Origin of the sequence: Variovorax sp. TBS-050B, assembly GCF_029893635.1 — a bacterium.
Taxonomy (GTDB): Bacteria; Pseudomonadota; Gammaproteobacteria; order Burkholderiales; family Burkholderiaceae_C; genus Variovorax.
The window spans coordinates 4,293,116-4,348,581 of sequence record NZ_JARXYR010000002.1 but is presented as its reverse complement, the minus strand read 5'-3'; the positions used below and the strand labels follow the sequence as shown (position 1 = coordinate 4,348,581).

Genomic DNA, 55,466 nt, shown 5'->3' with positions numbered 1-55,466 from the left:
GGCGTCGCGCATCTGGCCGAGGGTGCTGAAGAGCCAGCCCGCCACGAAGACCACCGCGAACAGCAGCATGCCTTCGTAGAGCCAGCACGCCATGCGCCGCCACAGGCCGGGCACTTTCAAAAGAGGAGCGCTGGGTGAAGGAACTGCGGGAGAGGAGGAGGGACTCGATTCCGGAACTTCGGAAGAGATGGGAACCATCGAAGCCTTGGGGGTCAGGGGGGCAAAGGCTGCTCGGTGGCCTGGCCCGCGGGGAGGGAGGACGAAGGCACGAGCACCTGCGCTTCGGCCGGAATAGGCTGCATTGCCAGGCCGCTGCTGCCGGCTGCGGCGGGCGTGGGTACCGCCGCGGAGGTGCGCTCCGGCGGCGAGCCCGCCAGGACGGCCGCGGCCGGCGCGGTGAGCGCCGGCGTGGCGGGGGACGGCGGCGGGGCCAGCATGATGCGCGGCGTGTGCTGTCCGGCGGGGGTGACGGCCGGCACCGCGACGAGTTTCTGGGCCGGCACCGGGCGCACGGGAATGGCCGCGCCACGGGGCTTGGCGGGCGCACGCTCGGCCAGCCGGCGCTTTTCTTCGTCGCTCAGCGCCTGGTACTGCTCCCACTTGGCCTTGCGCTCGTCGGCAGGAAGGCGCTTGACCTCCGCGAAATTGAGGCGCGCCTGGGCGCGCTGCTGGTTGCTCAGGGCGGCCCATTCGATCATGCGGCTGTGCAGCGTGGTCTGGTCATCGGCCGACATGTTGGCGTAGTTGCGTGACAGTGCCAGCCACTTTCGCTTGTGACCCGCATTCAAGGTGTGCCAGTGCGAGGCGAGCGGCTGCAGCGCCTGCTGCTGTTCCGCGGTGAGTTCGTTCCAGTAGGGGCGCGTCGCCGGGACGGCTTTGGCGGTTGCGGTCCGCGCCGTTTCGCCCGTCTGCCTGGCGGGCTCGCCGGTGGTGTGCGCGCTGGCCAGCGTCAGGCCGAAAACCGCAGCGGCGAGCGCGCCCGCCCAAGCGACTGCGCCCGGCTTTGGCGGGCGCAGCGGGCGGGACGCGGAATGGCCGGTGACGAAGGAGCGTCGCATGCGTGGTTCGGCGGGTTCGGTCAGTCGGACGCGCCGTCCGATTTGAGGAACTGGGCGAATCCGGGGTCCGTGTAGGCGGCAGGCGGCAGGTCGTCGGTCAGCAGGGCGGAGTCGACTTCCGCGAGTTCGCTCGCCCGGTCCTCGTCCTGCATCACGCTGATGGTGATCAGGCCGGCCACGAGGGCGATCAGCGGCACCACCGAACCGATGCGGGTCCACCAGCCGCCGCCCAGCGTCGCCGTGTGCCCCGACTGCATCACCGCCGGCGCGGCGCGCAATTGCGGAGCCTGCTTGCGCGCGGCGACGGCCTGCGCGCGAGCCACGCGCAGCCGCTCGCCGATGTCGTGCGGCAGCGTCTGGCTTCCATCCGACAGGCGCGCAGCGACGCGCTGGCCGAATCGGTCTTCGGCCGCAACAGAAGAGTTTGGAACCTTAGTGTTCATAGCGAAATTCCCTTGGCTTTGAGCGCTTTGCTCAAGGCGTGCACGGCGCGCGAACAGTGGGTTTTGACGCTGCCCTCGGAGCAGCCCATTGCGGCGGCCGTTTCGGCGACGTCCATTTCTTCCCAGTAACGCATCAGGAAAGCCTCTCGTTGACGGCCCGGCAATGCTGCGATCTCTTCTTCGATCTCGCGGAAGATTTGCGCGCGGCGGGTCGTGTCCTCGGCGCTTTCCGTCTCTCTGGAGTCGGTCGGCGAGACGAAGTTCTCCAGCAGATCGAAATCGCCGTCGTCTCCGGCGGCCTCGAAGTCGCCGAGGTTCGAGAACAGGGCGCGGCGGGTCTTCTGCCGGCGGAACCAGTCGAGCGTGCAGTTCGAGAGGATGCGCTGGAACAGCATCGGCAGCTCTTCCGGCGGCTTGTCGCCGTAGTGCTGCGCCAGCTTCATCATGCTGTCCTGCACGATGTCGAGTGCCGCTTCCTCGTCTCGCACGTGGTAGACCGAGCGCTTGAAAGCGCGTCGTTCGACGCTCTTCAGAAAGTCGGAAAGTTCGAGTTCAGTGGCCAAGCGAGAGAGGACGCCGCAGGCGCCGCATGGGGAATGGGGTGTCTGGAAGCGCTTGTGTTTTTCTGCGCGGATTATGCCCTTGCGTCTTTTCCTGGCGCTTTCGGCGCGGAAGCGGTCGCATCGATGTCATAATCCGCCTTGCAAGTCAAAAGGCAAACGGGTCACGGTCCGGCGGAACATCAGTCCGCTCATGGCTTTGGCCTCAAGTCCTGGCGCGGCCCCACAAGGGCTGGCAAGGGGCACCCAAGGTATTTCGTTCCCGAAATAGACAAAGGTTGATCATGGAAATCTCCAAGGCGGAAATTCTTTCCGCAGCCGCTGCGTCCACCGGCGCCGGCAACGCCACGCAAGAACTCATGGGCGCCGAAGTGCTGGTCAAGGCACTGCAGGCCGAAGGCGTCCAGTACGTCTGGGGCTATCCCGGCGGCGCGGTTCTGTACATCTACGACGCGTTCTACAAGCAGGACACCATCCAGCACGTGCTGGTGCGCCATGAGCAGGCCGCCGTCCACGCAGCCGACGGCTATGCGCGCGCCACCGGCGAGGTGGGCGTGGCGCTGGTCACTTCCGGCCCGGGCCTGACGAACGCGGTCACCGGCATCGCGACGGCCTACATGGACTCGATCCCGATGGTGATCATCTCGGGCCAGGTGCCGACCGCGGCCATCGGCCTCGACGCGTTCCAGGAATGCGACACCGTCGGCATCACGCGTCCCATCGTGAAGCACAACTTCCTCGTCAAGGATCCGAAGGACTTGGCACTGACGATGAAGAAGGCCTTCCACATCGCGCGCAGCGGCCGTCCCGGCCCGGTGGTGGTCGACGTTCCCAAGGACGTCTCCTTCAAGAAGATCGCCTACGCCGGCTATCCCGACAAGATCGAGATGCGCTCGTACAACCCGGTGCGCAAGGGTCACGGCGGGCAGATCCGCAAGGCGCTGCAACTGCTGCTGAACGCCAAGCGACCCTACATCTACACGGGCGGCGGCGTGCTGCTGGGCAACGCCTGCAACGAGCTGCGCACGCTGGTCGACATGCTCGGCTACCCCGTCACCAACACGCTGATGGGCCTGGGCGCCTACCCCGCGAGCGACCGCAAGTTCCTCGGCATGCTCGGCATGCACGGCACCATCGAGGCCAACAACGCGATGCAGAACTGCGACGTGCTGCTGGCCGTGGGCGCGCGCTTCGACGACCGCGTGATCGGCAACCCGAAGCACTTCGCGCAGAACGAACGCAAGATCATCCACGTCGACATCGACCCGTCGAGCATCTCCAAGCGCGTGAAGGTCGACATTCCGATCGTCGGCGACGTGAAGGACGTGCTCACCGAGCTGATCTCGATGATCCGCGAGAGCACCACCAAGCCCGACGCCGGCGCGCTGGCCGCGTGGTGGAAGACCATCGAGGCCTGGCGCGGCCGCGACTGCCTCAAGTACGACCGCGACAACAAGGACGTGATCAAGCCGCAGTACGTCGTCGAGACGCTGTGGAACATGACCAAGGACGCGGACACCTACATCACGTCCGACGTCGGCCAGCACCAGATGTGGGCCGCGCAGTACTACCGCTTCGACGAGCCGCGGCGCTGGATCAATTCGGGCGGCCTGGGCACCATGGGCGTGGGCATTCCCTACGCGATGGGCATCAAGCTCGCGAAGCCGCAGTCGGAGGTGTTCACCATCACGGGCGAAGGTTCGGTGCAGATGTGCATCCAGGAACTCTCCACCTGCCTGCAATACAACACGCCGATCAAGATCTGCTCGCTCAACAACCGCTACCTGGGCATGGTGCGCCAGTGGCAGGAGATCGAATACTCCGGCCGCTACAGCCACAGCTACATGGATGCGCTGCCCAACTTCGTGAAGCTCGCCGAGGCCTACGGCCACGTCGGCATGCTGATCGAGCGGCCGCAAGACGTGGAGCCGGCGTTGCGTGAAGCGCGCAAGCTCAAGGACCGGACCGTGTTCATGGACTTCCGCACCGACCCCACCGAGAACGTGTTCCCGATGGTCAAGGCGGGCATGGGCATCACCGAGATGCTGTTGGGTTCCGAAGACCTCTGAACGGTCTGCGGCGCATTCGCTAACTTCGAACTGACGAATCTATTGTCCGTCGAGCCCGCGCATTACCGTGCGCGGGGGAGGGCGGCGAAAAGAGGAGTCGCGCAAACATGAAACACATCATTGCAGTGCTGCTGGAAAACGAGCCCGGTGCTCTTTCCCGCGTGGTGGGCCTGTTCTCGGCCCGTGGCTACAACATCGAGTCGCTGACCGTCGCGCCCACCGAGGATGCGAGCCTCTCGCGCATGACCATCGTCACCGCGGGCTCGGACGACGTGATCGAGCAGATCACCAAGCACCTCAACCGCCTGATCGAGGTCGTCAAGGTGGTCGACCTGACCGAAGGCGCCTACACCGAGCGCGAGCTCATGATGGTGAAGGTGCGCGCGGTCGGCAAGGAACGCGAGGAGATGATGCGCATGGCCGAGATCTTCCGCGGCCGCATCATCGACGTGACCGACAAGAGCTACACCATCGAGCTCACCGGCGACCACGGCAAGAACGACGCCTTCCTCGAGGCGATCGATCGCGGCGCGATCCTCGAGACCGTGCGCACCGGCGCCAGCGGCATCGGCCGCGGCGAGCGCATCCTGCGGGTCTGAGCGACCATGAAGAAAACGGAGCTCGGTCGCCGCCCGTTCGGGCCGAGCTTGTCGAAGCCTCCGCGCGAGCGGGGACTGCATTGAGCCCTTCGACAGGCTCAGGACGAACGGCACAACAACCCACTGCAATCCGCACATCCATCTGGAGAACATCATGAAGGTTTATTACGACAAGGACGCCGACCTCAGCCTCATCAAGGGCAAGACGGTCGCCATCATCGGCTACGGCTCGCAGGGCCATGCGCATGCACAGAACCTCAACGACAGCGGCGTGAAGGTCGTGGTCGGCCTGCGCAAGGGCGGCGCTTCGTGGCCCAAGGTCGAGAAGGCCGGTCTCCAGGTCGCCGAAGTGGCCGACGCGGTGAAGGCCGCCGACGTGGTCATGATCCTGCTGCCCGACGAGCAGATCGCGAGCGTCTACAAGAACGACGTGGCCCCGAACATCAAGGAAGGCGCTTCGCTCGTCTTCGCGCACGGCTTCAACGTGCACTACGGCTTCGTGCAACCGCGCGCCGACCTCGACGTGTGGATGGTCGCGCCCAAGGCCCCGGGCCACACCGTGCGCAGCACCTACACGCAGGGTGGCGGCGTGCCGCACCTCGTGGCCGTGCACCAGGACAAGTCGGGCAAGGCGCGCGACCTCGCGCTGAGCTACGCCACCGCCAACGGCGGCGGCAAGGCCGGCATCATCGAGACCAACTTCCGCGAAGAGACCGAGACCGACCTGTTCGGCGAGCAGGCCGTGCTGTGCGGCGGCACCGTCGAGCTGATCAAGGCCGGCTTCGAGACGCTGGTGGAAGCCGGCTACGCGCCCGAGATGGCCTACTTCGAATGCCTGCACGAGCTCAAGCTCATCGTCGACCTGATCTACGAAGGCGGCATCGCCAACATGAACTACTCGATCTCGAACAACGCCGAATACGGCGAGTACGTCACCGGCCCGCGCGTCGTGACCGAAGAGACCAAGAAGGTCATGAAGCAGGTGCTGAAGGACATCCAGACCGGCGAGTACGCCAAGAGCTTCGTGCTCGAGAACGCAGCCGGCGCGCCCACGCTGATCAGCCGCCGCCGCCTGAATGCCGAGCACCAGATCGAAGTCGTCGGCGAGAAGCTGCGCGCGATGATGCCCTGGATCAAGAAGAACAAGCTGGTCGATCAGACCAGGAACTAGGACCACCCCCAGGCTACCCTGCTTCGCAGGTCCGCCTCCCCCCTCGAGGGGGCGCAGCCTGCGGCCCGGCGGAGCCGGTTCCGCGGCTGCTCCCGAAGGGGCTTCGCTTCGCTTGCCTCGCGGGTCGCACAGGCCGTCGATGATCGACGGCCTTTTTTCTTTTGGGCGCGGGGGCGGCTCTGTAACGCTGAACTACACTTTGCCCATGCATGACGACACGCAGTTGATGTCCATCGAGCCGAAGAAGCGGCGCAAGGGCATCTACATCCTGCCCAACCTTTTCACGCTGGCCGCGCTGTTCGGCGGCTTCTATGCGATCGTGATGGCGATGAACGCGCGCTTCGATCTCGCCGCGCTCGGCGTGTTCGCAGCGATGATCCTCGACAGCCTCGACGGCCGCGTGGCGCGCATGACCAACACGCAGAGCGCGTTCGGCGAGCAGATGGATTCGCTCTCGGACATGGTGTCCTTCGGTGCCGCGCCGGCGCTGATCGCCTACGAATGGTCGCTCAAGGGCCTCGGGCGCTGGGGCTGGATCGCAGCCTTCGTCTACTGCGCCTGCGCGGCGCTGCGGCTCGCGCGCTTCAACGTCAACACCGGCGTGGTCGACAAGCGCTGGTTCCAGGGCCTTCCATCGCCGGCCGCGGCTGCACTGGTGGCGGGTTTTATCTGGCTCATGACCGAATGGGGCAAACGCGGCGGCGAGGTGCTGTACCTCTCGTGGACGCAGGTCACCTGGCTCACCTTCGGCTTCACGCTCTATGCCGGCCTGTCGATGGTGACCAATGCACCGTTCTACAGCTTCAAGGACGTGCAGGTGAAGAAGAGCGTGCCGTTCGCAGTGATCGTCCTCATCGCGCTCGGCATCGCGGTCATCAACATCCATCCGCCGACCGTGCTGTTCGGCCTGTTCGTGGCCTACGGCCTGAGCGGCTATGCGGTCTACGCGTGGCGCAAGGCCAAGGGCCAGCCGGTCAGCGTGATCAGCACTTCCACCGAAGAGCCCGACGAACGCGGCTTGCATAACTGATGCTGGCTTGTGCTACATTCGAAACCCTCATGACCAAGATTTCGCTTCTGGCCCTACTAGCTCTCCCTCACGGGCGGAGACGGTAGCGCACGCGCAGATCCCTCACCACGGCCCGTTCGCACCAGCAACGGGCCGTTTGTCTTTTGGGGTTGCTGGTTGATCGCCAACCATCACAGAGAAATCGACATGCTCAAGCAACCTCAAGCCAAATACCGCGCATTCGCCCCGATCGGCCTCAAGGACCGCACCTGGCCCGACGCGGTGCTGACCAAGGCCCCGATCTGGCTGTCGACCGACCTGCGCGACGGCAACCAGGCACTGGTCGAGCCGATGGACATCGCGCGCAAGATGCGCATGTTCGAGACGCTGGTGGCGATCGGCTTCAAGGAAATCGAAGTCGGCTTTCCCTCGGCCTCGCAGATCGAATTCGACTTCGTGCGCAAGCTGATCGAGGAAGACCGCATTCCCGACGACGTGACGATCCAGGTGCTCACGCAGGCGCGCGACCACCTCATCGAGCGCACCTTCGAAGCGCTGCAGGGCGCGCCGCGCGCCATCGTCCACCTCTACAACGCGGTCGCGCCGGTGATGCGCCGCGTGGTGCTCGGCCTGGACGAGGACGGCATCGTCGAGCTTGCCGCGAGCCACGCACGCATGTTCAACACGTTCGCGGCCAGGCAGCCCGGGACGCAGTGGACCTTCCAGTATTCGCCCGAGATGTTCTCGGGCACCGACGTGGTGTTCTCCAAGCGCGTGGTCGACGCCGTGACCGAGGTCTGGGCGCCCACGCGCGAGCACAAGTGCATCGTCAACCTGCCGACCACCGTCGAGCATTCCACGCCGAACATCTTCGCCGACATGATCGAGTGGATGCACCGCAACCTCGCGCGGCGCGATTCGATCATCCTCTGCGTGCATCCGCACAACGACCGCGGCACCGGCACGGCCGCGGGCGAACTGGCATTGATGGCCGGCGCCGAGCGCATCGAGGGCTGCCTGTTCGGCAACGGCGAGCGCACCGGCAACCTCGACCTCGTCAACGTCGCGCTCAACCTCTACACGCAGGGCGTCTCGCCGAACCTCGATTTCTCGAACATCGACGAGATCCGCGCCACGGTCGAGCACTGCAACCAGATTCCCGTGCATCCGCGGCATCCGTACGTGGGCGACCTGGTCTACACCTCGTTCTCGGGTTCGCACCAGGATGCGATCAAGAAGGCTTTCGCGGCGCGCAGCGAAGGCGAGATCTGGGACATGCCCTACCTGCCGATCGACCCCAAGGACGTGGGCCGCAGCTATGAGGCGGTGATCCGCGTGAACAGCCAGTCGGGCAAGGGCGGCATCGCCTACCTGCTCGAGAGCGAATACGGCATCGAGATGCCGCGCCGCCTGCAGATCGAGTTCAGCCAGGTCGTGCAACGCGTGATGGACGTCGCCGGCAAGGAACTCACGGCCGCCGATCTCTGGGAACTGTTCGTGCGCGAATACGGCATCGAGGCCGCGCATGCGCTGCAGCACCGCGTGATCGAGGAAGAAGGCGAGGGCGCCGAGGCGGCCGTGGTGCTGCGCGGCGACCTGCCGTGGGACGGCGAAGTGCGTGCCATCGAAGGCCGCGGAAACGGGCCCATCGACGCCTTCACGCAGGCGCTGAGCCGGGCGACCGGCCATTCGGTGCGGGTCATGGACTACCACCAGCATGCGGTCGGCGCCGGCGCCGATGCGAAGTCGGTGGCCTACCTCGAACTGCGCATCGACGAGACCCAGACGCTGTTCGGCGTCGGCATCGATGCGAACGTGGTCTCGGCATCGCTCAAGGCCATCGTCTCGGGCCTGCAGCGCGCGCGCGGCCGGGGCGCGCACAGCGCACAATCGGCGGTTGAGCTCGCCTGACGCAGTCCGCCGCCGTCCGCGCAAGGTGCCAATGAACGAAGGAGATCCACGATGACCGACCAACTCATTATTTTCGACACCACCCTGCGCGACGGCGAGCAATCGCCCGGCGCATCGATGACGCGCGACGAGAAGATGCGCATCGCCAAGCAGCTCGAGCGGCTCAAGGTCGACGTGATCGAAGCCGGCTTCCCGGCCAGCTCGAACGGCGACTTCGAGGCCGTGAAGGCGATTGCCAACGCGATCAAGGACTCGACCGTGTGCGGCCTCTCGCGCGCCAACGACCGCGACATCGCACGCGCGGCCGAGGCGCTCAAGGGCGCGGGGCGCGGCCGCATCCACACCTTCATCGCGACCTCGCCGCTGCACATGGAGAAGAAGCTGCGCATGTCGCCCGACGAAGTGCACGAGCAGGCGAGGCTGGCGGTGCGTTTCGCGCGCAACCAGGTGGCCGACGTCGAGTTCAGCCCCGAGGACGGCTACCGCAGCGATCCCGACTTCCTCTGCCGCGTGCTCGAGACCGTGATCGCCGAGGGCGCGACCACGATCAACGTGCCCGACACCGTGGGCTACGCGATCCCCGAGCTCTATGGCAACTTCATCAAGATGCTGCGCGAGCGCATCCCCAACAGCGACAAGGCGATCTGGTCGGTGCACTGCCACAACGACCTCGGCATGGCGGTGGCCAATTCGCTCGCGGGCGTGAAGATCGGCGGCGCGCGCCAGGTCGAGTGCACGATCAACGGCCTGGGCGAGCGCGCGGGCAACTGCTCGCTCGAGGAGATCGTCATGGCCGTGAAGACGCGCAAGGACTACTTCGGGCTCGAGCTCAACATCGACACCCAGCACATCGTGGCCGCGAGCCGCATGGTGAGCCAGACCACCGGCTTCGTGGTGCAGCCCAACAAGGCGGTGGTGGGCGCCAACGCCTTCGCGCATGCCTCGGGCATCCACCAGGACGGCGTGCTCAAGGCCCGCGACACCTACGAGATCATGCGTGCCGAGGACGTGGGCTGGACCGCGAACAAGATCGTGCTGGGCAAGCTCAGCGGCCGCAACGCCTTCAAGCAGCGCCTGCAGGACCTCGGCGTCACGATGGAGAGCGAAGCCGAGATCAACGCGGCGTTCCTGCGCTTCAAGGAGCTGGCCGATCGCAAGTCGGAGATTTTCGACGAGGACATCCTCGCGCTCGTCAGCGCCGAGGAGCTGTCGAACGTTGACGAGCAGTTTGCTTTCGTCTCGCTCTCCCAGCACTCCGAAACCGGCGAACGCCCGCATGCGAAGGTCGTCTTCACGGCGCAGGGCAGGGAAGTCACCGGCGAATCCGATGGCAACGGTCCTGTCGATGCGTCGCTGAAGGCCATCGAATCGCACGTCCAAAGCGGCGCCGAGATGGTGCTTTACTCGGTCAATGCGATCAGTGGCTCGACAGAAAGCCAAGGAGAAGTTACAGTTCGGTTACAAAATGCGGGGCGGGTGGTGAATGGAGTAGGAGCGGATCCCGACATCGTGGTCGCGTCCGCCAAGGCTTATTTGAGTGCGCTCAACAAGTTACAGAGCCAAGCTGAGAGAGTGTCTGCGCAGGGGTAGGTTGGGAGCAGTCCTTGATATTCGAATGAAGAAAAGGATGCAAGTAACTGATATTGCGCGTCTTTTTTGATTTCGATACACTGCGGTCCTCATTTGCGCCGCTGGAGATTTATCAATGCCCGAAGCCCGTCTCCGCCGAGTTTCCAGCCAGCGGTTCTTGCCCGCAGTCAAATTCATCGCCGTCGCGCTCTGCGCCACGGCGTTTTTGCTGCCCGGCGCACAGGCCGCCAAGAAGGAAAAAACAGCTGCCGCCAAGACCTCCGTCGCCAAGAAGGCCAGGGGTTCGGCGCCGGTGGAAGTCAAGCGATCTGCCAAGGCCCGCGCCGGCCAGGCCGATCGAAGTGAAAAAGTCGTTCGCGGTGGCCGCAACGTGGTCGCCAGCATCCGCCAGAAGAACGGCAAGACCGTCGTGGCCGTGCAGCGCCGCTCGCTGGTCCGCGTCGAAACGCCGGCCCGCCAGTCCTTCGGTCAGCTCGCCGGTCTGCACAGCGTCGAAGACGCGCTCGACCTGAAGTCGAGCGTTGCGCTCGTGATCGACCAGGACACGCACGAGGTGCTGTTCAGCAAGAACGATCACGCCGTGCTGCCGATCGCGTCGCTCACCAAGCTGATGACCGGCCTGCTGATCAGCGAGGCCCGCCTGCCGAGCGACGAGCTGATCACCATCACCCAGGACGACGTCGACACCGAGAAGGGCAGCCGCTCGCGCCTGACGGTCGGCACCACGCTCTCGCGCGGCGAGCTGCTGCACCTGGCGCTGATGTCGAGCGAGAACCGCGCGGCGCACGCCCTGGGCCGCACCTATCCGGGCGGCCTCGCGACCTTCGTGAGCATCATGAACGCCAAGGCGAAGATGCTCGGCATGAAGGACACGCGCTACGTGGAACCCACGGGCCTGTCGAGCCGCAACCAGTCGAGCGCACAAGACCTCGCGCTGCTCGTCAACGCCGCCTATGCCGACCCCACCGTGCGCTCGCTGTCGACCTCGCCCGAGTACCAGGTCGAAGTCGGCAACCGCGTGCTGCAGTTCAACACCACCAACCGCCTCGTGAAGAGCCCCGACTGGGACATCGGCCTGCAGAAGACCGGCTACATCTCCGAAGCGGGGCAGTGCCTCGTCATGCAGGCGAAGGTGGCCGGCCGCAAGCTGATCATGGTGTTCCTGGATTCGGCCGGCAAGTTCAGCCGCATCGCCGATGCGGAACGCGTCCGCCGCTGGGTCGAGGCCACGCATGCCTCGACGGGCTCGCCGGCTGCGTCGCGCAGCGCACCGCCGAGCTACCAGGTCGCCGGCTGAGCGGCCGACGGGCCGGCCGCCGCCGGCCCGGCCTCAGGCGACGGCCGAAGAGCCGTTGCCTCCCACCGCCGGAGTCCCGCCCGCGCTCTTGTGGCCGAGCGCTTCCGAGATCTCGTTCGCCGTGGCCTGCAGCTTGGGCAGCCAGCCTTCGTCCAGCCGATCCGCGGGCGCCGAGATCGACAGCCCCGCCACCAGCTTGCCCTGGTCGTCGTAGATGCCGGCGGCCATGCAGCGCACCCCCAGCTCGAGCTCCTCGTTGTCGCGCGCAATGCCGTATTGGCGTGCCTTGGACAGTTCGCGTTCGAGCGCGGGCAATTGCGTGATGCTGTTGCGCGTGTGGCCCGCCAGTCCGGTGCGCGTGGCATAGCTGCGCACGCGCTGCGGGTCGTCCGCGGCGAGGAACAGCTTCCCCGTCGACGTGAGGTGCAGCGCCGCGCGGCCGCCGATGGCGCGCACCACCTGCATGCCCGAGCGTTCGCTGTACGAGCGCTCGATGTAGACGATCTCGTCGCCCTGGCGCATGCTGAGGTTCACCGGCTGCTGCGTGATCTTGTGCAGTTCGCGCATCGGGCCCAGCGCGGCGTCGCGCACGTTGAGCCGCCCCTTGACCAGGTTGCCCAGCTCGAGCAGCCGCATGCCCAGCCGGTAGCTGCCGGCCTCGGGCCGGTCGACGAAGCGCCCGACCGCCAGGTCGTTGAGGATGCGGTGCGTGGTGGAAGGATGCAGGCCGGTCTTCTCGCTGATTTCCTTCAGCGAAATGGCCTCCTCGCGCGAGGCGAGCACGTCGATCAGCGCGAACATGCGCTCGATCACCTGGATGACTGGAACGGCAGGAACGTCGGTTTGGTTTTTTCTCATGGCGCGATGCGGTGTGGACCGGGCGCCATTTTATCTTGTGAAATCAGTCGGCGCTTGCCAGCGGCCATCGATCAGCAATTCGTGCGGGGCGAAGCGCGCCTTGTAGTTCATCTTGGCGCTGCCCTCGATCCAGTAGCCCAGATAGACGTGCGGCAGGCCGAGCTTGCGCGCCTGCTCGATCTGCCACAGCACGCTGTAGGTGCCGTAGCCGGCCGAGGCGCCGGGTTCGTAGAAGGTGTAGACGGCCGAGATGCCGTCGTTCAGCACGTCGAGGATCGACACCATGCGCAGCGCGCCGACGGTGCCCTCGGGCGAGACCTCGCGGAACTCCACGAGCCGCGAATTGACGCGGCTCTGCAGCAGGAACTGGGTGTACTGGTCGATGCTGTCGTGGTCCATGCCGCCGCCCGCATGGCGGCCGTTCTGGTAGCGCAGGTAGAGCTGGTAGTGCTCGGGCACGAAGCAGAGCTTGAGCACCCGCGCCTGCAGGTTGCGGTGCTGCTTCACGGCGCGCCGCTGGCTGCGGCTGGGATGGAAGCCGTCGACCAGCACGCGCAGCGGAATGCAGGCGCGGCATCCGTCGCAATAGGGCCGGTAGGTGAACATGCCGCTGCGCCGGAAGCCGCTGAGCACCAAGTCGGAGTACGCGTCGTTGTGGATCAGGTGGCTGGGCGTGGCCACCTGCGAGCGGGCCTGGCGATCCGGCAGGTAGCTGCACGGATAGGGCGCCGTCGCGTAGAACTGCAGCGTGTGAAGCGGAAGGTCCTTGAGGTGCGTCACGGCGTTCGGGAAGGTCGTGCGGAAAGGAGTTCCGACCAGTATACGGGCTCGAAATGCCATCGTGGCCCCTGCTGCGCACGGGCGCCCGCCACATGCGCCACGAAGCTGCCGCGGTCCATTTCGCGCGCGCCCAGGCTCGCGAGGTGCGCAGTGTTCTGCTGGCAGTCGATCATCCGCACGCCGAAGCGGCGGCACAGGCAGACCAGCGCCGCGAGCGCGATCTTCGAGGCGTCGGGGCGGCGCGTGAACATCGATTCGCCGAACACCGCGCGCCCGAGCGCCACGCAGTAGAGCCCGCCCGCGAGTTCGCCGTCGATCCAGGTCTCGACGCTGTGCGCGTGCCCGGCGCGGTGCAGCGCCGTGTAGGCCTCCACCATGTCCGGCACGATCCAGGTGCCCGACTGGCCGATGCGCGGCGCCTGCGAGCAGGCACGGATCACGGCGGCGAAGTCGTGGTCGATGCGGATCTCGCAGCCCGGCGTCTGCGCGAAGCGCGCCAGCGTCTTGCGCAGCGACCTGTGGAGCCTGAAGTCGGCCACCTGCAGCACCATGCGCGGGTCCGGGCTCCACCAGAGGATCGGCTGGTCGTCGCTGAACCAGGGAAACACGCAGCGGCCGTAGGCCTGCACCAGCGTGTCGACGTCGAGCGCGCCGCCGGCGGCGAGCAGGCCGGGCACGGGATCGGCTTCTCCCCACGCGGACGCGGGATCGGGCAGGGCGTCGCCGGGTTCGAGCCAGGGCAGTTGTTGCATGGCCGAGGTATACACGGCTTCGCATGCGTTTCGCCAATGCAGGGAAAATGCGGCCGCGGCGGCCGGTCGCAAACGATTGCGAACCTTCGTTCGAGCTTGCCGACCGAAGCGTGCAAGACTATCCGAAGCCCCTATAGTGCAGCCTCCATCGCACCCAGAAGCCCCCGCCAGGCCGTTCGCCTCGCCGCGGAGGCACCAAGAGGACCACGTTGACCACTGATTCCAATTCCATGCGTTTCGGCAGCGGCCATGCGGTTCGCCGCCTGGAGGACGAAAGCCTGCTGGCCGGCGCGGGCCGCTACACCGACGACGTCGCGCTGCCGGGGCAGACCCACCTCGTCTTCGTGCGCTCGCCGTACCCCCATGCCCGCATCCTCTCGATCGACACCGCCGCCGCGGCGGCCATGCCCGGCGTGCTGCGCGTGTTCACCGGTGCCGAACTGGTCGCGGCCGGCGTGCAGCCGATGCCCGGGGCCGCGGGCTTCAAGCGGGCCGACGGCGGCGACTGTGCCAGCCCGCCGCGCCGGGCCATGGCCCATGAGCGGGCGCGCTTCGTCGGCGAGGCGGTGGCGGCGGTGGTGGCCGAATCCGTGCGCGAGGCGCGCGATGCCGCCGAGGCCGTGGTGGTCGACTACGACGCGCTGCCGATGGTGGTCGACCTTGCCAGCGCCACGGCCGAAGGCGCGCCGCTGCTGTGCGAAGAGGCGACCGGCAACGTCGCCGCCGAGATGCGCCACGGCAACAGCCAGGCCGCGACCGCCGCCTTCGCCGAAGCGCGGCACGTGGTCTCTCTCGACGTGGTCAACCAGCGCGTGGTCGCGCTCACCATCGAGCCGCGCTCGGTGCTGGCGGCGCCCGACCCCGAGACCGGCCGGCTCACGATCCGCATGAGCACGCAGATGCCCTCGGGCGTGCGCGACTCGGTCTGCGCCGCCCTGGGGCTGGCGAAGGAGAAGGTGCGCGTGGTGGTCGGCGATGTCGGCGGCGGCTTCGGCATGAAGACCGGCGCCTATCCGGAGGACATCGCGGTCGCGTTCGCCGCACGCGAGGTGGGGCGGCCCGTGAAGTGGGTGGCCGACCGCAGCGAGGAGTTCCTGTCGAGCGCGCACGGCCGCGACATCGAGGCCAAGGCCGAACTCGCGCTCGACGCGGACGGCCGGATCCTCGCGCTGCGCATCCGCACGCTCGCGAACGTCGGCGCCTATGCCACCGGCACCGGCGTGGCGATCCAGCTCTTGATCGGCCCCTGGGTGCAGACCAGCGTCTACGACATCCAGACCATCGACTTCCATTTCAAGGCGGTGCTCACCAACACCGCGCCCACCGGCGCCTACCGCGGCGCAGGCCGGCCCGAGGCCATCTTCACCATCGAGCGGCTGATGGACGAGGCCGCGCGCCAGCTCGGCATCGACCGCGTCACGCTGCGCCGGCGCAACTTCATTCGCCCCGAGCAGATGCCGTACAAGAACCCGATGGCGCAGACCTACGACACCGGCAAGTTCGAATCGGTGATGGACCAGGCGCTCGCGCTGGCCGACTGGAACGGCTTCGAGGCACGCGCGGCCGAATCCGCCGGGCGCGGCAAGCACCGCGGCCTCGGCATCGCCACCTTCCTCGAATGGACCGGCGGCAACGTGTTCGAGGAGCGCGTCACGGTTTCGGTGCAGGCCGACGGCGTGATCGAGGTGTTCTCGGCCGTCAACGCGATGGGCCAGGGCATCGCGACCTCGCTCGCGCAACTGGCGGTCGATGCCTTCGGCGTGCCGATCGAGAAGGTGCGCGTGGTGCTCGGCGACACCGACCGCGGCGACGGCTTCGGCAGCGCCGGCTCGCGCTCGCTGTTCACGGGCGGCTCGGCGGTGCGCATCGGCGCCGAGCGCACCATCGACAAGGCGCGCGAACTCGCGGCGCAGGAGTTCGAAGCCTCGATCGACGACGTCACCTACAGCCGCGGCGTCTTCACCGTGGCCGGCACCGACCTCGAACTCGATCTCTTCACGCTCGCCGGCAGGCAGCCCCAGCGCGAGATCTTCGTCGATTCGACCAGCACCGTGGCCGGCCCGACCTGGCCCAACGGCTGCCACATCTGCGAGGTCGAGATCGACCCGCCCACGGGCGAGATCAGCGTGGTGGCCTACAGCTCCGTCAACGACGTCGGCCGCGTCATCAATCCGATGATCGTGCGCGGCCAGCTCGAAGGCGGCGCGGTGCAGGGCATCGGCCAGGCGCTGTGCGAGCAGGTGGTGTACGACAACGAAACCGGCCAGCCGCTGACCGGCAGCCTGATGGACTACGCCGCGCCGCGCGCGGACATCGTCGACACCATGTTCCACATGGAGATGGACGAATCGACGCCGTGCGCCAACAACCCGCTCGGCGTGAAGGGCGTGGGCGAGCTCGGCACCATCGGCGCCACGCCGGCCATCGTCAATGCGGTGGCCGATGCGTTCGCGCGCAACGGCCTCGCGTCGAATGCGCCGCGCCTGAACATGCCGCTGAGCCCCGCGCGCGTGTGGCAGGCGATGCACACCGTCGACTGACGGCGTCGCGCGGGGCTGGCCGGAGGATCGAAGCCATGCGCGTCACCACCGAGCTGCAGACCGGCGACATCCGCGTCTCGCGCTACTGCTGCGACGCGGGCCCCGGCGCCCGGCCCTTCACCGAGCTGCACCAGGGCCATTCGGTCTCCTACGTGCGCCGCGGCAGCTTCGGCTACCGCACGCGCGGCCGCGCCTACGAACTCGTCGCGGGTTCGGTGCTGGTGGGATGCCCGGGCGACGAATACGTCTGCACGCACGATCACCATGCCTGCGGCGACGAGTGCCTGGCCTTCCACCTGTCGCCGGGCTTCGTCGAGCTGATCGGCGGCGATCCGGCTGCCTGGCGCACCGGCGGCGTTCCACCGCTGGCGGAGCTGATGGTGATCGGCGAGCTCGCCCAGGCCGCGGCGGAGGGGCAGGGCGACGCCGGCCTCGACGAGCTGGGCATGTGGTTCGCGAGCCGTTTCGTCGACTTGGTCTCGGGCCGGCGAAAGGCTGCGGCGCCTTCCGAAGCCACGCCGCGCGACCGCCGCCGCGCGGTCGACGCCGCGATATGGATCGATGCGCATGCTGCGCGGCACGACATCGGCCTCGAGGCGATCGCCGCCGAAGCCGGCCTCAGCGCCTTCCATTTCCTGCGGCTGTTCTCGCAGGTGCTCGGCGTCACGCCGCACCAGTACCTCGTGCGCTCGCGCCTGCGGCATGCCGCGCGGCTGCTGGCGGACGACCTGCACCGCCCGGTCACCGAGGTGGCGCTCGACGTGGGCTTTGCCGACCTGAGCAACTTCGTGCGCACCTTCCGCCGCGCCGCGGGCGTGTCGCCGGGCGGCTTCCGCAAGGCGGCACGCGGCGACCGCAAGATTCTCCAAGACCGGCTGGCCGCGCTGCTCGACGATGGACGCCTGATCCACTCGTCGACCCGCTGAAGCGGGCCTTGCCATGGCCACGATCTACCAGGAATTCATCGTCGAAGCCGATGCGGCCCACGTGTGGGACGCGCTGCGCGACTTCAACGCTGTGCACACGCGGCTCGCGCCGGGCTTTCTCACCGCCTGCACCATCGATGCGGAGGGCGGACGCATCCTCACTTTCGCCAACGGCCTGGTCGCACGCGAGGCGCTGGTCGGACTCGACGACGCCCATCGACGCCTGGCCTACACCGTCACCGGCGGCAAGGCCGCGCACCACCATGCCTCGGCGCAGGTGTTCGAGGAGGGCGCGGGCCGTTCGCGCTTCGTCTGGATCACCGACGTGCTGCCCGACAAGATGGCCGCCTACATCGCGCCGATGATGGTGCAGGGCGGCGCGGCGATGAAGGCCGCGCTCGAGGCGTCTCAGAAGTCCTCGAGCGGCAGCCCCACGTAGTTCTCCGCCAGTGCGGTGGAGGCGGCGGTCGAATGGACCAGGTAGTCGAGCTCGGCTTCCTGGATCTTCTGGCCGAAGGCGCCGGTCTCGGGGAAGCGGTGCATCAGCGAGGTGAACCACCACGAGAAGCGCTCGGCCTTCCAGACGCGCCGCAGGCAGAGGTCGGAGTACCGGTCGAGCGCCGAAGCCGATCGCTCGCGGTAGAAGATCTCGAAGGCGCGCGAGAGGTAGCCCACGTCCGCGGTCGCGAGGTTCAGGCCCTTGGCGCCCGTCGGCGGCACGATGTGCGCCGCGTCCCCCGCGAGGAACAGCGCGCCGAAGCGCATCGGCTCGGCCACGAAGCTGCGCAGCGGCGCGATGCTCTTCTCGAGCGAGGGGCCGGTCACCAGCCGCTCGCGCGCCTCGGGATCGAGCCGTGCGCGCAGTTCGTTCCAGAAGGCCTCGTCGCTCCAGTTCTCGACGCGCTCCTCGGTCGGCACCTGCACGTAGTAGCGCGAGCGCGTGGCGCTGCGCATGCTGCACAGCGCGAAGCCGCGCTCGGTGTTGGCGTAGATCAGTTCGTGCGAGACCGGCGGCACGTCGGCCAGCACGCCGAGCCATCCGAAGGGGTAGATCTTCTCGTAGGTCCGGATCGCGTCGGCGGGCACGCTCGCGCGGCTCACGCCGTGGTAGCCGTCGCAGCCCGCGATGAAGTCGCAGGCGATCTCGTGCGTCTGCCCGTCCTTTTCGTAGCGCACCCGCGGCTGGTCGGAAGCGAAGTCGTGCAGGCTCACGTTGGCCGCGCCATAGACGGTGGTCAGGCCCTCGGCCGCGCGCGCTTCCATCAGGTCGCGCGTCACCTCGGTCTGGCCGTACACCGTGACCTGCTTGCCGCCCGTGAGCCCGTGCATGTCGATGCGGTGCCGCGCACCCTTGAACAGCAGCTCGATGCCCTCGTGCGGCAGCCCTTCGGCCCTGGCGCGCGCGTCGACGCCGGCGCGCGCCAGCAGGTCCATGGTGACCTGCTCGAGCACCCCGGCGCGGATGCGCCCGAGCACGTAGTCGCCGCTCTGGCGTTCGACGATGACGTTGTCGATGCCCGCCTTGAAGAGCAGTTGCCCCAGAAGCAGGCCAGCCGGGCCCGCGCCGATGATCGCGACCTGTGTGCGCATGTTCGTGTCTCCGTGAGGGCCAGAGCGTAGGACGCGCGCGGCGCGCCGTCCGGGCAGTCGGCAAGGCTCTGTGCGATCATGCGACCGGCTGCGCGATGATCGCGCAACACTTCGTCCCACACGCCGAATGACCATCGCCAAAGCCGACTTCATCGAGGGCATCGCCAAGGGCATGGCCGTGCTCGAGAGCTTCGACACCGAACGCCAGCGCCTCAACGCCACGCTCGCCGCCGAGCGCGCCGGCCTCACGCGCGCCGCCGCGCGCCGGCACCTGCTCACGCTCGCGCACCTGGGCTACCTGGAGACCGACGGCAGCTATTTCTGGATGGCACCGAAGGTTTTGCGCTTCTCGGGCAGCTACCTGGCCTCGTCGCGCCTGCCGCGCGCGCTGCAGCCCACGCTCAACCGGCTCGCCTCGCAGACCGGCGAATCGTTCTCGGCCGTGGTGCTCGACGGCGAAGAGGTGGTCATCATCGCGCGCAGCGGCAGCTATGGTTCGCCGACGCGCGTGCTGGCCTACGGCCTGCACCTCGGTGCGCGGCTGCCGGCGCATGCGACCTCCACCGGGCGCGTGCTGCTCGCGGCCCTGCCGCCGGCGCAGTTCGCGCAATGGCTCAAGGGGCGCCAGCTCGCGCGGCTCACGCCCCACACCACGACGCAGGCGCGCAGCCTGCGCCAGCTGGTCTCGCGCGTGCGCAAGGACGACTGCTGCTTCGCGAGCGAGGAGCACGAGCTCGGCGTGCAGGCGCTCGCGGTGCCGCTGCGCGACATGCAGGGCCACACCGTGGCCGCGCTCAACGTGGTGCTCTCGGGCACGCGCTACCAGGAGGAAGCGCTGCGGCGCGAGATGCTGCCGCTGCTCTTCGAGGCCGCGCGCGAGGTGCGGGCGCTGCTCTGAACTTCCGCACCGCCGCCCCGTCGAACCCCGACAACCACATACCCACAGCCATGCGACTCCTGCTTCTCGAAGACGACGTGATGATCGGCGAGGCCGTGCTCGACCTGCTGCGGGCCGAGCAGTACGCCGTCGACTGGGTCAAGGACGGCGAAGCGGCCGAGAGCGCACTGCGCACCCAGCACTACGACCTGGTGCTGCTCGACCTCGGCGTGCCGCGCCGCGACGGCCTGGAGGTGCTGCGCAACCTGCGCGCGCGCAAGCAGCGCATGCCGGTGCTGATCGCCACCGCGCGCGATTCGGTGCAGCAGCGCATCGAAGGGCTCGACGCCGGCGCCGACGACTACGTGCTCAAGCCCTACGACCTCGACGAGCTGCTGGCGCGCATCCGCGCGCTGCTGCGCCGCGCCGCGGGCCGCGCCGAGCCGGTGTACGAGCACATGGGCGTGAGCATCAACCCCGCCACGCGCGAGGTCACGGTCGGCGGCCAGCCGGTGGTGCTGTCGGCGCGCGAATGGGCGGTGCTCGAGCCGCTGATCGCGCGGCCGGGCATGGTGCTCTCGCGCGCCCAGCTCGAGGAGAAGCTCTACGGCTGGAAGGACGAGATCAGCAGCAACGCGGTCGAGGTGTACGTGCACGGCCTGCGCAAGAAGCTCGGCGCAGAGTTCATCCGCAACGTGCGCGGCGTCGGCTACATGATTCCCCGACTATGAAGCGGGCTTTGATCGGCTCGCTGCGCGCGCGGCTGCTGTGGTTCCTGCTCGCGGCCATCGTGCTCGCGGCCGGGGCGCAGGCGCTGGTGGCCTATCGCACGGTGCTGCGCGAGGCCGACGAGATCTTCGACTACCACATGCAGCAGATGGCGCTCTCGCTGCGTGCCGGGCTGCCGCCGAGCGCCGCGGTGGGCGGCATCGGCAGTGGGGAGCAGAACTTCGACTTCGTGGTGCAGGTCTGGACCGTCCACGGCGTGCGCATCTTCGAATCGGCGGAGCAGGCGGCGCTGCCGCAGGTCGCGGTGCTCGGCTTCGCCCACGTGCGTGCGCGCGGCAGCACCTACCGGGTGTTCTCGATGCAGACCGGCGGGCTCGTGATCCAGGTGGCGCAGGACATGGCCGCGCGCCGCAACATGGCGGGCGCGCTGGCACTGCGCACCATCGCGCCGGTGGCGCTGATGGCGCCGCTCCTGATGCTGGTGGTCTGGTGGGTGGTGAGCCGTTCGCTCGCGCCGGTGGCGCGCGTGCGCCAGCAGGTCGCCTCGCGGCAGGCCGACGATCTCTCGCCCGTGAGCGCCGAAGGCCTGCCCGACGAGGTGCGCCCGCTGGTGCAGGAGCTCAACCTGCTGTTCGACCGCGTGCGCCATGCCTTCGACGCGCAGAAGCATTTCGTGGCCGATGCGGCGCACGAGCTGCGCTCGCCGCTCGCCGCGCTGAAGCTGCAGGTGCAGGGCCTGCAGCGCGCACCCGATGCCGCGGCGCGCGAGCTGGCGGTGAGCCGGCTTTCCGCGGGCATCGACCGTGCGACGCGCCTGGTGGAGCAGATGCTCGCGCTGGCGCGGCACGAAGCGAGCATGGCCGCCGGCGCGCCGCCCGAGCCGGTCGACCTGGCCGAGGTCGCGCGGCTCGCGATCTCGGACGCCATCGCGGCCGCGCAGGCGCGCAGCATCGACATCGGCATCTCGCACGCCGAGGCGGCCGTGGTGCAGGGCCAGCCCGAGGCGCTGCGCATGCTGCTGCGCAACCTGGTCGAGAACGCGGTGAAGTACACGCCCGAAGAGGGCCGCGTCGACGTGGCGATCACGCGGCGCGGCGACGCGGTCGAACTCAGCGTCGACGACAGCGGTCCCGGCCTGCCGCCTGCCGAGCGCGAGCGCGTGCTCGACCGCTTCTACCGCGCCGGCGAGCCGCAGGCGCCGGGCAGCGGCCTGGGCTTGTCGATCGTCAAGTCCATTGCCGAACTGCACGGCGCGCGCGTGGCGCTGGACGCCTCGCCGAGCCTCGGCGGCCTGCGGGTGGTGGTGCACTTTCCGCCGTCGCGGCAGCCCGATCCGCCGGTTTAAGCGACGCTTAAGCGAGCGCGGCCACATTCCTTTCATCGTGTTTTGCGTGCAGACGCAATGAAAGGAGAGCCCGAATGAACAACCGCCTCACATCGCCCCGCGCCCTGGTCCTTGCCCTGGCGACGGCCGGGGTCGTCGGTGCCGTCGGCGCCGGCGCGTACACCAGCGCCCGCGCGCTCGGCGCGCCCCAGACCACCAATGCCGCCGCCACGGCGCCCGCGGCGATGGTGACGCTGCCCGATTTCTCGACCATCACCTCGCGCGACGGTCCTGCGGTGGTGAACATCAGCGTGACCGGCACCGCAAAGGCTTCGGACGCCGAGGCCGCGGCCGAGATGCAGGGCATCGATCCCGACGACCCGATGTTCCAGTTCTTCCGCCGCTTCCAGGGCCAGATGGGTCCGCAGCGCGACGTGCCGGTGCGCTCGCAGGGCTCGGGCTTCATCGTGAGCCCGGACGGCATCATCATGACCAACGCGCACGTGGTGAAGGGCGCGAACGAGGTCACCGTCAAGCTCACCGACCGGCGCGAGTACCGCGCCAAGGTGCTCGGCGCGGACGAGAAGACCGACATCGCGGTGCTGAAGATCGACGCCAGGAACCTGCCCACCCTGGCGCTCGGCAACACCAAGGAACTGAAGGTCGGCGAATGGGTGCTGGCGATCGGTTCGCCGTTCGGCTTCGAGAGCACGGTCACCGCCGGCGTGGTCAGCGCCAAGGGCCGCACGCTGCCCGACGACAGCTACGTGCCGTTCATCCAGACCGACGTGGCGGTGAACCCCGGCAATTCCGGCGGTCCGCTGCTCAACACGCGCGGCGAGGTGGTCGGCATCAACTCGCAGATCTACAGCCGCAGCGGCGGCTACCAGGGCCTGTCGTTCGCGATCCCGATCGACGTGGCGGTGCAGGTGAAGGACCAGATCGTCGCCACCGGCAAGGCCTCGCATGCGCGCCTGGGCGTGGCGGTGCAGGAGGTGAACCAGGCCTTCGCCGACTCCTTCAAGCTCGACCGGCCCGAGGGCGCGCTGGTCTCCAACATCGAGAAGGGCGGCCCCGGCGACAAGGCCGGCCTCAAGGCCGGCGACGTGATCCGCAAGGTCGACGAGCATCCCATCGTCTCCTCGGGCGACCTGCCCGCCGTGATCGGCCAGCAGACGCCGGGCCGCAAGGTCACGCTCGAGGTGTGGCGCCAGGGCGAGCGCAAGGCGCTCACCGCCACGCTCGGCGATGCGAGCGACAAGGCGGTGCGGGTGGCGAAGAACGACAGCGCCGCCGGCCAGGGCAAGCTGGGCCTGGCGCTGCGTCCGCTGCAGCCGCAGGAGAAGCGCGAAGCCGCGCTCGATGCGGGCCTGCTGGTCGAGGACGTCGCCGGGCCCTCCGCCGTGGCCGGCGTGCAGGCGGGCGACGTGCTGCTGGCCATCAACGGCACGCCGGCGAAGAGCGTGGACCAGGTGCGCGACGTGGTCGCCAGGGCCGACAAGTCGGTGGCGCTGCTGATCCAGCGCGGCGAGGACAAGATCTTCGTGCCGGTGCGCCTGGGTTGACCGGGCGGGGCGGGCGCCTTGCGAGGCGCTAACGCCGCGCGGCCTTCGCAAGCCGCGCGGCAACCTCCGCAAGGTGCGTGGTCAGCTCGCGCGGCGATTCGACCTCGAAGTCATGCCCCAGGCAGGCGAGCCACACCGCCAGCGCGTCGAGCGAATTGGCGCCGGTGCGGATGCGGGTGCGTGCTTCGCCGAGCGCCTCGGTCGCGCCGCCGACCCAGCCGAGGTGCGGTTCGAGCGCCGCGGCCGGCGCATGCACGATCACCGACGCATGGTGCAGGAACGGCAACACCGCGAGCGCATGCTGCATGTACGACTCGATGTCGCCGTGGGGAAGCCGGCGCGCCGTGAAGCGTTCGCCGGTCGGCGCCGGATCGACGATGCGGTCGAGGCGGAAGGTGCGCCAGTCCGTGCGCGCCGCATCCCAGGCGAGCAGGTACCAGTGCTGCCCGGTCTGGACCACGCGATGCGGCTCCACCGTTCGCGCGCTGGTGGCGCCGCCGTGGTCGCGGTAGCCGAAGCGCAGCACAAGCCGGTCGGTGCAGGCCTCGGCGAACAGAGACACCGCCTTCAGCCGCACGCGCGACTTGCCGCGCATGACCGGCACCACCGACGCGCGCACGCTGTCGAGCCGCCTGCGCAGACGCGGCGGCATGAGCTGGTCGAGCTTGGCCAGGGCGCGCATCGCGGCGCTCTCGATGTCGCCGTCGGCGCCGCCGCCCGGGTTGCCGAGGCCCAGCGCCACTGCGATGGCTTCCTCGTCCTCCAGCAGCAGCGGCGGCAGCGCGTTGCCGGCGCCGAGGCGATAGCCGCCCGCCACGCCGGAAGTCGAATCCACCGTGTAGCCGAGGCTGCGCAGCCGGTCCACGTCGCGCCGCAGCGTGCGCTCGGTGATCTCCAGCCGGCCGGCCAGTTCGGTACCGGCCCACGAGCGCTGGGCCTGGAACAGGGAGAGAAGCCGGATCAGGCGTGCGGAAGCGGAGAGCATGGTGCCGATGATGCCTGCGACCGAGGACAGGATCTGTCCGCAATGGGCCGTAGTCTCCGGCTTCTCTTTTTCTTCCACCACGAGGACACGACCCATGAAGAAGACGTACAACGGCAGCTGCCACTGCGGCAAGGTCCGCTTCCAGGCCGACATCGACCTGAGCCAGGGCACCGGCAAGTGCAACTGCTCGATCTGCACCAAGGCGCGCGGCTGGGGCGCCATCGTCAAGCCCGACGCCTTTCGCCTGCTCGCGGGCGAGGAGGCGCTTTCGCTCTACCAGTTCAACACCCACAGCACCGAGCACCTGTTCTGCCGGCATTGCGGCATCCGGCCCTTCGGGCGCGGCAACGTGCCGGAGATCGGCGGCGCCTACGTCAGCGTCAACCTCGGCTGCCTCGACGACGCGACGCCGCAGGAACTCGCCGAGGCCCCGGTGCAGTACATGGACGGCCGCAACAACAACTGGTTCGAGGCGCCGGCCGAGACCGGCCACCTTTGAAGCGTGCCGGCGGCGCCTACCTGCGGCGGCTTCGCGCGCCGGGCGCCGAGGTCTGCGAAGGCGCCGCGCCGCCGTCCACGCCAAGGCGGCCGCCGCCGCCCAGGCCCTGGCCGCGCACCGTCTGCGCCTTGTAGTTGCGCAGCGAGCGGACCATCTGGTTGAAGGCATCCATGAACGCCGCGGCGATCAGCTTGCCCTGTGGCGTGCGCGTGTAGCCGCCCAGGCCGCCCGCGCCGCGATGGCCGCCGAGGTCCCCGAAGCCCGCGAAATCGGTCTTCGAGGCGCTGCCCTCGGCCGCTGCCACCTGCACGCCCGAGCGGTTGTCGATGAGCGTGAGCAGCGCGGCCGCCTCCTTGGTCTGGAGGCTGGCGCCCAGGCTCGCGATGGCGCGGCCGCGGCCGCCACCCACCAGGCCGCCGAGCGCGCCGCCCAGCCCGCCGGCATCGCTGTTGCTGAAGACGATCTCGGGCGAGAGCCCGTAGTCCGAGGCCACCATCTGGCCGCGGCCGAAGTTGCTGCCGCCGCGCATCTCGCCCGACTGCATCAGCGCGCGCTCGCGCGTCATCGCGTTCATGCCGGCCGCGCCGCGCTCGACCACCACGAAGCAGTTCGATTGCTGCACCAGCAGGCGCAGCAGGTTGGCGGTGGGCGGCAGGCGGTACTCGCCCGTCAGGATGGTGTACCAGCCGGCGTTGACGTTCTCGATCAGCGAGACGGTGCCGAGCGGCGATTCGCAGCGCTCGAGTTCGCTGCTTTCGCCCGAGGTGGCGGCGCCGGCCGCGCTGCCGGTGGCCACGGTCTTGGCCGACTGGCTGCCCATCTGCATGTCGAGCGTCTGGCAGCCGGAGAGAACGATAGCGCTCGCGGCGAGTGCGCCTGCAAGCGGAAGTCTTCGAGAGAGGATCATGTGCGCGCCGAAGGATCGAAAGCGCGCGACGATAAGCGCCGCCAGAACGGCACGCCAGTGCCGAAAGTCATGCCGGCCGCGGCCGGGTTCAGGAGGGCTTGTCGCCCGAATCCTTGTCGCTTCTCTGGGCGTCGAGTTGGTCCTTGACCGAGCGGTTGCCGCGCAGCGCGAGGAAGAGGGCGGCGCCGAGCACGACCACCACGACCACCGCGATCAGGCCGCCGTCGAGCACCCACCACCAGAACAGACCGCCCGCAGCGAGCAGCAACGCAATGAGGAGAAAAGGTTTCAGGTGCATGGGGCGGGCCGATAGTACGTTGGCGGTAATGTACGCGGCGTTACTGTTTGTGGCCTGACCCGAGCTCTGGGAAATACCCTGTTTTCGGCGTTTGCGCGGCTGCATCGGTGGTTTTGTCGGCTTCCGCCAACAGGGCGTGGGCCAGCCGCAGATGGTCCAGTCGCTCCTGCGCAAGGCGGAAGCACTCGTGCAGCTCCTCCGGCGTGGGGGCCGGGTAGCCGGGCGGCGGCTGCAGTGCGTTGTCGAGGCGTTCCCACGCCGCCTCCCAGGCGAGCTTCGCGACGGTGCGTGCATCCGAAGACTTCGGCATCATCTTCCTCCGGTGTTCTTATCGCCTCCCATGATGTGGGCGCCGGATGGCTATTCAAGAGCCGTGCCACGCGCGCGACGACCCGCCGCGCGTGCGCCGCGCGCTCGACCGGGGGTGCATGCCACTCAGTGCTCGTCGTACTCCTGCGCGAGTTCCGAGCGCCCTTCGGGCGTGATCTTCAGGATCACTGCCGATTCGTAGTCTTCGAAGGAACCGCGCAGGTCGAGCGGCGGCGAGATGTCGGCTTCGACGCAGCCCAGCGCCTTGAGCACCGCGACGGCCTGGATCACCCCTGGATCCCGAATCAGGATCGGGAAGCTGGCACGCTCGATCTCGAGCAGGTATTCGATCGGTGTGGCGGGGGCCATGCACGAATGCTGATCCAACCGCGGGTGACCGGAGTCAGGCGACTGCAGACGGGGGGTGTGCGCTGGCCCCTACAGGTGTCGGAGGGCACCGCGCCCGCGTGCGCTAGCGCCGGTTCTTGGCGAGCCTCACCCAGCGGTGGTCCGTGTGCCTGCCCGCGTACTCCTCGTCGATCTCCTCGATCACCTTGTCGGCGTTCTGCGGGTCCACGGCCGCGAGGATCGCGTCGATCTTCGCTTCGACCCGGTCGTCGCCCTCCTTGGACTGTGGCGAGCCCACATACAGAAGGAAGGCGAGACCGCCGATCTGCCAGATCAGCTGAAGGAACTCGGACTGCCAGTTCTCCAGCGTGTCGCGCCCCATCTGGATGGCGTAGCCGCTGAACTCGATGGCATGGCCGAACTGCTTCTGCTCGTCCACGTAGGCGAACCAGCCGAACACCCAGTGGCCCACGAGCGAGATGAGAAAGAAGCCGAGCGTGACCCAGCCATAACCGTAGAGCTTCCAGATCGAGTTCTTTTTCACGTTGTTGTCCTTTGGTGTGGAGCGCACCAGTCTCGGACCTCGCGCACGGCGAGGTGGAGGAAACAAGCTGAAATTGAGCGCCGGAATTTCCTACGGTCACCACGGCCGCATGCAGGGCGGCGCGCCGCAAAAGAAAATGCCCCGCTACCTGTTGAAGTAGCGGGGCATTCCAGAGGCCTTGCGGCTTGTAGTGGCTCCTCGACCTGGGCTCGAACCAGGGACCTACGGATTAACAGTCCGGCGCTCTACCGACTGAGCTATCGAGGAACAAGCCTCAGATTATAGCGTGATTTTTTGAGGCTTTCGAGCGCACCTCCGTGGACGCGCAAAAAATCCGAAAAAAATTTCGAGCCATGTCTCAGAGCGACACGCTCAGCCCCAGGCGCAGCGTGCGCGGCGCACCGGGGAAGAGATAGACGTGCCCGAACTGGTAGGGCGATTCCTTCCAGTAGCGGCGATCGAAGAGGTTGTCGATGGCGATGCTCCAGCTCGTCTGCATGCCGCGCATCCGCGTCTCGTAGCGCAGTGCGGCATCGACGCGGGTCCACGAGGGCAGCGCGATCGATCCGTCCGGCAGCACGTTGCGCCGGCCCTCGTGCGAGAGCTGGCCGAGCAGCTCGAGGCCCGGCACGGCGGCCACGCGGTAGGCGGCCTGGGCGCGCAGCACCTGCTTGGGCACGTTGGTCGGCGACTGGCCATTGGTCGCGGGCTCGGCGATGCTGCCGCGGCGCTTGGCGTCGATGAACGCGACGCTGCCGCCGAGCCGCCACGGCCCCGCGTTCCATTGCGCGCCCGCCTCGAGCCCGCGGTGCACCGCGCTGCCGTCGTAGCGGCCTTCGCACGGCGTGATGCCGAGGCGGTTGCAGGCGTCGAGGTTGGTCATCGGCCGGCGGATGTCGAACCAGGCAAGCTGCCAGTTGAAGGCATCGCTGCCGCCCTTGAGGCCGAGCTCCCACTGGCGCGAGGCGAGCGCGGGCAGGGCCTCGCCGGCATTGCCGTACTGCGAACTCTTGTTCGGCACCACCTGCGACTCCACGCCCTTGCCCCAACTCGCATACGCCATCAGGTCCGGTCGGATCGCAAAGCTCGCGCCGATCCACGGCGTGGTGATGCCGTCCTTGTAGCCAGTGGGGCGCGTGCCGTCGGTGCGGATGCTGTCGCGGTCGAGACGCGTGTGGCGCACGCCGAGCCATGTGGTGAAGCGGCTGTTCCAGCGGATCGCGTCCTGCACCGAGAGCTCGGTCGAGCGTTCGTCGCGGTTGGTGTTGGCATCCGTCAGCGTGGGGTCCGGCGGCACGACGGCGGTCGCCAGGATGTTCCCCGTGCCGACGTAGTTGTAGGCCTGGTCCTGGAAGCGGTTGCGCACGCGGCTCGCGAGCAGGCCGAAGCCGAGCTCGTGCCGCACGCTGCCGGTCATCAGGTTGCCCTTGAGGTTCAGGCTGCCCGCGGTCTGGGTGCGCCGTTCGTTCTCGCTGCGGAAGTCGTAGAAGTCGAAGCTGCCGTCGGAACAGTAGCGGTCGTAGTTGCCCTCCACGCCGCAGCCGAAGGCATAGGCCAGCCGGTCGTTGCTGCGCAGCCGCTGCCGGCCGATCTGCGCGCTCCAGCGCCAGTCGGCGTTCAGCGCCTGGCTGAAGCGCAGGCTGCCGGTCAGCGCATCGAAGACCGAGGGCTGCGACCACGGCTGGTTGTTCAGGTTGATCTTCGGATCGACCGGCGCGGGCAGCATGTTGCCGAGCAGGCTGAAGCCGTTCTGGCTCGGCTGCGTCTTGTGGCTGCGTTCGATCTCGAACTCGAGCACCGCGTCGCGCGTGAGGCGCCAGTCGGCCGCGAGCGAGAACAGGTTGCGGTTGCCGTCGAGGTCGTGCACGAGCGGCTTGAGGTTCTCGCCCGCCACGTTGAGCCGATAGCCGAACTGGCGGTCGGCGCCGAAGCGCCCGCCCAGGTCGAGCGCGCCGAGCAGGCTGCCGCGGCTCGTGGTCTCGATGCGCAGCGTGCGCAGGTCCTGCTCGGTCGGCCGCTTCACGATGTAGTTGACCAGCCCGCCGGGCGCGCTGGTGCCGGCCTGGATGCCGCTGGTGCCGCGCAGGATCTCGATGCGCTCCTTGTTGTCGAGCGGGATCGAAGTCTCGGCGCTGATCGGCAGGCCTTCGCGCCGGTAGTTGAAGCGGTTGTCGAGCACGAAGCCGCGCACCGTCAGGTAGTCCCAGTAGCCGGCGGAGTTGTAGGCATCGGTCACGGACGCATCGAACTGCGCCAGGTCGGAGAGCCGGCGCGCGCCGCTCGCGCGAAGCTGGGTGCTGTCGATCACGGTGGCCGAGAGCGGCAGCTCGCGCAGCGGCACGTCGCCGAAGCCGCTGACCTCGGCCTGCGGCGCCGCGCTGCTTTCGTTGACGGTGATCGCGGGCAGTTCGCTCGCGGGCTGCTGGGCCTGCGCGGCGCTGGCGGCTGCCAGCACCAGAAGCGCGGCGGACGCGCCGCGCGCCACCGGGGAAGGACGCGCGAGCGGAGTCGGTCGGAGGTTTGTCTTCATCTGTCGTCGTTCATGCCGCTGCGGCCGTGCGCATCGCCGCCATCCATTGCGCGGCGGTGGCCTCGGGATCGTCGGCCGCGACCAGCGCGCGCACCACGGCCACCGAGCCCACGCCGGTGGCCAGCACTTCGGGCAGCCGCAGCGCGTCGATGCCGCCGATCGCCACCTGCGGATAGCCGCGCATCAGCCGCGCGTACATCGCGAGCCGCGCCACGCCCTGCGGCGCGGTCGCCATCTTCTTGAGCGTGGTCGGGTACACCGCGCCCATGGCGATGTAGCTCGGGCTCACTGCATCGGCGCGCACCATCTCGGCATAGCCGTGCGTGCTCACGCCGAGCCGCAGGCCGCAGTCGCGGATCTGCCGCACCTCCGCCGGATCGAGCGCGTCGAGGTCTTCCTGGCCCAGGTGCACGCCGTCGGCGCCGGCGGTGATGGCGGCCCGCCAGTGGTCGTTGATGAAGAGCAGCGCGCCAGTGCCGCGCGTGGCGTCGACGGCGGCCTGCACTTCGCCTTCGATGGCGGCCGCGTCGTCGGACTTGAAGCGCAGTTGCAGCGTGGGCACGCCCGCGCGCGCCATGCGGCCCACCCATTGGGCATCGGGCAGCACGGCATAGAGGCCGAGCCGCTCGGGGCAGGGCGCGAAGGCGTCCTCGCGCGCCGCGGGCGGGAAGGCGCGCAGGCCGAAGTCGGCCGGCGTACAGGGCCACTGGCTGGCATCGAAGGTGCCGGTGCGCGCGGTCTGTGCCTGCCAGGCGCGCGCGAGGCATTCGGCATCGATCTCGATGAAGCCGAGCGCGCTGCAGGCCTGCTTGGCGCCGCGGTACACCGGGTCGTCGGAGGAATGGCTGGGCGCCGAAACGGCCGAGGCCGCGGCGGTGGTGCCGAAGCGCAGTCCGTGGGCCGCGACGATCGCCTGCGCGACGTGGCGCGAATCGATGGCCGCGCTCATGCCGCGTGATGCCAGAAAGGCGTGCCGAGCACCGGCGTGCTCGGCTGGGCGGCATCCTGTGCGGCCATGGCGCCCGCGCGGTGGGCGCTGCGGCCGGCCTGCACCGCATCGGCGAAGGCGCCGGCCATCGCCACCGGGTCCTGCGCGAGCGCGACCGCCGTGTTGAGCAGCACGCCGTCGTAGCCCCATTCCATCACCTGGCATGCGTGCGAAGGCAGGCCCAGGCCGGCATCGACCAGCATCGGCACGTCGAGCCGCTCGCGCAGCAGCTGCAGCGCATAGGGGTTCACCGGGCCGCGGCCGGTGCCGATGGGCGCGGCCCAGGGCATGACGGCCTGGCAGCCGACGTCGACCAGGCGCTGGCACAGCACGAGGTCCTCGGTGCAATAGGGCAGCACATGGAAGCCGTCGCGGATCAGCTGCGAGGCGGCGTCGACGAGGTTCAGCGTGTCGGGCTGCAGCGTGTAGTCGTCGCCGATCAGCTCGAGCTTGATCCATGGCGTGTCGAACAGCTCGCGCGCCATGTGCGCGGTGGCGACCACCTCCTGCACGCTGTGGCAGCCGGCGGTGTTGGGCAGCACCGGCACCGCGAGCCGGCGCAGCAGCTCCCAGAAGCCGTTGCCGAGCTCGCTGTTGCCCGAGCCCTGGTTGGCGGTCTGGCGGCGCAGCGAGGCGGTGAGCATCGCGGGCCTGGCGCGCTGCACGGCCGCCTCGAGCAGGTCGGGCGAGGGGTAGCGCGCGGTGCCGAGCAGCAGGCGGCTCTGGAAGGTCTGGCCGTAGAGCACCAGCGGGTCGTTCGGGGTCGTCGTGGTCATGTGTGTCGTCTCCATCGGTTCCATCAGCCGCCCGTCACGGGGCGGATCACTTCGATGCGGTCGTCGGCCCGCAGCATGCGCGCCGCATAGGCCGAGCGCGGCACGAACTCGCGGTTCACCGCCACCGCGAAGGGCGGGACGGCCTCGATCGCCGCGATCGCGTCCACCAGCGTGGCGCCGTCGGGCAGCGAGAAGGGCTTGTCGTTGATCAGTACGTGGATCGTCGTCATTCGGTGCGGATCTCCAGGCCCAGGCGGTCGGCGAGCGGCGAACGGCCCTGCGCGAGCAGCTCCATCGCGGCGTCGAGCACGGCGGGCGCGATCATGAAGCCGTGGCGGTAGAGCCCGTTGATCTGCAGCAGGCGCGGATGCGGCCGCCGGATCGCGGGCAGGTTGTCGGGCAGCGTGGGGCGGCACTGGGTGGCGATCTCGAGGATGCGCGCCTCCGCGAAGCCGCTGTGCACCGCATAGGCCGCGCTCAGCAGTTCGAGCGTGGAGCGCACGCTGGCCGGCGACATGTCGTCCGACTCGATCTCGGTCGCGCCGATCACGAACACGCCGCCGGGCTTGGGCGCGATGTAGAGCGGATAGCGCGGATGCACCAGCCGCGTCGGGCGCCGCAGCGTCACCTCGGGCGCATGCACGCGGATGACCTCGCCGCGCACGCCGCGCAGCGCGCGCCACTGCGGCCGGGCGCCGAGTCCGCGGCAGTCGATGAGCTGCTCGGGCTGGCCCGGTGCGCCGGGCGAGAAATCCTCCGGCGCGCGCGGCGACTGCCAGTGCAGCGTCACGTTGGGGCTCGCCTCCAGCGTGGCCCGCAGCGCGCCGAGCAGCCCGCGGTTGTCGAGCTGTCCCTCGCCCGGCAGGTAGAGGCCCTGCGCGAAGCGCCGTTCAAGAGACGGCTCGAGCGCGGCGATGCCGGCCGCGTCGATGGCCTGCATCGGTGCGAGTTCGGGCACCTGCTCGCCGGTGCGCGCGAGCACGCGCGAGAGCCGCGCCGCTTCGGCCGCGTCCTGCCGGTGCCAGAGCACCAGCGTGCCCTCGCGCTGGAAGAACACCGGCGCGGCCAGTGGCGCCAGCAGTTCGGGCCAGCGCGCGAGCGCATGGTGGCCCATGCGCACCACGGGGGCGGGCGCCACCGCCGATTCGGCCAGCGGCGCGAGCATGGCCGCGGCCACGCGCGCGGCCGCGCCCTCGGCCTCGGCGCTGCCGGCCTCGTGCAGCGCGACCTGGCAGCCCGCGCGCGCCAGCGTGACCGCGAGCAGCCGGCCCATCAGGCCCGCGCCGAGGATCGCGACCGAGCGGAAAGGCAGCGGAGCCGGCGTGTTCATGGCCGCCCCTTTCCGCGTCGCCGATAATTTTCCGCATGACCCAAGCACCTACCGACGACGCGCCGCAAGCGCCCCTGCGCTATGCGCGCGTGCTCTCGATCGCCGGCTCCGACAGCGGCGGCGGCGCCGGCATCCAGGCCGACCTCAAGACCTTTTCGGCGCTCGGCTGCTACGGCATGACGGCCATCACCGCGCTCACCGCGCAGAACACGCTCGGCGTCTCGGGCATCCACGGCGTGCCGCCTGCGTTCCTCAAGGCGCAGATCCAGGCCGTGGTCGAGGACATCGGCGTCGATGCCGTCAAGCTCGGCATGCTGCATGCGCCCGAGGTGGTCGAGGTGGTGGCCTGGGCCATCGACCACTACCGGCTGCCCAACGTGGTGCTCGACCCGGTGATGGTGGCCACCAGCGGCGACCGCCTGATCGCCGCCGAGACGGTGCAGGTGCTGGTGCGCGAGCTGTTCCCGCGCGCGAGCGTGGTCACGCCCAACCTCGACGAGGCCGCGCTGCTCGTCGGCCATGCCATCGAAGGCATCGGTGCGCTCGATGGTGCCGCCGACGAGCTGTTGGCGCTCGGCGCGCGGGCGGTGCTGCTCAAGGGCGGTCATCTGCCGGGCGACGAGGTGGTGGACGTGCTGCTGCAGGCCGGCGGCGCGCGCAGGCGCCTGTCGTCGCAGCGCATCGCAAGCCGCAACCTGCACGGCACCGGCTGCACGCTGTCGTCCGCCGTCGCGGCCCATCTCGCGCTCGGCGCCGTGCTGCCCGAGGCGGTCGAGCGCGCGCGCGCCTACATCCTCGGCGCGATGGCCGCGGGCGCGCAGGTGCGAACGGGTGCTGGCCATGGTCCGCTCAACCACGGCTTCGCGCCAGTGCCGACGCACCGCCTGCCGTCGTCGCGGCCGTCGGCTTCGGTCGGCTGATCCACGCCAGCACGAAGGTCGCGGCCAGCGTCGGCAGGGCCGCGCCGAACTGCGGCGCCCATTTGGCACAGGCGTGGTAGGCCGCGATGCCGGCGATCCAGATCAGTGCCGCACCAACGTCCACGCGCCGCGCGGCCACCACCGGCAGCGCCGCGGAGCCGGTGCCGAGCCGGCCGAGGATCACGCCGTAGAGCGGCACGAACACCGAGCTCAGCATCAGCAGGAAGGGTTCGAGCGTGTGCATCGGCAGCACCAGCGCGAGCGCGGTGCACAGCGCCGCCAGCAGCAGGCCCCAGCGCCGCACGCTCCAGCGCGGCAGCAGGCTATGCGTGGAGACGGAGCCGGAATACACGTCGCCATAGGCGTTGTCGAGCTCGTCCACGAGGATCAGGCCCAGCGCGACCAGGCCGCCCTGTGCCAGCAGCAGCGCGGTCACCAGGCCGGTGCCGGGCTCGGCCACGCTCACCACCATCACGCCCAGCGCATAGCACCAGACGTTGGCGAGCGCATAGCCCAGCCAGGTGCCGCCGAAGGCGCCGCCCAGCCCGCCGGCACTGCGCCGGCCGTGGCGCGCATAGTCGGCCACCAGCGGCAGCCACGAGACCGGCATCGCGATCACGAGGTCGAGCGCGCCGAACAGGCCCATGCCGCCGTTGCCGGGCCGGGCCCAGAAGGCCTCGAGGCCCCTGGCCTGCAGCTGCGTCGCGAACTGCCAGCTGAGCCACAGCAGCGACAGCACCACCAGCGGCAGCCCGAAGCGGCTGACGAAGCGGCGCACCAGCTTCACCATCGAGCCCGCGAGCAGCGCGATCAGCACCGCGCCCCACAGCAGCGTGGTGAGCGCGCCGCCGGGGGCGCCGTCGAGCTTCAGTCCGAAGGCCTGCTGGCCGATCGCCTGCGTGCCCTCGCGCATGATCACCAGTTCGAAGGTGGTCCAGCCCACGAGCTGCACGATGTTGAGCAGCACCGGCAACCGCGCGAAGGCGCTGCCGTAGGTGGCATGCATCAGCCCCGCGCTCGCGAGGCCGCTTTCGCAGCCGATGCGGGCGGTCCAGGCCAGCAGCGCGGCGCCGATGCCGGAGCCCAGCACGATCGCGATCGCCGCGTCGCGCGTGCCCACGGCCGGCACCAGATAGGCGCCCACCTGCATCACCAGCAGCCCCACGCCGAGGCTGAACCACAGCGAGGCATGGTCGTGCCAGCCGAAGACGCGCTGCGAGTCGGCAAGCGGCGTGAGCGCCTCGTTGCGGCCCGGCGGGGCGCTGGCGGGTTCGTTGCCCGTGTTGTCGTCGATGCGTGCCATCCGTTTGCTCCATGCAAAAGGTTTGGCAGGTGGGCGGGGCCCGGGTGGCTCGGCCGTCACGCGAAGAAAGAACGTGAGTGGCCACCGGACCAGCTTCCCTGCGCGAGGATTGCCTCGAGCCTGCACCGTCAGCAACGGTGCGGGCCCCCGGTGACACCACCGGACAGGTTCAAAGGGACTTTCTCAGCCGGTCGGCAAGCCGCCCAGCACCCCTAGCCAATGCGCCCCGGCGAACCGCGGCGCGGGGCCGAGTTTATCCGGTGTCGCAAAGGCTGTGACGCCAGCAGCGGCTTTGGGCCGGGATTCACCGCGCCCCGGGGCTGCGCCAAGGCGGCGAAAATCGCGGCAACCACAAGATCAGAGCGCGACCGCCCGGCGGTCAGGGGAGTTTCATGTCACGAGTTCAGGGTCCATCCGCTGCAGACCTTTCGGTTCGGCCGCAGAAGCGCATTCGCCGCTTCCGGGTCGACGTCGGCACCATCATCTGCGCCGTCGCGCTCGTGCAGTCGCTGCTGCTGGTGGCGCTCGGCTACTGGGGCGCCGAGCGGCTGGTGTCGCGCGTCGGGGAGGCGGCGCACAAGCTCGGCCATGGCCGCATCGAGGACAACCTGCTCGCCTTCCTCGCGAAGTCGAAGGCCGTGGTGCATGCGGTCGGCGATTCGCCCAGCCTGCATCCGCTCGGCGAGGACGGCGAGCGCAGCGCCGAGATGCTGTGGACGATGCTGGAGGAGGCCTCCGAGCTCGACTGCATCGGCGTGGCCAGCCCGGACGGCCACCTGCTGATGGCCGAGCGCTACCCGCAACCGGTGATCCGGCAGGTGGAGCGCAACGGCGCCCTCAGCACCGAGACCTGGCAGTTCAAGCCCTCGCCCGATGCCGAGGGCGGCGACGCGCGCCAGCGCTATGCCACCCAGCGCATCGAGGCTTTCCGCACCGGCGCCGATGCGACCGACCAGCGCTGGTTCCGCGACGTGCTGAAGGCCGCGGCGCCGACGTGGACGCCGCCGTTCCAGGCGGCCGCGGGCCAGGAGATCAGCGTCGGCTACGCCCAGCCCGCCCGCCGCGTCGACGACGAAGGCCGCATCCAGCCGCTGGTGGTGGTGGCGCGCGTGTCGCTCGGGCACCTGTCGACGCTGCTGCGCCAGTTCGGCCGTCCCGGCCATGGCGAGAGCGCGCTGCTCAGCGACGACCACCATGTGCTCGCGCGCAGCGACCATCCCGAGGTGGTCCGTGCGCTGCAGTGGGCCGAAGGCGGCGTGCTGGGCGCGATCCATGACTACATGAAGGCGCACGGCATCTCCGAGAACGTTGCGGACGAGAGCTTCGTCGTGGTCCACGACGGCACGCGCTACCGCGTCGAGGCGTCGCACGTCGATCCCACCGGCTGGGAACTGATCAGCTGGGAGCCGCAGGATCCGCTGATCGCCGACCTGGATCGCCTGGTGCACTGGGGCCTGCTGCTGACGCTCGCCTTCCTGGTGCTCGCGCTCCTCATCTCGCTGCGCCTGTCGCGGCTCGTGACCGCGCCGATCGAGAACCTGGCCAACACCGCGCGCCGCATCGGCCGCCTCGAACTCGACGAACTGCCGCAGGAGCACAGCCGCGTGCTCGAGATCCAGCACCTCAATCGTGCGCTCGACGACTCGGCGCGCAGCCTGCGGGCCTTCGCCAAGTTCGTGCCGATCGACCTGATCCGCCAGCTCGTCGCCGAGGGCCACGACCTCGCGCCGGGCGGCTCGCCGCGCCGCGTGACCGCGATGTTCACCGACGTGGAGGGCTTCGCCGGCATTTCCGAATCGCTGGAGGCCGGCGTGCTGGTGCGGCAGCTCACCGAGTATTTCAACCTGGCCGGGCGCGTGTTCGCGCGGCACGGCGGCGTGGTCGACAAGTACATGGGCGACGGCATCATGGTGCTCTGGGGCGCACCGGTGGACCTGCCGGATGCGGAGTACCGCGCCTGCCTCGCATCGCTCGATCTGCATGCCGAGATGACCGCGCTCAACCGGCGGTGGGAGGCCGAAGGCCTGCAGGCGTTCCGCACCCGCGTCGGCATCCACACCGGCGTGGTGATCGCCGGCGTGCTCGGTTCGAGCGACCGGCTCTCGTACACCGCGGTGGGCGACGTGATCAACGTGGCGAGCCGCATCGAGGGCGCGAACAAGCACCTGGGCACGAGCACCCTGATGTCGGAAGCCACCCACGCCGGGCTGCGCGGGCGGCTGGCCACGCGCCGCATCGAGGAGCAGGTGGCGCTGCGCGGCCGGCAGACGCGGATGGTGCTCTACGAACTGCTCGAGCCGCAGCCGGGGGACGCCGCGGCGTCCTGAGCGGCGGCGGATCGGCGATCATGCGGCCACAGCCGCACTTCCCCGAGGAACCGCCATGACCGCCGACACGCTCGACCGGGCCCTTGCCGACGCACAGCGCCGCTTCGCCGACGCCAACCCCGCGAGCCGGGCGCAGTTCGAAGCCCAGGCGCGCTACCTGCCGGGCGCCAACACGCGCTCGGTGCTGTTCTATCCGCCGTTCCCGCTCACCATCGCCAGGGGGGAGGGGGCGGCGCTGTGGGATGCGGATGGCCACCGCTATGCCGACTTCATCGCCGAGTACACGGCGGGCGTCTACGGCCACTCGGCGCCCGAGATCCGCGAGGCGGTACGCCAGGCGATGGACGCCGGCATCAACCTCACCGGCCACAACCTGCTCGAAGGCCGGCTCGCGCGGCTCATCTGCGAGCGCTTTCCGCAGATCGAGCAGCTGCGCTTCACCAACTCGGGCACCGAGGCCAACCTGATGGCGCTCACGGCTGCGCTGCATTTCACGAGACGGCGCAGGATCGTGGTGTTCTCGGGCGGCTACCACGGCGGCGTGCTCGGCTTCGGCGATGGCCGGCCGCTGCCCACCACCGTGCCTTTCGACTTCCTCGTGCTGCGCTACAACGACACCGAGGCGGCGCTGGCGCAGATCGCGCAGCACGGCCCGCAGATCGCGGCCGTCCTCGTGGAGCCGATGCAGGGCGCGGCCGGCTGCATCCCCGGGCGGCCCGCGTTCCTGCAGGCGCTGCGTGAGGCGGCCACGCGGGCCGGGGCGCTGCTGATCTTCGACGAGGTCATGACCTCGCGCCTCGGGCCGCAGGGCCTCGCGAACCAGCTCGGCATCCGCGCCGACCTCACCACGCTCGGCAAGTACATCGGCGGCGGCATGTCCTTCGGCGCCTTCGGCGGACGCGCCGACGTGATGGCGCAGTTCGATCCGCGCACCGGGGCGCTCGCGCATTCGGGCACCTTCAACAACAACGTCATGACCATGGCGGCCGGCCATGCGGGGCTGACGAAGCTCTTCACGCCCGAGGCGGCCGGCGCGCTGGCCGAGCGCGGCGCGGCGATGCGCGCGCGGCTGAACGCGCTCGGCGCGGCCGAGGGCGTGGCGCTGCAGTTCACCGGCATCGGCTCGCTGATGAACGCGCATTTCGTGCAGGGCGAGGTGGGCAGCGTGGCCGACCTGGCGGCGGTCGATGCGCGGCTGCGGCAGCTGCTGTTCTTCCATCTGCTGGCCGAGGGCATCTACGCCTCGCCGCGCGGCTTCGTGGTGCTGTCGCTGCCGGTGACCGAGGCCGACATCGACCGCTACGTCGCCGCCGTCGCCAGCTTCATCGCCGACCACCGCGCGCTGCTGCCGAAGGCCGGCTGAGCCGGCTCAGGAGCGGCCGGCCACGCCCAGCAGTTCGTGCAGCCGGGTGCTGGTGGTCGTGTACTGCAGCGGGATCGCCTTGCCCGGGAACACGATCGCCGCGGCACCCCAGGCGGCCAGCGTGGCTTCGTGGAAGCCGCAGACGATCAGCTTCTTCTTGCCGGGGTAGGTGTTGATGTCGCCGACCGCGAACACGCCGGGCTCGCGGGTCTGGTACTTTTCGGTGTCGACCGGCACCTGCTTGCGTTCGAGTTCGAAACCCCAGTCCGCGATCGGCCCGAGCCGCGGCGAGATGCCGAGGCAGGCGACCAGCGCGTCGAGCGGAAGTTCGATCGTCGTGTCCTCGGGCGTGGCGATCCGGAGCGTGCGGCCGTCGAAGGCGCTCGGCTGGCCCACCGCGAAGCCGAGCCTGCCCTCGGCCACGAGCGCGCGCATCGCCGCCACCGTGGCCTCGTCGGCCTGGAAGCCATCGCGCCGGTGCACCAGCGTGACCTCGCGCGCGATGCGCGTGAGGGCGATGGCGGTCTCGAGCGCCGCCTCGTCGCCGCCGTTCACCACCACCGCCTGGCCGGCGAAGCGGTCGAGCGCATCGGGGTGGTAGAAGAGCGTGCGGCCCTCGTGGGCCGCAAGGCCGTCGAGCGCGATGCGCTTCGGCACGAAGGCGCCCACGCCGGCCGCGATGAACACCGTCTTCGCGAGGAAGGACTTGCCGGCCGAGGTAGAGAGCAGCAGCCGCCCGTCGCCCTGGCGCGCGAGCGTTTCGACCTGCTCGCCGAAGTGGAACTGGGGCTTGAAAGGCGCCACCTGCTGCAGCAGCGACTGCGCGAGCTCGCGCCCGCTGGTCACCGGCGTGCCGGGAATGTCGTAGATCGGCTTGTGGCCATAGAGCGCCACGCACTGGCCGCCGGGGGCGGGCTGCGCATCGACGATGTGGCAGGAGATCTCGAGCAGGCCGAGCTGGAAGGCCTGGAACAGCCCGACGGGACCGGCGCCGATGATCAGCGCGTCGGTTTCAATCCGATTCGACATCGGGAAGGCGGGATCGGACTGCCGAACGCAGAAGGCGCGAAGATTCCGCAAAGGACGCAGAAGAAGGCATCAGAAATTTCTTTCGGATTCTTTCGCGTCTTCTGCGAAACCTTCGCGTCCTCTGCGTTCGGAAGCCCGCATTCGGTCTCTCAGCGGACCAGCTCGCCGATCTTGTCGGTCTTGTCTTTCCACTCTTCGGCGTCGGGCAGCGCCGGCTTGCGCTTGGTGATGCTCTTCCAGCCGTCGGCCTGGGCGAGTTCGGCGTTGAGCTTGATGAAGGCGATCTGGTTGGCCGGGAGGTCTTCCTCGGCGTAGATCGCATTGACCGGGCATTCCGGAATGCACACCGCGCAATCGATGCATTCGTCCGGATCGATCACCAGCATGTTGGGGCCTTCGCGGAAGCAGTCCACGGGGCAAACGTCCACGCAGTCGGTGTATTTGCAGCGGATGCAGGCTTCGGAGACGACGTGGGTCATTGGGTGTTCTAACGTCAGTGGTCGGGAAAACCCGGGATTTTAGGCTTTTACGGCGGCCGGCTGCACGAGCACGGCCGCGGCGGTCTTGTGCGAGGCGGTATCGACCAGCACCAGCGACCCCAGCGCGCGCGATTGCGTGAACGGCAGCACCGCGAGCGGCTGCTGCAGCGCGAGCACCACGTCGCCGATGGCATTGGCCTCGAGCTGGCTCGCGGCTTCCGATTCGAGCGTGGTGATGTTCACGCGGTCGACGATGCGCGCCACCTTGGCCTTGACCCAGCGGTGGCCCTGCAGCGCCCAGTAGATGCGGCCCGCCACCAGCGGCTCGTCGTCGAGCCAGGCGACCGTGGCGGTGATCTCGCGCACCGGCTCGAAGGCGCCGGGCGCCAGCAGCCAGTCGCCGCGCGACACGTCGACCTCGCGGTCGAGCACGATGCCGGCGCTGTGGCCCGCATGCACCGCCTTGGGCTGGCGCGTGTGGCTCAGCACCTGGGCCACGGTGGCCGTCTGGTTGCTCGGCAGCACGGTCACGCGCTGGCCGGGCTCCACGTGGCCCGCGGCCACGCGGCCCCAGAACACGCGGCGGCCCTGCGAGGTGTCGGCCGAGGCGGAGAACTTCTCCACCCACTGCACGGGGAAGGCGAAGGGCACGGCCTCGTCCTGCACCGTGACCGGCAGGTCTTCGAGCAGCTCGAGCAGGCTCGGGCCCTCGTAGCCGACCCAGTCGGCGTGGCGCGTGGCCACGTTCCAGCCCTTGAGCGCGGAGATCGGCACGATGGCCGCGACCTTCACGCCCGCGGCTTCGGCGAAGGCCTGGAGCGCGGTCGAGATGCGCTCGAAGGCCAGCCCGGCGTCGGCGATCGCGTCGAGCTTGTTGACCGCGAACACGATGGACTGCACGCGCAGCAGGTGCGTGAGCAGCGTGTGGCGGCGCGTCTGCGGCAGCAGCTCGCGCTTCACCACCGTGCCGTCCTCCACCTCGGCCGCCCAGGCGAGCTTGGTGGCATCGACCAGCACCACGGCGGCGTCGGCGGCCGAGGCGGCCGTGACCATGTTGCGCGTGTACTGCTCATGGCCCGGCGCGTCGCCGATGATGAACTTGCGCTTCGCGGTCGAGAAGTAGCGGTAGGCCACGTCGATCGTGATGCCCTGTTCGCGCTCGGCCGACAGGCCGTCGGTCAGCAGCGCCAGATCGGTCTCGCCGCCGCGCTGCACGCCCGCGAGCTGGTCCTGCAGCACGGTCTTGCTGTCGACCAGCAGGCGGCCGATCAGCGTGCTCTTGCCGTCGTCGACCGAGCCGCAGGTGATGAAGCGCAGGGCGGTGGCGGTGTCGCCGTGGACATCGGCGGGCACGGCGTTGGAAGTGACAGCAGCGTTCATTGAGTGGTTCTCCAATTCGTGGAACACCGCGGAACCGGCTCTGCCGGGCCGCTGGTGTTGCCCCCTTCGAGGGGGTGGGCGTAGCGACACGAAGTGCGCGAAGCCTGGGGGTGGGTCAGAAGTACCCGTCCTTCTTGCGTTTCTCCATGGAGGCTTCGGACGTCATGTCGTCCATGCGCGTCGCGCCGCGCTCGCTCACGTCGACCGAGAGCGTTTCGAGCACCACGTCGTCAGCATCGGCCGCGACGCTCTCGACCGGGCAGGTGGTCGTGATGTCGCCCACGGTGCGGAAGCGCACGTCGCGCGTCTGCACCGTCTCGCCGTCGCGCGCCGGCGTCAGCGGCGTGACCGGCACCAGCAGGCCGCGGCGCTCGACCACCTCGCGCTTGTGGGTGTAGTAGATCGAGGGCAGGCCGACCTGCTCGCGTGCGATGTACTGCCACACGTCGAGCTCGGTCCAGTTCGAGATCGGGAACACGCGGAAGTGCTCCCCGGGCGCGAGGCGGGTGTTGAACAGCGTCCAGAGTTCGGGGCGCTGGTCCTTGGGCTGCCATTGGCCGAAGGCATCGCGGTGCGAGAAGATGCGCTCCTTGGCGCGCGCCTTCTCCTCGTCGCGGCGTGCGCCGCCGATCAGCGCGTCGAAGCGGAACTCCTCGATCGCTTCCAGCAGCGTCACCGACTGGTGCGCGTTGCGCGATTCGCCCGGATGCGCGAGGCGCACGGTGCCGCGCGCCATCGAGTCTTCCACGCTGCGCACGATCAGCTCCGCGCCAAGTTCCTTTGCGCGCTGGTCGCGGTACTCGGTCACTTCGGGGAAGTTGTGGCCGGTGTCGATCATCAGCAGCGGATACGGGATGCGGCCCACGCCGAAGGCCTTCTCGGCGCACTTCAGAAGCACCAGCGAATCCTTGCCGCCCGAGAACAGCAGGGCAGGGCGCTCGAAGGCGGCCGCCACCTCGCGCAGGATGAAGATGGTTTCTTCCTCCAGCGCATCGAGATGCGTGTTGGACAGATGCGCCGGCGGCAGCAGCAGTTCGGTTTCGGTACGGGCGTTCATCGGAGGAGGTGCGTGTGACGAGGGGCGGGCGAGGTCGGCGGCGTTCAGTGGGAGAGATGCAGCCCGCATTCGCGGTTGTCTTCGCCCTTGGTCGGGTCCACGTAGTCGAAGTTGTTCGGCAGGCCGTGCGCTTCGCAATAGGTGTAGAGGTCCTTCGACGACCAGTGCAGCAGCGGCGCCACCTTGATCAGCCCGTCGGGGTTGATGCTGACCGGGTCCATCTGCGCGCGCACAGCGGTGTCGGTGGCGCGCAGCGCGGTGAACCAGACCTCGGGCGCCGTCTCGCGCAGCGCGCGCGCGAAGGGCTCGAGCTTCACCTCCTCGGTGAAGGCGGCATGGCGCGGATCGTCGAGCGCCGGCGTCGGGCCCTCCACCGCCTCGCGGTGCGCGCGCGAACGACGCGGCAGGTAGATGTGCAGGTCCAGGCCCAGCTGCTTCGTGACTTCGTCGGCGAAGCGGTAGGTGGCCTCGGTGTTGTAGCCGTTGTCCATCCAGATCACGGGCACGTCGGGCCTGGCGCGCGTGACCATGTGCAGGATCACGGCCTCGAAGGGCCGGAAGTTGGTCGTCACGATGGCCTTGCGGCCCAGGCCGATGGCCCAGTCCACCAGGCCTTCGGCATTGCGGCCGAGCTCGGCGTTGATGCGTGCGAGGTCGATGCTCATGCTTCGGCGCCTTCGCGCTTGAAGAGCGGCGCGGGCGTGACCGCATCGCCCTGGTAGAAGGCCGCGAAGCGGTCGAACTGGCGCTGCGCGTCGGAGGCGTCCACGCCTTCCTTGAGCACCGCGCTCGAGAAGCCCGTGCGCTCCATCTGCACCAGCTGGTCGATCAGCACGTCGCCGGTGGCGCGGATGTCGCCCTTGAAGCCGAGCCGGCGGCGCAGCAGGAAGGCCTGGCTGTAGGCGCGCCCGTCGGTGAACTTCGGAAAGTGCAGGTCGATGCGCTCGATGTCCTCGAGGCAGACCTCGATCGCGAGCGGGTCGGCGTCGTTGGGCAGCTGCAGCACCTTCGGATCGCCGTCGTCGACGTGTTCCTCGGCGGACAGGATGTTGAGCTTGCGGTTCATGCTGCTTCCTCCATCTTGAAGCGCGCACCGTTGGCGGCGGCCTTGAACGGGTCGTGGCCGACGCGGCGCAGCGTGTCGATGAAGTTCTCGCCGCTCTCGCGGGTGTCGCGGTAGGTCGTGAGCACGGCCTCGATCACGCCCGGCACTTCGGCCGCCGAGAACGAGGGGCCGACCACCTTGCCGGCCACCGCCGGTCCGCCCAGGTCGGAGCCGTCGGCGCCGCCGAGCGTGACCTGGTACCACTCCTTGCCGTCCTTGTCGACGCCGAGGATGCCGATGTGGCCGCTGTGGTGGTGGCCGCACGAATTGATGCAGCCGCTGATGTGCAGGTCGATCTCGCCCAGGTCGTCGAGCTCGTCGAGGTCCTGGTAGCGCTCGGTGATCGCCTCGGCGATCGGAATGGAGCGCGCGTTGGCGAGCGCGCAGAAGTCGCCGCCAGGGCAGGCGATCATGTCGGTCAGGAGATGCACGTTGGCGCTCGCGAAGCCGGCCGCGCGCGCGGCGAGCCACAGCGCATGCAGGTCTTCGGCATGCACCCAGGGCAGCACGATGTTCTGGTCGTGCGTGACGCGGGCTTCACCGGCCGAGAAGCGGTCGGCCAGCACCGCGATGGTGTCGAGCTGGTCGGCCGAGGCGTCGCCGGGCGCCTGCTTCAGGCGCTTGAACGACAGCGTCACCGCGCGCAGCGCGGGGTTCTTGTGCGGCGCGACGTTGCGCGCGAGCCAGCGTGCGAACTGCACGTCGTCGGCGGCATGGGCGCGCAGCTCGGCATCGGTCTTCTCGGCGCTCTGCAGCACGCGGGTGGCGAGCGTGGGCGGCACGAAGGACGCGGCCACGCGGTCGAACTCCTGCTGCGTGATCGTGTGCGGCGCACCGTCGTGCTCGATGATCTGCCTGTATTCCGCCTCGACGTCGTCGATGTAGCGCTGGCCTTCGGCCTTCACCAGGATCTTGATGCGCGCCTTGTAGATGTTGTCGCGGCGGCCGTAGCGGTTGTAGACCCGGATCACGGCCTCGAGGTAGTTCATGATCTGCTGCCACGGCAGGAACTCGCGCAGCACCGTGCCGACGATCGGCGTGCGGCCCATGCCGCCGCCCACCTGCACGCGGAAGCCGATCTCGCCGGCCTCGTTCTTGACGAGCTTCAGGCCCACGTCGTGCCAGCCGGTGGCGGCGCGGTCTTCCTTGGCGCCCGTGATCGCGATCTTGAACTTGCGCGGCAGGAAGGCGAACTCGGGATGCAGCGTGCTCCACTGGCGCATGATCTCGGCGTAGGGGCGCGGATCGGCCACCTCGTCGACCGCAATGCCGGCGCGCTCGTCGCTCGTGATGTTGCGGATGCAGTTGCCGCTGGTCTGGATGCCGTGCATGTCGACCGAGGCGAGCAGGTCCATCACGTCGGCCGACTTGGACAGCGGAATCCAGTTGTACTGGACGTTCTGGCGCGTGGTGAAGTGGGCGTAGTGAGTGGGCAGCTTCTGGCTGCCGAGCTTGCCCTGGGTCTCGACGGCCTTGCGGTAGACCTCGGCTTCGGGCTCGTCGTACTCGCGCGCGATCTTCGCCAGCACGCGGATCTGGCGGCTCGACAGCTCGCCGTAGGGCACGGCCACGCGCAGCATCGGCGCGTAGCGCTGCACGTACCAGCCGTTCTGCAGCCGCAGCGGGCGGAACTCGTCCTCGGGCAGCTTGCCCTTCTGCCAGCGTTCGAGCTGGTCGCGGTACTGGGCCGCACGCAGGCGGACGAACTGGCGGTCGAATTCTGTGTATTGGTACATCGTGTGAGTTCTTGATGAGAAGTGCGGTGCCGCACGATCAACGGGGCGCCCCAGCAGCAAGAAGCCGAGATTCTGAAAGTTCGGCTTATGGGATCAAACTATTTTTTGGTTCGGGCTTTATGCGGATAAGCTTATTCGCCAGTGTTCATGCGGGTTTGCGGGGGTTTTGGGGTTGTTTTTGGATAAGGGAAGGTCGGTTTTTTTTTGGCGCTGTTTGGGGTTTGTTTTCCGGGGCCGGGTCTCGCCCCGGCGGGCGACTCACTTTCTTTGCTTCGCCAAAGAAAGTAAGCAAAGAAAGGCGACCCCCGCTGTCTGCGACCCCTTCGCTGCGCTACGGGGCAACCTGCGGTGCTCGCGTTTCGCGGGGTCTCGCAGAACTCGCTTCGCTCAAACAGCTGCGAGCCCTGATCCGCGAAACACTCCGCTCCTCGGCGCAGCCAGAGGGGGAGGGAAACGGACGGGCCATCGCTTCGCTCGGCCCCAAACACAAGCGCGCACGCTGCGCGTGCGCGCGTTGCTGGCCGAGCGAAGCGATGGCCCGGCTGGGCTCCCCCTCCCTTCTGGCTGTGCCGAGGAGCGGAGATGGAGGCGGGATCAGGGCCGCAGCTGTCTGAGCGCAGCGCAGCGGAGCGAGTTCTGCGGACCCCCGCCGGAGTCGAGCACCGCAGGTTGCCCGCAGCGAAGCGGAGGGACACAGACAGTAGGGTCGCCTTTTCTTTGCTTACTTTCTTTTGGCGAAGCAAAAGAAAGTGAGTCGCCCGCCGGGGCGAGACCCGGCCCCCGCCCCCAAACAAATCAGCGCAACATAGAAGACATCGCCGAACAACAGTTCAGCATCCGCACAGCGGCCTCGACCGAGGGAGCATCGAAGCGCAGCGTGACCCCGTCGACGCGCTCGAACGCCGGCCACTGACAGAACAGATCCGCCAGCGCCGCCGTCTGCACCCGCAGCGTGACCGTCTGCGCCCCCGCGAAGACCAGCGGCTTCGCAGCCCGCGCCTCGACCCCACGCTTCGCGCCGTCGCGGATCGCAAGCCGCGCCTTCTCAGGCGACAGCGAAACGCCGCTGGTGTTGCCGGTCGCGCGCTTGGTCTCGACGAACACGGCCCCGGGGAACAGCGCGCGGTTCTCGTCGATGAACACGTCGTCGCCGCTCGCCATCACCACCGGCACCCCGTACTCGCCCGCGAGCGCGCCATAGAGCCCGGCCTCGCCGAGCTCCTGGCCGCCGAGCGACACGCTGGCGAAGGCGAAGCTGTTGATCGTGTGCGCGAGGATGCCGCGTCCCTGCGCGCGCGAGTGGTAGCCGACCATGCAGACGGCCTCCACGCCTTCTTCCTCCACGCCCGCCACCATGCTCAGGTAGCGCGGCTTGCCCTGCACCACGCGGGCGCGCGGATCGAGCACGTCGGGCGGCATGTTGCGGAAGCCGCCGTGCGAATCGTTCACCAGCACCTCGGTCGCGCCCGCGTCGAAGGCGCCGGCGATCGCGGCGTTGGCCTCGTGCGCCATCAAGAGGCGCGCGCGCTCGAACTCGGGGTTGCCGGGGCGCACCTGCTCGGGGTGGTAGACGCCTGCGACGCCTTCGATGTCGGTGGAGATCAGGACTTTCATGGCACAGCGTTCCGGAACAGATCAGGCAAGAAGGGAAGGGGACAGCAGGTCGCGCAGCGCGGCGCGGTGGTGGCCGTCGCGCCCGGTCACGGGTTCGGCGCGCCACAGCGCATGCAGGATCGCCTGCTCGGCGCCGTCGGCCGCGGCCTGGAACAGGCCGTCGAGCCGGGTCTCGTGCAGCATCGCCACGGCCGGCATCGCGCGCTCGGCGCGATCGGGCACGGTGTAGGCGGTGGAGAAGGCGAGCACGATGTCGCCGCTGCCGTGGCCGAACACGGAGCCCGTGCGCGCGAGCCCAGCGCCGGCGCGCAGCGCGAGCCGGCGCAGCTGGCGCGCGTCGAGCGGTGCGTCGGTCGCGACGACGATGATGATCGAGCCCTTCTCGGTCTCCGGCGCCGCCGGCGCGCTCAGCGCGGCAAGCCGCGCGCCCAGCGCATGCCCCGCGAGCCGGAGCTCGGGCTGGCGGCCGTAGTTCGCGAGCACCAGCGTGCCCACGGTGTGCGAGGCGGCGCCGTCGCCCGGCACGATGCGCGAGGCGCTGCCGATGCCGCCCTTGAGCTGGAAGCTCGACATGCCGCGGCCCGCGCCGACCGCGCCCTGTGCGAAATCGGCATCCGCATCAGCCAGCGCGTGCAGGTAGTCGTCTTCGCGCACCGCGAGGCGCTGGATGTCGTTGAGATAGCCGTCGTTGCACTCGAACACCAGCGGGTTCACGGTGGGCAGCGCGCGGCCGGTCTCCGGGTTGGCGGCAATGCAGGCGCGGATCTGCGCCGCGGCCACCGTGCCGACCGAGAAGGTGTTGGTCAGCGCGACCGGCGTTTCGAGCACGCCGAGTTCCTCGAGCTGCACCAGGCCCACGCTCTTGCCGAAGCCGTTGAGCACCACGGCCGCGGCCGGCACCTTGTCGCGGAACGGATCGCCGGCATGCGGGCGGATCACGGTCACGCCGGTCTGCACCGGCCCGTCGGCGAGCGTGCGGTGGCCCACCGTGACACCCGCGACGTCGCTGATCGCGTCGCGCGGGCCGGCGCGCAGGCTGCCGACGAGGGGCAGCGGGGCGGGCGTGTGCGCGGCGCTCACTGCCGGTCGATCTTCGGATCGAGCGCGTCGCGCAGCGCGTCGCCGAGCAGGTTGAAGGCGAGCACGGTGAAGAAGATCGCGAGGCTCGGGAACAGCGCCACGTGCGGCGAGGTCACCATGTCGGCGCGCGCCTCGTTGAGCATCGCGCCCCATTCGGGCGTCGGCGGCTGCGCGCCCATGCCGAGGAACGAAAGGCTCGCGGCCGTGATGATCGAGGTGCCCACGCGCATCGAGAAATACACCACGATCGACGAGATCGTGCCCGGCAGGATGTGGCGCACGATGATGGTCCAGTCGGAGGCGCCGATGCTGCGCTCGGCCTCGATGTAGGTCTGCTGCTTGAGCACCAGCGTGTTGCCGCGCACCAGCCGCGCGAAGGCCGGCACGCTGAACACCGACACCGCCACCACCACGTTGGTCATGCTGCTGCCGAGGATGGCGACCACGCCGAGCGCGAGCAGGATGCCGGGGAAGGCGAACAGCACGTCCGAGATGCGCATGACGATGCGGTCCCACCAGCCTTCATAGTAGCCCGCGAGCAGGCCGAAGGTGGTGCCGACGATGCCGCCCACGAGCACCGAGAGGAAGCCGGCCATCAGCGAGATCCGCGTGCCCGCGAGGATGCGGCTGAAGATGTCGCGCCCGAGCGGATCGACGCCGAACCAGTGCGTTGCCGAGGGGCCGGTGTTCAGCATGTCGTAGTCGAAGTAGTTCTCGGGATCGAAGGGCACGATCCAGGGCGCGAACACCGCGACGAACACCAGCAGCAGCACGAAGAGCGCGGCGACGATGCCCACCGGCTGGTTCTTGAAGCGGCGCCAGCATTCGCCCCAGGGCGTGCGGACCTTGCCCGCGGTCTGCACTGCGTGGGCCGGCGCTGTTGCGGGCGTGTCGTTGGCGGTGGCTTGAGTCATGGGGGTCATTCGAGCGGGCCCTTTCGCGGGACACCGCGGAACCGGCTTGGCCGGGCCGCCGGTGTCGCCCCCGGCGAGGGGGGAGGAGAAGCGACACGAAGTGCGCGGAGCCTGGGGGAGGTCATTTGTACCGGATGGTGGGATTGATGAAGCCGTAGAGCACGTCGACGATCAGGTTGATCAGGATGAATTCGAGCGAGAACAGCAGCACCAGCGTCTGGATCACCGGGTAGTCGCGCATCTGCACCGCATCGACCAGCAGGCGGCCGAGGCCGGGCCAGTTGAACACCGCCTCCACGAGAATCGAGCCGCCGAGCAGGAAGCCGAACTGCAGGCCCATCATCGTGACCACCGGGATCAGCGCATTGCGCAGGCAGTGCTTGATGATCACCACGCGCTCGCGCACGCCCTTGGCGCGCGCGGTGCGCACGAAGTCCTCCTGGATCACCTCGACGAAGGAGGCGCGCGTGAAGCGGGCCATCACCGCGGCCACCGCGGCGCCCAGCGTGATCGAGGGCAGGATGTAGTGCTTCCAGGTGCCGGCGCCCACCGTGGGCAGCCAGCCGAGCTGGACCGAGAAGATCTGCATCAGCAGCATGCCGAGTGCATAATGCGGGAAAGGAGATGCCGGAGACGGCCAGCGTCATGCCGAGCCGGTCGGGCCAGCGGTTGCGGAACACCGCCGAGACGATGCCGATGCCCATGCCGAAGATCACTGCCCACACCATGCTGGTGATGGTCAGCATCACCGTCGGGAAGAAGCGCTCCGAGATCTCGGTCGCCACCGGGCGGCGCGTGCGGATCGAGGTGCCGAAGTCGCCCTGCAGCATGTGGGTGAAGAAGCTCGCGAACTGCTGCGGCAGCGGCTTGTCGAGGCCGAGCTCAGCGCGGACCATGGCCACGGTCTGCTCGTCGGCGTCCTGCCCGGCGGCCAGGCGCGCCGGATCGCCGGGAAGCATGTGGACGAACAGGAACACCAGCACCGCCACGATGAGCAGTGTGGGGATCAGGCCCAGCAGTCGTTTGAGGAAGTAATTCAGCATGGCTTGCAAAAACAGTCAGCACCTCATGCGGGAGACACCGCGGAACCGGCTCGGCCGGGCCGCTGGTGTCGCCCCCGGCGAGGGGGTTGGCGTAGCGACACGAAGTGCGCGAAGCCTGGGGGGGCGCTCAATTTGTCGAAATGGCGTCGATGTTGATGTTGCCGTCAGGCATCACGTGCACGCCCGACAGACGCTTGGCGTGCGCCGACAGGTTCTGCTCGGTCACCATCGGCACGCGCGGCAGGTCCTTGCGGATCTGTTCCTGCGCGGTCTTGTAGAGCGCGGCCTTTTCAGCGTCGTCCACCGTCACCAGTGCCTTGGCGAGCGCGTTGTCGACCACTTCGTTCTTGTAGAACGACATGTTGTTGAGCTTCGGCGCCCAGGCTTCAGAGGCGAACAGCGGGCGCAGGCCCCAGTCGGCTTCGCCGGTCGACGAGGACCAGCCGGTGTAGTACATGCGCACCTTGGCGGTCTTCGGATCGGGCCACGAATCCACCATCTCGGCACGCTGGCCCACTTCGAGCGCCTGCACCTGCAGCTTGATGCCGATCTGCGCGAGCTGCTGCTGCACGAACTGGATCGTCTTCTGGCTCGTGGTGTTGTTGTAGGCGCTCCAGAGCACGGACTCGAAGCCGTCGGGGTAGCCGGCTTCCTTCATCAGCTCCTTGGCCTTCTTCACGTCGTACGGAATGGGCGCCATCTTCTCGGCGTATTTCACGCCCTGCGGCAACACGCCCTGCGCGGGGAAGGCGTAGCCGCCGAAGGCCACCTTCGCGAGCGCTTCCTTGTTGATGGCGTAGCCGATGGCTTCGCGCACCTTCGGGTTGTCGTACGGCTTCTGCAGCATGTTGAAGGCCAGGAAGCGCGTGATGATCGAGGGCGTCGCCACCACTTCGAGCTTGTCGCTCTTCTTCAGCAGCTCGGCCTGCTCGTAGGGGATCGGGAAGGCGAAGTCGGCTTCGCCGGTCTGCAGCATCGCGGCGCGCGTGTTGTTCTCGAGCACCGGCTTCCACTGCACCGTGTCGACCTTCGGGAAGCCCTTCTTCCAGTAGCCGTCGAACTTCTTGGCCTTGACCGCTTCGGTCTGCTTCCATTCGACGAACTCGAAGGGGCCGGTGCCCACGGGATGGAAGGCGATGTCCTTGTTGCCCCACTTCTTGAGCGCGGTGGGCGAGATCATCGCGGCCGATGCATGGGCCAGCGAGTTGATGAAGGGGCCGAAGGGCTCCTTCAGCGTGATGCGCACGGTGGTCGGGTTCACCGCTTCGACCTTGCTCACGCGGTTGAACTGGTTGTAGCGCAGCAGCTTGTTGTCCTGGTTCAGCACGCGGTCGAGCGTGAACTTCACCGCTTCGGCGTTGAAGTCGGTGCCGTCGTGGAACTTCACGCCCGAGCGCAGCTTGATGGTGTAGACCAGGCCGTCCTTCGAGACTTCGTAGCTCTCGGCGAGCACGTTCTGCACCTTCAGGTCCTTGTCGAACTGGAACAGGCCTTCGTAGAAGGTCTTGGTCACCGCGGTGGTGATGGTGGTGTTGGTGTTGTACGGGTCCAGCGTTTCCGGCTGGTAGCCGATGGACAGCACCACGTCTTTGGCGGCCAGCGCCGTGCCCGAGGCCGCGAGTGCGGCCAGGCCCAGCAGTGCGGATGCCCAGCGCAGGGAGGAAGAGGATGGCTTCATGGAAGAACTCCAGTCGGTTCGTGGAAAAAAGCAGGCGTTAAAAAAACCTGCGGGTGAAAAATCAGGCGAAAGCGCCGCCGATGGCATGGCGCGCGACGAAATGCCCCGGCGCCACCTGCACCAGCGGCGGCACCTCGGGCTCGTCGCCGACCGCGCGGATCGGGCTCGGGATCTCGCCTTCGAGCAGTGCGCGCTGCAGGTGCCGGCGCGATGGGTCGGCCACGGGCACGGCGGCCATCAGCTTGCGCGTGTAGGGATGCTGCGGCGCCTCGAACACCGCGCGGCGCGGGCCGATCTCCACGATCTGCCCGAGGTACATCACGGCCACGCGGTGGCTGATGCGCTCGACCACGGCCATGTCGTGCGAGATGAAGAGGAAGGCCACGCCGAGTTCGCGCTGCAGGTCGAGCATCAGGTTCACGATCTGCGCCTGGATCGAGACGTCGAGCGCCGACACCGATTCGTCGGCCACCACCACCTTGGGGTTGAGCGCGAGCGCGCGTGCGATCGCGATGCGCTGGCGCTGGCCGCCCGAGAACTCGTGCGGATAGCGCTGCGCCACCTCGGGCGGCAGGCCCACCTTCTGCAGCAGCCAGTCGACGCGCTGCTGCGCCTCGGCGCCACGGGCGATGCCGTGGATCAGCAGCGGTTCCATGATCGAGAAGCCCACCGTCACGCGCGGATCGAGCGAGGCGAACGGGTCCTGGAAGATGAACTGGATGTTCCGGCGCAGCGCCTGCAGCTCGCGCGTGGGCAGCTCGCGGATGTTGCGGCCGCCGAACTCGATCGCGCCGCTCTGGCTCTCGACCAGGCGCAGCAGCGAGCGGCCCGTGGTCGACTTGCCGCAGCCCGATTCGCCCACCAGCGCGAGCGTCTCGCCCGGGTAGAGGTCGAAGCTGATCTTCTCGACCGCATGCACGCGGCGCTTGACGCGGCCGAAGATGCCGCTGCGCACGTCGAAGCGCGTGACGAGGTCGCGCACGCGCAGGATCGGGCCGGCCTCGGCGCGCACGGTGTCGTGCGGCGCGGCCTCGGCGCGCGGCGTGGCGTCGGACGCGGCTTCGGTGCGGAGGAGCTCGAACTTGGCCGGCAGGTCGGTGCCCTGCATCGCGCCGAGCTTGGGCACGGCCGACAGCAGTGCGCGGGTGTAGGGATGCTGCGGCGCCGCGAATACGGCGTCGGCGCTGCCGGCCTCGACCTTGTCGCCGCGGTACATCACGAGCACGCGATCGGCGATCTCGGCCACCACGCCCATGTCGTGCGTGATGAAGAGCACGCCCATGCGCATCTCCTTCTGCAGCTCGCGGATCAGCTGCAGGATCTGCGCCTGGATCGTCACGTCGAGCGCGGTGGTGGGCTCGTCGGCGATCAGCAGCTGCGGCTTGCACGACAGCGCCATCGCGATCATCACGCGCTGGCGCATGCCGCCCGAGAGCTGGTGCGGGAAGCGGTCGAGCACGTTGCGCGCCTCGGGGATGCGCACCAGTTCGAGCATGCGCAGCGCCTCGGCGCGCGCAGCCGCATTCGACTTGCCCTGGTGGATGCGGATCGCCTCGGCGATCTGGTCGCCGGCCGTGAACACCGGGTTCAGCGAGGTCATCGGCTCCTGGAAGATCATCGCGATGTCGGCGCCGCGGATGTTGCGCATCTCGGCGTCGCGCGCCTGGGCGAGGTCGAGCACCTCGCCGCTGCGGCGGCGGAAGGCCATGCGCCCGTCGAGGATGCGGCCGCCGCCGTGTTCCACCAGGCGCATCAGCGCGAGCGAGGTGACCGACTTGCCCGAGCCCGATTCGCCCACCACCGCGAGCGTCTCGCCGTGGTCGACGTGGAAGGAGAGTTTCTTGACCGCATCGACCGTGCGTTCGGAGGTCGAGAAGCGCACGGTGAGGTCGTCGACGGCGAGAACGCGGCCGTCCGGCAGGGCGAGGGCAGGGGTGGACATGGTTGCGAGAGGAAAAGGGGCTGCGCTCAGGCGAAGATGGCGGTGACGGGGGCTTCGTCGCCGCGCGCGTGGCCGCGGTACATGCCTTCGGTGTTGAAGGCCAGGCTCAGGTTGCCGTCGCGGTCGATGGCGATCAGGCCGCCGGTGCCGCCGATGGCGGGCAGCGACTGCCGCACCACCGCGTGGGTGGCGGCCTCGAGCGTGGCGCCGCCGTAGGCCATGCGTGCGCACACGTCGTATGCGGCCGCGACGCGGATGAACATTTCGCCGCTGCCGGTGCAGGAGATGGCGGCGGTGCGGTCGTCGGCATAGGTGCCCGCACCGATCAGCGGCGAATCGCCGATGCGGCCGACGCGCTTGTTGGTCATGCCGCCGGTCGAGGTGGCGGCCGCGAGGTGGCCGTGCACGTCGAGCGCGACCGCGCCGACGGTGCCGAACTTCCTGTCCTCGTCGAGCGGCGCGGCGGCCGCAGCGGCCATCGCGGCGCCTTCATGGTCGACGACCACGCGGCCGGTGTCGCGCACGCGGTGGAGCTGCTGGCGGCGCGCCTCGGTCGAGAAGAACGAGGGCTCGACCATCTCCAGCCCGCGCTCGCGCGCAAAGGCCTCGGCGCCGGCGCCCGCGAGCAGCACGTGCGCGCCGTCTTCCAGCACCGCGCGCGCCGCGCGCACCGGGCGCCGGATGCGGCACACGCCCGCCACCGCGCCGGCCGCGAGCGTGGCGCCGTCCATCACGGCGGCGTCGAGCTCGTGCGTCTCGTCGTGCGTGAAGACCGCGCCGTGGCCGGCGTTGAAGAGCGGGCATTCCTCGAGCAGCTCGACCGCGCGGCAGGCCGCGTCGAGCGCCGATGCGCCCGCAAGCAGCAGCGCCTGCGCCGCGCGCACGATGCCGTCGAGCGCATCGAGGTAGGCCTGCGCCTGCGCCGGGCTCGTGGTGGCGGCGCTGATGGTGCCGGCACCGCCATGGATGGCGATGACGGGGATTCGGTTCGTCATGAAGCGGCTTTCTTTTTCTTGCGGCGCTTGCCCGCGGGGGCGGCGCTCGCGGCGGTGGCGGGCAGTTCGCCGCGCACGGGGCCCTGGCCGCCATGCAGCCACGGCCGCACGGCCTGCAGGATGCGGCTCGCGGACTGCACCGCGCCGGGCGCGCGCAGCGCCACCGCGCTGGTCAGCGCCTCGATCAGCGCGAGCACGCTGGTCTCGCAGTTGGGGCGGTAGCTGGTTTCGGTCTGGCAGTAGAGCACCACGTCGGCCAGCGGCGCGACCGGCGAGCTCGGGCGGTCGGTCAGCGCGAGCAGCGCGCAGCCCTGGCCCTTGGCGATCCGCGCCAGCGCC

General features: G+C 69.0%; 52 protein-coding genes, 1 tRNA gene and 1 pseudogene (2 of these 54 running past the window's edge). 18 read left to right on the top strand and 36 right to left on the bottom strand.

Annotated features, from left to right (window positions below; translation table 11 throughout):
• The 4 genes in view from M2165_RS23225 to M2165_RS23210 are tightly spaced (at most 20 nt apart) and all read right to left on the bottom strand, a layout consistent with a single transcriptional unit that may run on beyond the window.
• Window positions 1-198: the 5' end (the start) of an RDD family protein gene (locus tag M2165_RS23225; RefSeq protein WP_280816931.1), read on the bottom strand. The gene continues 369 nt to the left of window position 1, outside the view; only the first 198 of its 567 coding nucleotides appear in the window; its start codon is at window positions 196-198; its stop codon lies off the left edge, out of view.
• A 14-nt stretch (window positions 199-212) separates the two neighbouring features.
• Window positions 213-1,058: a DUF3106 domain-containing protein gene (locus M2165_RS23220; protein ID WP_280816930.1), complete on the bottom strand. Its 846-nt coding sequence runs from the start codon at window positions 1,056-1,058 to the stop codon at window positions 213-215.
• Between the two features lie 20 nt (window positions 1,059-1,078).
• A complete protein-coding gene (locus M2165_RS23215; protein ID WP_280816929.1) occupies window positions 1,079-1,501 on the bottom strand; it encodes a DUF3619 family protein in 423 nt (140 codons plus the stop codon).
• Window positions 1,498-2,064, bottom strand: a complete 567-nt coding sequence (locus tag M2165_RS23210; protein ID WP_280816928.1) for an RNA polymerase sigma factor — start codon at window positions 2,062-2,064, stop codon at window positions 1,498-1,500. Before M2165_RS23210 ends, M2165_RS23215 begins: the two co-directional genes overlap by 4 nt.
• A 281-nt stretch (window positions 2,065-2,345) precedes the next feature.
• Here M2165_RS23210 and M2165_RS23205 point away from each other — a divergent pair, with 281 nt between their 5' ends.
• From M2165_RS23205 to M2165_RS23175, 7 genes are all read left to right on the top strand, one after another.
• Entirely contained in the window at window positions 2,346-4,130 is a 1,785-nt protein-coding gene (locus tag M2165_RS23205) for an acetolactate synthase 3 catalytic subunit (protein WP_280816927.1), read from the top strand.
• Between the two features lie 107 nt (window positions 4,131-4,237).
• The gene (gene ilvN, locus M2165_RS23200; protein WP_068683703.1) at window positions 4,238-4,729 is read left to right on the top strand and encodes an acetolactate synthase small subunit; all 492 of its coding nucleotides are present in this window, start codon (window positions 4,238-4,240) and stop codon (window positions 4,727-4,729) included.
• A gap of 154 nt (window positions 4,730-4,883) precedes the next feature.
• On the top strand, window positions 4,884-5,900 hold the full coding sequence (gene ilvC, locus M2165_RS23195; RefSeq protein ID WP_280816926.1) for a ketol-acid reductoisomerase: 1,017 nt from the start codon (window positions 4,884-4,886) through the stop codon (window positions 5,898-5,900).
• A gap of 205 nt (window positions 5,901-6,105) precedes the next feature.
• On the top strand, window positions 6,106-6,930 hold the full coding sequence (gene pssA / locus M2165_RS23190) for a CDP-diacylglycerol--serine O-phosphatidyltransferase (RefSeq protein ID WP_280816925.1): 825 nt from the start codon (window positions 6,106-6,108) through the stop codon (window positions 6,928-6,930).
• A gap of 186 nt (window positions 6,931-7,116) precedes the next feature.
• Complete coding sequence (leuA, locus tag M2165_RS23185; protein ID WP_280816924.1) at window positions 7,117-8,820, top strand: 2-isopropylmalate synthase; 1,704 nt, start codon at window positions 7,117-7,119, stop codon at window positions 8,818-8,820.
• 51 nt (window positions 8,821-8,871) lie between these two features.
• A complete protein-coding gene (locus M2165_RS23180) occupies window positions 8,872-10,410 on the top strand; it encodes a 2-isopropylmalate synthase (RefSeq protein WP_280816923.1) in 1,539 nt (512 codons plus the stop codon).
• A 115-nt stretch (window positions 10,411-10,525) separates the two neighbouring features.
• Window positions 10,526-11,707 carry a serine hydrolase gene (locus tag M2165_RS23175; RefSeq protein WP_280816922.1) on the top strand — a complete coding sequence of 394 codons (1,182 nt, stop codon included), beginning with the start codon at window positions 10,526-10,528 and terminating at the stop codon, window positions 11,705-11,707.
• 33 nt (window positions 11,708-11,740) lie between these two features.
• Here the strand turns inward: M2165_RS23175 and M2165_RS23170 are convergent, their stop codons facing one another.
• From M2165_RS23170 to aat, 3 genes are read right to left on the bottom strand one after another with little or no spacing between them, the layout of a single operon-like run.
• Window positions 11,741-12,565: an IclR family transcriptional regulator gene (locus M2165_RS23170; RefSeq protein WP_280816921.1), complete on the bottom strand. Its 825-nt coding sequence runs from the start codon at window positions 12,563-12,565 to the stop codon at window positions 11,741-11,743.
• A gap of 30 nt (window positions 12,566-12,595) precedes the next feature.
• Window positions 12,596-13,345: an arginyltransferase gene (locus tag M2165_RS23165; RefSeq protein WP_280816920.1), complete on the bottom strand. Its 750-nt coding sequence runs from the start codon at window positions 13,343-13,345 to the stop codon at window positions 12,596-12,598.
• Window positions 13,342-14,097, bottom strand: a complete 756-nt coding sequence (aat, locus tag M2165_RS23160; protein ID WP_280816919.1) for a leucyl/phenylalanyl-tRNA--protein transferase — start codon at window positions 14,095-14,097, stop codon at window positions 13,342-13,344. The genes M2165_RS23165 and aat overlap by 4 nt, the downstream gene beginning before the upstream one ends.
• A gap of 209 nt (window positions 14,098-14,306) precedes the next feature.
• Here aat and M2165_RS23155 point away from each other — a divergent pair, with 209 nt between their 5' ends.
• From M2165_RS23155 to M2165_RS23145, 3 genes are read left to right on the top strand one after another with little or no spacing between them, the layout of a single operon-like run.
• Complete coding sequence (locus M2165_RS23155) at window positions 14,307-16,637, top strand: xanthine dehydrogenase family protein molybdopterin-binding subunit (RefSeq protein ID WP_280816918.1); 2,331 nt, start codon at window positions 14,307-14,309, stop codon at window positions 16,635-16,637.
• 35 nt (window positions 16,638-16,672) lie between these two features.
• Window positions 16,673-17,563: an AraC family transcriptional regulator gene (locus M2165_RS23150; protein WP_280816917.1), complete on the top strand. Its 891-nt coding sequence runs from the start codon at window positions 16,673-16,675 to the stop codon at window positions 17,561-17,563.
• A 13-nt stretch (window positions 17,564-17,576) separates the two neighbouring features.
• Complete coding sequence (locus tag M2165_RS23145) at window positions 17,577-18,002, top strand: SRPBCC family protein (RefSeq protein ID WP_280816916.1); 426 nt, start codon at window positions 17,577-17,579, stop codon at window positions 18,000-18,002.
• On the opposite strand, the gene pobA is transcribed toward M2165_RS23145, so the two are convergent.
• Window positions 17,972-19,153, bottom strand: a complete 1,182-nt coding sequence (gene pobA, locus M2165_RS23140; protein ID WP_280816915.1) for a 4-hydroxybenzoate 3-monooxygenase — start codon at window positions 19,151-19,153, stop codon at window positions 17,972-17,974. The genes M2165_RS23145 and pobA overlap by 31 nt on opposite strands.
• Before the next feature lie 127 nt (window positions 19,154-19,280).
• Here pobA and M2165_RS23135 point away from each other — a divergent pair, with 127 nt between their 5' ends.
• From M2165_RS23135 to M2165_RS23120, 4 genes are all read left to right on the top strand, one after another.
• Entirely contained in the window at window positions 19,281-20,051 is a 771-nt protein-coding gene (locus tag M2165_RS23135; RefSeq protein WP_280816914.1) for an IclR family transcriptional regulator C-terminal domain-containing protein, read from the top strand.
• 50 nt (window positions 20,052-20,101) lie between these two features.
• Window positions 20,102-20,761 (top strand): response regulator transcription factor, encoded by a 660-nt coding sequence (locus tag M2165_RS23130; protein ID WP_280816913.1) that lies wholly within the window; start codon window positions 20,102-20,104, stop codon window positions 20,759-20,761.
• The gene (locus M2165_RS23125; protein ID WP_280816912.1) at window positions 20,758-22,104 is read left to right on the top strand and encodes an ATP-binding protein; all 1,347 of its coding nucleotides are present in this window, start codon (window positions 20,758-20,760) and stop codon (window positions 22,102-22,104) included. Before M2165_RS23130 ends, M2165_RS23125 begins: the two co-directional genes overlap by 4 nt.
• A gap of 74 nt (window positions 22,105-22,178) precedes the next feature.
• Window positions 22,179-23,648, top strand: a complete 1,470-nt coding sequence (locus M2165_RS23120; protein ID WP_280816911.1) for a DegQ family serine endoprotease — start codon at window positions 22,179-22,181, stop codon at window positions 23,646-23,648.
• 28 nt (window positions 23,649-23,676) lie between these two features.
• Here M2165_RS23120 and M2165_RS23115 read toward each other — a convergent pair whose 3' ends face one another.
• Complete coding sequence (locus M2165_RS23115) at window positions 23,677-24,633, bottom strand: YafY family protein (protein ID WP_280816910.1); 957 nt, start codon at window positions 24,631-24,633, stop codon at window positions 23,677-23,679.
• Between the two features lie 94 nt (window positions 24,634-24,727).
• Between M2165_RS23115 and M2165_RS23110 the strand changes: the two genes are divergently transcribed.
• On the top strand, window positions 24,728-25,132 hold the full coding sequence (locus M2165_RS23110) for a GFA family protein (protein ID WP_280816909.1): 405 nt from the start codon (window positions 24,728-24,730) through the stop codon (window positions 25,130-25,132).
• A 16-nt stretch (window positions 25,133-25,148) separates the two neighbouring features.
• On the opposite strand, the gene M2165_RS23105 is transcribed toward M2165_RS23110, so the two are convergent.
• The 11 genes from M2165_RS23105 to M2165_RS23055 form a co-directional block, all read right to left on the bottom strand.
• Window positions 25,149-26,039 carry a CsgG/HfaB family protein gene (locus M2165_RS23105; protein ID WP_280816908.1) on the bottom strand — a complete coding sequence of 297 codons (891 nt, stop codon included), beginning with the start codon at window positions 26,037-26,039 and terminating at the stop codon, window positions 25,149-25,151.
• An 88-nt stretch (window positions 26,040-26,127) separates the two neighbouring features.
• A complete protein-coding gene (locus M2165_RS23100; RefSeq protein ID WP_280816907.1) occupies window positions 26,128-26,337 on the bottom strand; it encodes a hypothetical protein in 210 nt (69 codons plus the stop codon).
• Window positions 26,338-26,377: 40 nt separating this feature from the next.
• Window positions 26,378-26,647, bottom strand: a complete 270-nt coding sequence (locus M2165_RS23095; RefSeq protein WP_280816906.1) for a hypothetical protein — start codon at window positions 26,645-26,647, stop codon at window positions 26,378-26,380.
• 125 nt (window positions 26,648-26,772) lie between these two features.
• On the bottom strand, window positions 26,773-27,015 hold the full coding sequence (locus tag M2165_RS23090; protein ID WP_280816905.1) for a hypothetical protein: 243 nt from the start codon (window positions 27,013-27,015) through the stop codon (window positions 26,773-26,775).
• 103 nt (window positions 27,016-27,118) lie between these two features.
• Window positions 27,119-27,538 carry a DUF6766 family protein gene (locus tag M2165_RS23085; RefSeq protein WP_280816904.1) on the bottom strand — a complete coding sequence of 140 codons (420 nt, stop codon included), beginning with the start codon at window positions 27,536-27,538 and terminating at the stop codon, window positions 27,119-27,121.
• Window positions 27,539-27,729: 191 nt separating this feature from the next.
• Window positions 27,730-27,805 (bottom strand) — tRNA-Asn (locus tag M2165_RS23080).
• A gap of 91 nt (window positions 27,806-27,896) precedes the next feature.
• On the bottom strand, window positions 27,897-30,068 hold the full coding sequence (locus M2165_RS23075) for a TonB-dependent siderophore receptor (protein ID WP_280816903.1): 2,172 nt from the start codon (window positions 30,066-30,068) through the stop codon (window positions 27,897-27,899).
• Between the two features lie 10 nt (window positions 30,069-30,078).
• Window positions 30,079-31,017, bottom strand: a complete 939-nt coding sequence (gene thiE, locus M2165_RS23070) for a thiamine phosphate synthase (RefSeq protein WP_280816902.1) — start codon at window positions 31,015-31,017, stop codon at window positions 30,079-30,081.
• Window positions 31,014-31,832, bottom strand: a complete 819-nt coding sequence (locus tag M2165_RS23065; protein ID WP_280816901.1) for a thiazole synthase — start codon at window positions 31,830-31,832, stop codon at window positions 31,014-31,016. The genes thiE and M2165_RS23065 overlap by 4 nt, the downstream gene beginning before the upstream one ends.
• A 23-nt stretch (window positions 31,833-31,855) precedes the next feature.
• Window positions 31,856-32,062, bottom strand: a complete 207-nt coding sequence (gene thiS, locus M2165_RS23060; RefSeq protein WP_280816900.1) for a sulfur carrier protein ThiS — start codon at window positions 32,060-32,062, stop codon at window positions 31,856-31,858.
• Complete coding sequence (locus M2165_RS23055) at window positions 32,059-33,162, bottom strand: FAD-dependent oxidoreductase (RefSeq protein ID WP_280816899.1); 1,104 nt, start codon at window positions 33,160-33,162, stop codon at window positions 32,059-32,061. Before M2165_RS23055 ends, thiS begins: the two co-directional genes overlap by 4 nt.
• 35 nt (window positions 33,163-33,197) lie before the next feature.
• On the opposite strand from M2165_RS23055, the gene thiD reads away from it, so the two are divergent.
• Window positions 33,198-34,082: a bifunctional hydroxymethylpyrimidine kinase/phosphomethylpyrimidine kinase gene (gene thiD / locus M2165_RS23050; protein ID WP_280816898.1), complete on the top strand. Its 885-nt coding sequence runs from the start codon at window positions 33,198-33,200 to the stop codon at window positions 34,080-34,082.
• Here thiD and M2165_RS23045 read toward each other — a convergent pair.
• Window positions 34,012-35,385 carry a cytosine permease gene (locus tag M2165_RS23045; protein WP_280816897.1) on the bottom strand — a complete coding sequence of 458 codons (1,374 nt, stop codon included), beginning with the start codon at window positions 35,383-35,385 and terminating at the stop codon, window positions 34,012-34,014. The two genes, thiD and M2165_RS23045, sit on opposite strands and share 71 nt — an antisense overlap.
• A 392-nt stretch (window positions 35,386-35,777) precedes the next feature.
• On the opposite strand from M2165_RS23045, the gene M2165_RS23040 reads away from it, so the two are divergent.
• Both M2165_RS23040 and M2165_RS23035 read left to right on the top strand, forming a co-directional pair.
• Window positions 35,778-37,712: an adenylate/guanylate cyclase domain-containing protein gene (locus M2165_RS23040; RefSeq protein WP_280816896.1), complete on the top strand. Its 1,935-nt coding sequence runs from the start codon at window positions 35,778-35,780 to the stop codon at window positions 37,710-37,712.
• Window positions 37,713-37,767: 55 nt separating this feature from the next.
• On the top strand, window positions 37,768-39,075 hold the full coding sequence (locus M2165_RS23035) for an aminotransferase class III-fold pyridoxal phosphate-dependent enzyme (RefSeq protein ID WP_280816895.1): 1,308 nt from the start codon (window positions 37,768-37,770) through the stop codon (window positions 39,073-39,075).
• A 6-nt stretch (window positions 39,076-39,081) separates the two neighbouring features.
• Here the strand turns inward: M2165_RS23035 and M2165_RS23030 are convergent, their stop codons facing one another.
• From M2165_RS23030 to M2165_RS22960, 15 genes and pseudogenes are all read right to left on the bottom strand, one after another.
• The gene (locus tag M2165_RS23030; protein ID WP_280816894.1) at window positions 39,082-40,104 is read right to left on the bottom strand and encodes an NAD(P)/FAD-dependent oxidoreductase; all 1,023 of its coding nucleotides are present in this window, start codon (window positions 40,102-40,104) and stop codon (window positions 39,082-39,084) included.
• A 149-nt stretch (window positions 40,105-40,253) separates the two neighbouring features.
• Window positions 40,254-40,583 carry a ferredoxin FdxA gene (fdxA, locus tag M2165_RS23025; RefSeq protein ID WP_280816893.1) on the bottom strand — a complete coding sequence of 110 codons (330 nt, stop codon included), beginning with the start codon at window positions 40,581-40,583 and terminating at the stop codon, window positions 40,254-40,256.
• Window positions 40,584-40,622: 39 nt separating this feature from the next.
• Window positions 40,623-41,963 carry a GTP-binding protein gene (locus tag M2165_RS23020; RefSeq protein WP_280816892.1) on the bottom strand — a complete coding sequence of 447 codons (1,341 nt, stop codon included), beginning with the start codon at window positions 41,961-41,963 and terminating at the stop codon, window positions 40,623-40,625.
• 115 nt (window positions 41,964-42,078) lie between these two features.
• Entirely contained in the window at window positions 42,079-43,020 is a 942-nt protein-coding gene (gene cysD / locus M2165_RS23015; RefSeq protein ID WP_280816891.1) for a sulfate adenylyltransferase subunit CysD, read from the bottom strand.
• Between the two features lie 44 nt (window positions 43,021-43,064).
• Entirely contained in the window at window positions 43,065-43,685 is a 621-nt protein-coding gene (locus M2165_RS23010) for a phosphoadenosine phosphosulfate reductase family protein (protein WP_280816890.1), read from the bottom strand.
• Window positions 43,682-44,086: a DUF934 domain-containing protein gene (locus M2165_RS23005; protein ID WP_280816889.1), complete on the bottom strand. Its 405-nt coding sequence runs from the start codon at window positions 44,084-44,086 to the stop codon at window positions 43,682-43,684. The genes M2165_RS23010 and M2165_RS23005 overlap by 4 nt, the downstream gene beginning before the upstream one ends.
• Entirely contained in the window at window positions 44,083-45,861 is a 1,779-nt protein-coding gene (locus tag M2165_RS23000; RefSeq protein ID WP_280816888.1) for a nitrite/sulfite reductase, read from the bottom strand. The genes M2165_RS23005 and M2165_RS23000 overlap by 4 nt, the downstream gene beginning before the upstream one ends.
• 795 nt (window positions 45,862-46,656) lie before the next feature.
• Window positions 46,657-47,475 carry a M55 family metallopeptidase gene (locus M2165_RS22995; RefSeq protein WP_280816887.1) on the bottom strand — a complete coding sequence of 273 codons (819 nt, stop codon included), beginning with the start codon at window positions 47,473-47,475 and terminating at the stop codon, window positions 46,657-46,659.
• A gap of 21 nt (window positions 47,476-47,496) precedes the next feature.
• Window positions 47,497-48,555 (bottom strand): P1 family peptidase, encoded by a 1,059-nt coding sequence (locus tag M2165_RS22990; protein ID WP_280816886.1) that lies wholly within the window; start codon window positions 48,553-48,555, stop codon window positions 47,497-47,499.
• Window positions 48,552-49,469, bottom strand: coding sequence for a glutathione ABC transporter permease GsiD (gene gsiD / locus M2165_RS22985; RefSeq protein WP_280816885.1), 918 nt, complete (start codon window positions 49,467-49,469; stop codon window positions 48,552-48,554). The genes M2165_RS22990 and gsiD overlap by 4 nt, the downstream gene beginning before the upstream one ends.
• Before the next feature lie 121 nt (window positions 49,470-49,590).
• Window positions 49,591-50,512, bottom strand: a pseudogene (gsiC, locus tag M2165_RS22980) (glutathione ABC transporter permease GsiC).
• 127 nt (window positions 50,513-50,639) lie between these two features.
• Window positions 50,640-52,190, bottom strand: coding sequence for a glutathione ABC transporter substrate-binding protein GsiB (gsiB, locus tag M2165_RS22975; RefSeq protein ID WP_280816884.1), 1,551 nt, complete (start codon window positions 52,188-52,190; stop codon window positions 50,640-50,642).
• Between the two features lie 61 nt (window positions 52,191-52,251).
• The gene (locus M2165_RS22970; protein WP_280816883.1) at window positions 52,252-54,132 is read right to left on the bottom strand and encodes a dipeptide ABC transporter ATP-binding protein; all 1,881 of its coding nucleotides are present in this window, start codon (window positions 54,130-54,132) and stop codon (window positions 52,252-52,254) included.
• A gap of 26 nt (window positions 54,133-54,158) precedes the next feature.
• Complete coding sequence (locus M2165_RS22965) at window positions 54,159-55,127, bottom strand: isoaspartyl peptidase/L-asparaginase (RefSeq protein ID WP_280816882.1); 969 nt, start codon at window positions 55,125-55,127, stop codon at window positions 54,159-54,161.
• Window positions 55,124-55,466: the 3' end of a MurR/RpiR family transcriptional regulator gene (locus tag M2165_RS22960; RefSeq protein ID WP_280816881.1), read on the bottom strand. Its footprint extends 623 nt past the window's final position; only the last 343 of its 966 coding nucleotides appear in the window; its start codon lies off the right edge, out of view — the gene reads right to left on this strand; the stop codon is at window positions 55,124-55,126. Before M2165_RS22960 ends, M2165_RS22965 begins: the two co-directional genes overlap by 4 nt.

Bases quoted from the DNA above. Each gene is read 5' to 3' on its own strand.
- M2165_RS22965 (WP_280816882.1), bottom strand. From the start codon at position 55,127: ATGACGAACCGAATCCCCGTCATCGCCATCCATGGCGGTGCCGGCACC.
- M2165_RS23045 (WP_280816897.1), bottom strand. From the start codon at position 35,385: ATGGCACGCATCGACGACAACACGGGCAACGAACCCGCCAGCGCCCCG.
- M2165_RS23170 (WP_280816921.1), bottom strand. From the start codon at position 12,565: ATGAGAAAAAACCAAACCGACGTTCCTGCCGTTCCAGTCATCCAGGTG.
- M2165_RS23220 (WP_280816930.1), bottom strand. From the start codon at position 1,058: ATGCGACGCTCCTTCGTCACCGGCCATTCCGCGTCCCGCCCGCTGCGC.
- M2165_RS23065 (WP_280816901.1), bottom strand. From the start codon at position 31,832: ATGACCACGACGACCCCGAACGACCCGCTGGTGCTCTACGGCCAGACC.
- leuA (WP_280816924.1), top strand. From the start codon at position 7,117: ATGCTCAAGCAACCTCAAGCCAAATACCGCGCATTCGCCCCGATCGGC.
- M2165_RS23110 (WP_280816909.1), top strand. From the start codon at position 24,728: ATGAAGAAGACGTACAACGGCAGCTGCCACTGCGGCAAGGTCCGCTTC.
- pssA (WP_280816925.1), top strand. From the start codon at position 6,106: ATGCATGACGACACGCAGTTGATGTCCATCGAGCCGAAGAAGCGGCGC.
- M2165_RS22995 (WP_280816887.1), bottom strand. From the start codon at position 47,475: ATGAAAGTCCTGATCTCCACCGACATCGAAGGCGTCGCAGGCGTCTAC.
- M2165_RS23135 (WP_280816914.1), top strand. From the start codon at position 19,281: ATGACCATCGCCAAAGCCGACTTCATCGAGGGCATCGCCAAGGGCATG.
- M2165_RS23100 (WP_280816907.1), bottom strand. From the start codon at position 26,337: ATGCACCTGAAACCTTTTCTCCTCATTGCGTTGCTGCTCGCTGCGGGC.
- gsiD (WP_280816885.1), bottom strand. From the start codon at position 49,469: ATGACTCAAGCCACCGCCAACGACACGCCCGCAACAGCGCCGGCCCAC.
- M2165_RS23145 (WP_280816916.1), top strand. From the start codon at position 17,577: ATGGCCACGATCTACCAGGAATTCATCGTCGAAGCCGATGCGGCCCAC.
- M2165_RS23095 (WP_280816906.1), bottom strand. From the start codon at position 26,647: ATGCCGAAGTCTTCGGATGCACGCACCGTCGCGAAGCTCGCCTGGGAG.
- M2165_RS23055 (WP_280816899.1), bottom strand. From the start codon at position 33,162: ATGAACACGCCGGCTCCGCTGCCTTTCCGCTCGGTCGCGATCCTCGGC.
- M2165_RS23120 (WP_280816911.1), top strand. From the start codon at position 22,179: ATGAACAACCGCCTCACATCGCCCCGCGCCCTGGTCCTTGCCCTGGCG.
- M2165_RS23075 (WP_280816903.1), bottom strand. From the start codon at position 30,068: ATGAAGACAAACCTCCGACCGACTCCGCTCGCGCGTCCTTCCCCGGTG.
- M2165_RS23040 (WP_280816896.1), top strand. From the start codon at position 35,778: ATGTCACGAGTTCAGGGTCCATCCGCTGCAGACCTTTCGGTTCGGCCG.
- M2165_RS23020 (WP_280816892.1), bottom strand. From the start codon at position 41,963: ATGAACGCTGCTGTCACTTCCAACGCCGTGCCCGCCGATGTCCACGGC.
- M2165_RS23105 (WP_280816908.1), bottom strand. From the start codon at position 26,039: ATGATCCTCTCTCGAAGACTTCCGCTTGCAGGCGCACTCGCCGCGAGC.
- pobA (WP_280816915.1), bottom strand. From the start codon at position 19,153: ATGCGCACACAGGTCGCGATCATCGGCGCGGGCCCGGCTGGCCTGCTT.
- M2165_RS23090 (WP_280816905.1), bottom strand. From the start codon at position 27,015: ATGGCCCCCGCCACACCGATCGAATACCTGCTCGAGATCGAGCGTGCC.
- aat (WP_280816919.1), bottom strand. From the start codon at position 14,097: ATGCAACAACTGCCCTGGCTCGAACCCGGCGACGCCCTGCCCGATCCC.
- M2165_RS23005 (WP_280816889.1), bottom strand. From the start codon at position 44,086: ATGAACCGCAAGCTCAACATCCTGTCCGCCGAGGAACACGTCGACGAC.
- M2165_RS23035 (WP_280816895.1), top strand. From the start codon at position 37,768: ATGACCGCCGACACGCTCGACCGGGCCCTTGCCGACGCACAGCGCCGC.
- M2165_RS23175 (WP_280816922.1), top strand. From the start codon at position 10,526: ATGCCCGAAGCCCGTCTCCGCCGAGTTTCCAGCCAGCGGTTCTTGCCC.
- M2165_RS23130 (WP_280816913.1), top strand. From the start codon at position 20,102: ATGCGACTCCTGCTTCTCGAAGACGACGTGATGATCGGCGAGGCCGTG.
- thiS (WP_280816900.1), bottom strand. From the start codon at position 32,062: ATGACGACGATCCACGTACTGATCAACGACAAGCCCTTCTCGCTGCCC.
- cysD (WP_280816891.1), bottom strand. From the start codon at position 43,020: ATGAACGCCCGTACCGAAACCGAACTGCTGCTGCCGCCGGCGCATCTG.
- M2165_RS22970 (WP_280816883.1), bottom strand. From the start codon at position 54,132: ATGTCCACCCCTGCCCTCGCCCTGCCGGACGGCCGCGTTCTCGCCGTC.
- M2165_RS23150 (WP_280816917.1), top strand. From the start codon at position 16,673: ATGCGCGTCACCACCGAGCTGCAGACCGGCGACATCCGCGTCTCGCGC.
- M2165_RS23030 (WP_280816894.1), bottom strand. From the start codon at position 40,104: ATGTCGAATCGGATTGAAACCGACGCGCTGATCATCGGCGCCGGTCCC.
- ilvC (WP_280816926.1), top strand. From the start codon at position 4,884: ATGAAGGTTTATTACGACAAGGACGCCGACCTCAGCCTCATCAAGGGC.
- M2165_RS23215 (WP_280816929.1), bottom strand. From the start codon at position 1,501: ATGAACACTAAGGTTCCAAACTCTTCTGTTGCGGCCGAAGACCGATTC.
- gsiB (WP_280816884.1), bottom strand. From the start codon at position 52,190: ATGAAGCCATCCTCTTCCTCCCTGCGCTGGGCATCCGCACTGCTGGGC.
- M2165_RS23180 (WP_280816923.1), top strand. From the start codon at position 8,872: ATGACCGACCAACTCATTATTTTCGACACCACCCTGCGCGACGGCGAG.
- thiD (WP_280816898.1), top strand. From the start codon at position 33,198: ATGACCCAAGCACCTACCGACGACGCGCCGCAAGCGCCCCTGCGCTAT.
- M2165_RS23010 (WP_280816890.1), bottom strand. From the start codon at position 43,685: ATGAGCATCGACCTCGCACGCATCAACGCCGAGCTCGGCCGCAATGCC.
- fdxA (WP_280816893.1), bottom strand. From the start codon at position 40,583: ATGACCCACGTCGTCTCCGAAGCCTGCATCCGCTGCAAATACACCGAC.
- M2165_RS23205 (WP_280816927.1), top strand. From the start codon at position 2,346: ATGGAAATCTCCAAGGCGGAAATTCTTTCCGCAGCCGCTGCGTCCACC.
- M2165_RS23125 (WP_280816912.1), top strand. From the start codon at position 20,758: ATGAAGCGGGCTTTGATCGGCTCGCTGCGCGCGCGGCTGCTGTGGTTC.
- thiE (WP_280816902.1), bottom strand. From the start codon at position 31,017: ATGAGCGCGGCCATCGATTCGCGCCACGTCGCGCAGGCGATCGTCGCG.
- ilvN (WP_068683703.1), top strand. From the start codon at position 4,238: ATGAAACACATCATTGCAGTGCTGCTGGAAAACGAGCCCGGTGCTCTT.
- M2165_RS23000 (WP_280816888.1), bottom strand. From the start codon at position 45,861: ATGTACCAATACACAGAATTCGACCGCCAGTTCGTCCGCCTGCGTGCG.
- M2165_RS23115 (WP_280816910.1), bottom strand. From the start codon at position 24,633: ATGCTCTCCGCTTCCGCACGCCTGATCCGGCTTCTCTCCCTGTTCCAG.